The sequence below is a fragment of the Pseudanabaena sp. lw0831 genome, from assembly GCF_016584665.1.
Classification (GTDB): Bacteria; Cyanobacteriota; Cyanobacteriia; order Pseudanabaenales; family Pseudanabaenaceae; genus Pseudanabaena.
Window position 1 is genome coordinate 57,672 of record NZ_BBJB01000069.1, and the last position, 48,868, is coordinate 106,539.

39 protein-coding genes are annotated in these 48,868 nt (G+C 42.4%); 13 read left to right on the plus strand and 26 right to left on the minus strand.

The genetic code is table 11. The features are described from left to right. Nucleotides 1-59: 59 nt before the first annotated feature. Entirely contained in the window at nt 60-1,076 is a 1,017-nt protein-coding gene (locus tag APA_RS14510; RefSeq protein ID WP_201322982.1) for an adenylate/guanylate cyclase domain-containing protein, read from the plus strand. A gap of 129 nt (nt 1,077-1,205) precedes the next feature. On the opposite strand, the gene APA_RS14515 is transcribed toward APA_RS14510, so the two are convergent. Continuing rightward, nucleotides 1,206-2,126: a peptidoglycan DD-metalloendopeptidase family protein gene (locus tag APA_RS14515; protein WP_201322983.1), complete on the minus strand. Its 921-nt coding sequence runs from the start codon at nt 2,124-2,126 to the stop codon at nt 1,206-1,208. A 550-nt stretch (nt 2,127-2,676) separates the two neighbouring features. Between APA_RS14515 and APA_RS14520 the strand changes: the two genes are divergently transcribed. The 3 genes from APA_RS14520 to APA_RS14530 all read left to right on the plus strand — a co-directional run bounded on the left by APA_RS14520 (nt 2,677) and on the right by APA_RS14530 (nt 7,294). Beyond that, nucleotides 2,677-4,725, plus strand: a complete 2,049-nt coding sequence (locus APA_RS14520) for a diguanylate cyclase domain-containing protein (RefSeq protein ID WP_201322984.1) — start codon at nt 2,677-2,679, stop codon at nt 4,723-4,725. 110 nt (nt 4,726-4,835) lie between these two features. Next, nucleotides 4,836-6,344, plus strand: a complete 1,509-nt coding sequence (locus APA_RS14525; RefSeq protein ID WP_201322985.1) for a bifunctional orotidine-5'-phosphate decarboxylase/orotate phosphoribosyltransferase — start codon at nt 4,836-4,838, stop codon at nt 6,342-6,344. Between the two features lie 74 nt (nt 6,345-6,418). Further along, on the plus strand, nt 6,419-7,294 hold the full coding sequence (locus APA_RS14530) for a hypothetical protein (protein ID WP_201322986.1): 876 nt from the start codon (nt 6,419-6,421) through the stop codon (nt 7,292-7,294). Between the two features lie 159 nt (nt 7,295-7,453). Here APA_RS14530 and APA_RS14535 read toward each other — a convergent pair whose 3' ends face one another. Continuing rightward, nucleotides 7,454-8,056 carry a hypothetical protein gene (locus APA_RS14535; RefSeq protein ID WP_201322987.1) on the minus strand — a complete coding sequence of 201 codons (603 nt, stop codon included), beginning with the start codon at nt 8,054-8,056 and terminating at the stop codon, nt 7,454-7,456. Nucleotides 8,057-8,507: 451 nt separating this feature from the next. On the opposite strand from APA_RS14535, the gene APA_RS14540 reads away from it, so the two are divergent. Both APA_RS14540 and APA_RS14545 read left to right on the plus strand, forming a co-directional pair. Then, nucleotides 8,508-8,894, plus strand: a complete 387-nt coding sequence (locus APA_RS14540; RefSeq protein WP_201322988.1) for a helix-turn-helix transcriptional regulator — start codon at nt 8,508-8,510, stop codon at nt 8,892-8,894. A 230-nt stretch (nt 8,895-9,124) separates the two neighbouring features. Continuing rightward, nucleotides 9,125-9,937 carry a MerR family transcriptional regulator gene (locus APA_RS14545; protein ID WP_201322989.1) on the plus strand — a complete coding sequence of 271 codons (813 nt, stop codon included), beginning with the start codon at nt 9,125-9,127 and terminating at the stop codon, nt 9,935-9,937. A 58-nt stretch (nt 9,938-9,995) separates the two neighbouring features. Here APA_RS14545 and bchI read toward each other — a convergent pair whose 3' ends face one another. From bchI to APA_RS25240, 9 genes are all read right to left on the minus strand, one after another. Further along, nucleotides 9,996-11,069, minus strand: a complete 1,074-nt coding sequence (gene bchI, locus APA_RS14550; RefSeq protein WP_236579590.1) for a magnesium chelatase ATPase subunit I — start codon at nt 11,067-11,069, stop codon at nt 9,996-9,998. A 189-nt stretch (nt 11,070-11,258) separates the two neighbouring features. Further along, nucleotides 11,259-12,278, minus strand: coding sequence for a glycosyltransferase family 2 protein (locus APA_RS14555; RefSeq protein WP_201322990.1), 1,020 nt, complete (start codon nt 12,276-12,278; stop codon nt 11,259-11,261). A 72-nt stretch (nt 12,279-12,350) separates the two neighbouring features. Beyond that, complete coding sequence (locus APA_RS14560; protein WP_201322991.1) at nt 12,351-14,177, minus strand: hypothetical protein; 1,827 nt, start codon at nt 14,175-14,177, stop codon at nt 12,351-12,353. A gap of 89 nt (nt 14,178-14,266) precedes the next feature. Further along, nucleotides 14,267-15,526 (minus strand): lipopolysaccharide biosynthesis protein, encoded by a 1,260-nt coding sequence (locus tag APA_RS14565; RefSeq protein ID WP_201322992.1) that lies wholly within the window; start codon nt 15,524-15,526, stop codon nt 14,267-14,269. Next, the gene (locus APA_RS14570; RefSeq protein ID WP_201322993.1) at nt 15,505-16,521 is read right to left on the minus strand and encodes a glycosyltransferase family 4 protein; all 1,017 of its coding nucleotides are present in this window, start codon (nt 16,519-16,521) and stop codon (nt 15,505-15,507) included. Before APA_RS14570 ends, APA_RS14565 begins: the two co-directional genes overlap by 22 nt. 125 nt (nt 16,522-16,646) lie before the next feature. Further along, on the minus strand, nt 16,647-17,981 hold the full coding sequence (locus APA_RS14575; protein ID WP_201322994.1) for an O-antigen ligase: 1,335 nt from the start codon (nt 17,979-17,981) through the stop codon (nt 16,647-16,649). Between the two features lie 5 nt (nt 17,982-17,986). Beyond that, nucleotides 17,987-19,474 (minus strand): hypothetical protein, encoded by a 1,488-nt coding sequence (locus tag APA_RS14580; protein ID WP_201322995.1) that lies wholly within the window; start codon nt 19,472-19,474, stop codon nt 17,987-17,989. Next, a complete protein-coding gene (locus tag APA_RS14585) occupies nt 19,471-20,565 on the minus strand; it encodes a polysaccharide biosynthesis/export family protein (protein WP_236579591.1) in 1,095 nt (364 codons plus the stop codon). Before APA_RS14585 ends, APA_RS14580 begins: the two co-directional genes overlap by 4 nt. After that, entirely contained in the window at nt 20,552-22,708 is a 2,157-nt protein-coding gene (locus tag APA_RS25240; protein WP_236579592.1) for a sugar transferase, read from the minus strand. Before APA_RS25240 ends, APA_RS14585 begins: the two co-directional genes overlap by 14 nt. A gap of 234 nt (nt 22,709-22,942) precedes the next feature. On the opposite strand from APA_RS25240, the gene APA_RS14605 reads away from it, so the two are divergent. Further along, nucleotides 22,943-24,154, plus strand: coding sequence for a glutathione S-transferase family protein (locus APA_RS14605; protein WP_201322996.1), 1,212 nt, complete (start codon nt 22,943-22,945; stop codon nt 24,152-24,154). A 272-nt stretch (nt 24,155-24,426) separates the two neighbouring features. Here APA_RS14605 and APA_RS14610 read toward each other — a convergent pair whose 3' ends face one another. Next, nucleotides 24,427-26,073, minus strand: coding sequence for a GspE/PulE family protein (locus APA_RS14610; protein WP_201322997.1), 1,647 nt, complete (start codon nt 26,071-26,073; stop codon nt 24,427-24,429). 189 nt (nt 26,074-26,262) lie between these two features. Between APA_RS14610 and APA_RS14615 the strand changes: the two genes are divergently transcribed. Then, nucleotides 26,263-26,997, plus strand: coding sequence for a pentapeptide repeat-containing protein (locus APA_RS14615; protein WP_201322998.1), 735 nt, complete (start codon nt 26,263-26,265; stop codon nt 26,995-26,997). Nucleotides 26,998-27,093: 96 nt separating this feature from the next. Here the strand turns inward: APA_RS14615 and APA_RS14620 are convergent, their stop codons facing one another. The 10 genes from APA_RS14620 to tgt form a co-directional block, all read right to left on the minus strand. Next, the gene (locus tag APA_RS14620; RefSeq protein WP_201322999.1) at nt 27,094-27,966 is read right to left on the minus strand and encodes a metallophosphoesterase; all 873 of its coding nucleotides are present in this window, start codon (nt 27,964-27,966) and stop codon (nt 27,094-27,096) included. A 60-nt stretch (nt 27,967-28,026) separates the two neighbouring features. Then, the gene (locus tag APA_RS14625; protein ID WP_201323000.1) at nt 28,027-28,551 is read right to left on the minus strand and encodes a DUF1993 domain-containing protein; all 525 of its coding nucleotides are present in this window, start codon (nt 28,549-28,551) and stop codon (nt 28,027-28,029) included. Nucleotides 28,552-28,694: 143 nt separating this feature from the next. Next, on the minus strand, nt 28,695-30,278 hold the full coding sequence (locus APA_RS14630) for a DEAD/DEAH box helicase (protein WP_201323001.1): 1,584 nt from the start codon (nt 30,276-30,278) through the stop codon (nt 28,695-28,697). Nucleotides 30,279-30,595: 317 nt separating this feature from the next. Beyond that, a complete protein-coding gene (locus APA_RS14635; RefSeq protein WP_201323002.1) occupies nt 30,596-31,876 on the minus strand; it encodes a DNA cytosine methyltransferase in 1,281 nt (426 codons plus the stop codon). Nucleotides 31,877-31,972: 96 nt separating this feature from the next. After that, nucleotides 31,973-32,905: an ABC transporter permease gene (locus APA_RS14640; protein WP_201323003.1), complete on the minus strand. Its 933-nt coding sequence runs from the start codon at nt 32,903-32,905 to the stop codon at nt 31,973-31,975. Between the two features lie 105 nt (nt 32,906-33,010). Beyond that, a complete protein-coding gene (locus APA_RS14645) occupies nt 33,011-34,099 on the minus strand; it encodes an ABC transporter permease (RefSeq protein ID WP_201323004.1) in 1,089 nt (362 codons plus the stop codon). Between the two features lie 103 nt (nt 34,100-34,202). Next, nucleotides 34,203-35,399 carry a BMP family ABC transporter substrate-binding protein gene (locus tag APA_RS14650; RefSeq protein WP_201323005.1) on the minus strand — a complete coding sequence of 399 codons (1,197 nt, stop codon included), beginning with the start codon at nt 35,397-35,399 and terminating at the stop codon, nt 34,203-34,205. A gap of 194 nt (nt 35,400-35,593) precedes the next feature. Next, on the minus strand, nt 35,594-37,342 hold the full coding sequence (locus APA_RS14655; RefSeq protein ID WP_201323006.1) for an iron uptake porin: 1,749 nt from the start codon (nt 37,340-37,342) through the stop codon (nt 35,594-35,596). A gap of 154 nt (nt 37,343-37,496) precedes the next feature. Then, on the minus strand, nt 37,497-37,865 hold the full coding sequence (locus tag APA_RS14660; RefSeq protein ID WP_201323007.1) for a LapA family protein: 369 nt from the start codon (nt 37,863-37,865) through the stop codon (nt 37,497-37,499). Then, complete coding sequence (gene tgt / locus APA_RS14665) at nt 37,862-38,998, minus strand: tRNA guanosine(34) transglycosylase Tgt (protein WP_201323020.1); 1,137 nt, start codon at nt 38,996-38,998, stop codon at nt 37,862-37,864. Before tgt ends, APA_RS14660 begins: the two co-directional genes overlap by 4 nt. 294 nt (nt 38,999-39,292) lie before the next feature. Here tgt and APA_RS14670 point away from each other — a divergent pair, with 294 nt between their 5' ends. From APA_RS14670 to APA_RS14680, 3 genes are read left to right on the plus strand one after another with little or no spacing between them, the layout of a single operon-like run. Further along, nucleotides 39,293-40,309, plus strand: coding sequence for a glycosyltransferase family 2 protein (locus tag APA_RS14670; protein ID WP_236579593.1), 1,017 nt, complete (start codon nt 39,293-39,295; stop codon nt 40,307-40,309). 7 nt (nt 40,310-40,316) lie between these two features. Then, nucleotides 40,317-41,303, plus strand: a complete 987-nt coding sequence (locus APA_RS14675; RefSeq protein ID WP_201323008.1) for a glycosyltransferase — start codon at nt 40,317-40,319, stop codon at nt 41,301-41,303. Between the two features lie 36 nt (nt 41,304-41,339). Continuing rightward, nucleotides 41,340-41,906 (plus strand): DapH/DapD/GlmU-related protein, encoded by a 567-nt coding sequence (locus APA_RS14680; RefSeq protein ID WP_201323009.1) that lies wholly within the window; start codon nt 41,340-41,342, stop codon nt 41,904-41,906. A 193-nt stretch (nt 41,907-42,099) separates the two neighbouring features. Here the strand turns inward: APA_RS14680 and APA_RS14685 are convergent, their stop codons facing one another. Then, nucleotides 42,100-43,161: a ring-opening amidohydrolase gene (locus APA_RS14685; protein ID WP_201323010.1), complete on the minus strand. Its 1,062-nt coding sequence runs from the start codon at nt 43,159-43,161 to the stop codon at nt 42,100-42,102. Between the two features lie 176 nt (nt 43,162-43,337). Further along, a complete protein-coding gene (gene cysS, locus APA_RS14690; RefSeq protein ID WP_201323011.1) occupies nt 43,338-44,780 on the minus strand; it encodes a cysteine--tRNA ligase in 1,443 nt (480 codons plus the stop codon). A gap of 375 nt (nt 44,781-45,155) precedes the next feature. Between cysS and APA_RS14695 the strand changes: the two genes are divergently transcribed. Then, a complete protein-coding gene (locus APA_RS14695; RefSeq protein WP_201323012.1) occupies nt 45,156-45,485 on the plus strand; it encodes a hypothetical protein in 330 nt (109 codons plus the stop codon). Nucleotides 45,486-45,506: 21 nt separating this feature from the next. Here the strand turns inward: APA_RS14695 and APA_RS14700 are convergent, their stop codons facing one another. After that, nucleotides 45,507-46,667 carry a YafY family protein gene (locus APA_RS14700; protein ID WP_201323013.1) on the minus strand — a complete coding sequence of 387 codons (1,161 nt, stop codon included), beginning with the start codon at nt 46,665-46,667 and terminating at the stop codon, nt 45,507-45,509. Nucleotides 46,668-46,844: 177 nt separating this feature from the next. On the opposite strand from APA_RS14700, the gene APA_RS14705 reads away from it, so the two are divergent. Continuing rightward, entirely contained in the window at nt 46,845-48,254 is a 1,410-nt protein-coding gene (locus tag APA_RS14705; protein ID WP_236579594.1) for a type III-B CRISPR-associated protein Cas10/Cmr2, read from the plus strand. Between the two features lie 63 nt (nt 48,255-48,317). Here APA_RS14705 and APA_RS14710 read toward each other — a convergent pair. Continuing rightward, nucleotides 48,318-48,868: IS630 family transposase (locus APA_RS14710; protein WP_201320743.1), on the minus strand; the 551-nt coding region annotated here is incomplete at its 5' end.

Below are 48,868 nucleotides of genomic sequence, written 5' to 3' on the forward strand. Positions count from 1 at the left end.
AGAGACGCGAACAATTCTTAGATCCACTCGTAAATTTATATTTGAGGGTTAATAACCTTGTGAGTCAGCCTGCCACAATTTGGGATGAAAAACCACATATCGTACTTCACAGATCTGACGATACGATGCAGATTCCTCTTGTGAATGCTTATTCTTGGACATTAGGGCGTGGCTCAGAAAATGATATTCCCCTGTCCGACAAATGTGCATCGCGAAACCACGCCATGTTTCAAATTGTTGGAGAAAGCAGTTATTTTCTGATCGATCTTGGTAGTCGCAATGGTTCATTTGTGAATGGCAAGCGAGTTACCATTCCTGTGAGCTTAAAAAATGGCGATCGCATCATTCTTGGCGAAACAAAGTTAGAATTTTACTGCCCAGAAACAATCACATCCCCCGATACCAACGCACGTAAAAACGAAGAGAATACCGATGCAGCCGCGACTGCCATGCTTCATAAGCGGCAATTAATTACGGTGTTAGTAGTTGATATTCGGGACTTTACGAAACTAACGCAACAAATGGATGAGCAGATTCTTTCAGAAGCGATCGGGACATGGTTCCGTCGCGCTGGAGAGATCATCGATCGCCATGGCAGTTGGGTAGATAAATATATTGGCGATGCAGTCATGACCGTCTGGATTCATGATGCTGGGATCGGTTCAGAGACTGTGGCAACCCAAGATATGCTCAAGGTCTATCGCGCTCTGCATGAGCTTTATGAAATGAGCAATGAACTTAATCAACAGTTTGAATTACCATTTCAATTGCGCGTCGGTGCAGGCGTAAATACGGGATATGCGATGGTTGGACAAATGGGAACTAGTGAGCATCCAGACTACACAGCTCTTGGGGATACGGTTAATGCCGCCTTTCGATTGGAGTCATCAACTAAGCAATTGGGACTAGATGTGGCGATCGGTTCTGCGACTTACAGTCATACGCCCTATGCTGCGGTTTTGTTGCCGCTCAAACAATATTCTGTGGAGCTTAAAGGCTACACGACTCCCACAGTTACCTATGCTGGCACTTTTACTGAATTAGGTACATACATTCAGAAGCTAGACGCAGAATAACAATTACAAGAACTTACAAAAAAGAGGTAGAGGCAATTCATTAATTGCCTCTACCTCTTTTTCGTAAGTTCTTGTAGACAAAGAAAGAGATGATGTGATGCGCATAGCGCAGCACATCATCTCTATTCTTTAATCTTTAAAACTATTAGAAGCTAAATCGAGAGTTACTTGGCGAAGCTGTAAATAATCCATAGGATCGACAGCAGTTCTGCCATCGGGTTGGATCTCAAAATGCAGATGTGGCCCAGTACTCCGTCCTGTTGAACCGACTTCCGCGATCGCCTGTCCCTTATTAATAACCTGTCCCTTGGATACATACACCTTGTTGGTGTGGGCATAAAGCGTCAATTCGCCATTCTCATGACGCAACTCGACAACATTGCCATAGCCATCATCCGTCCATCCCGAATAAGTGACTACCCCATCTGCCGCAGCAAAAATTGGTGTGCCTGTGGGAGCCGCAAAATCAACTCCTTTATGCAATTTTCGCTCACCCGTAATGGGATGTACTCGCCATCCGAATCCAGAACTGATAGCTGCTCCTGTTACAGGCAAAGTAAAGTTAGAAATACTGTTAAGGTCGATCGCAGAAATGCTTTGAGGAAGTTGCATTGTCCAGCGTCCTGGCTGTCTAGATTTGAGGCGGAGATCTTGTGGATTAAGCTTAACTTCTGGCGAAAACTCCACCACCATTCTGGTGGTATTCGCATCGACTTGACCGACTCGTACAGCTTGCACTCCACGTCCTACGCGCCGTCTTACCGTTGGCCCCTGATAGACAATCCCTGGTAAGTCAATCACGATGCGCGTAGGATTGCTAATTACTGTTCCTCTTGGCTCAATGTCATTTTTGACAGAAAACTCAATCCTGCTATCGGTCAAATCATAGACAAAGGTTTCGAGACGATTTGCCTGTGCTGTGGGTGTGGCGATCGCTAAACTACTAGTCAAGCCACACAGAGTCAGTGATAGCAGACGCAGGTTCAGGGATTTGGATTTATTGGCTAATTTGTGATTGGTCAATAAATTAAATTGGTGGGAGCGAGACATAAAGTTTTGCATGGGAACGTTGCGCTGTAGGACGGTTGAGAGCAAGCTACAAGCCGTACAAAAATGCACAAAAAGTCTTGTGATAAGACTTGTAGAAGGCTAGGGATAGTGCTCTGAAGATTTGCGTAACGGGAACGAGTGAGATTCTACATCAATTTTGATGAAATATGACAACTCGCGATTATTAGTCAGATAAAAAGTTGTTTTTGCAGACAAGTACTTGTCTGCAAAAACAACTTTTTATAGCAGATGTCGATCAAGAGAGCCAGTTTTTGATGGCGCGGCGTAGCCGCGCCATCAAAAATATTGCCGAACCCTAAATAATGAATTTCTAAGCGGTATATTTGTTGCAATCTCAAAAAAAATCTACTTGCATCTAAGCTGTTAAATTATGAGCTTTGCCTGAAAACTCAGGAATGCGATCGCCAAGCTGCTAGTAAATCACTCAAGTATCCTGCCAGATATCGCACAATTAAATAGGTGTAACCTCTTGGGTAACTATAGAGGAATATTATTTATTGACTAATCATGCTTTAGCTAGTTGATCTTCATGCAGAAACCTAAACTCCCTAAAAATGAAAGCGATCGCCTAGAAGCTCTCAATCGCTACCATATTCTTGATACCTTACCAGAACAAGAATATGACGACTTGACGCGACTAGCTGCGGAGATTTGTGGCACACCGATCTCCTTAATATCATTAGTTGATCGTGATCGACAATGGTTTAAGTCAAAAGTGGGTTTGGATGTGTCGGAAACGCCACGCGATATCTCCTTTTGTGGTCATGCAGTCGCCGATAGTGCCTTCTTAAATGTTCCTGATACAACCCAAGATGCTCGTTTTGCTGACAATCCTCTGGTGGCAAAAGATCCGAGTATTCGCTTTTATGCGGGTATGCCCTTAAAGACATCAGATAATTTTACTCTAGGGACTTTGTGTGTCATCGATCACCAGCCTAGAAATCTGACCGAAAAACAAATTCGACAATTAGAATCTCTCAGTCGGCTAGCGATTAGCCAGTTTGAATTGCGCCGCAGTAATGCAACTCGCAAAGCAGCAGAAGATGCGTTAGATGAACAATATAAACGGGAAGTCTTGCTTGCAGAAATCACCCAAAGAATTAGGCAATCTCTTAATTTAGAAGCTATTTTCCAAATTTCCGCTCAAGAACTTCGTCAATCTATGAATGCCGATCGCATCGGTATATTTAAGTTCGATCCAGCTTCTAACTGCTGCGACGGAGAATTCATATCTGAATCTGTAATAGCAGGATTTGATTCGGTAATCGCATTGAAGATCCACGCTCATTGCTTTGGCAATCAATATGCTTCGTATTATAAAGAAGGTGGCATACAGGTTATAAATAACATTAACGAAGCGGGACTCACAGACTGTCATCAAGATATTTTACAGCGATTTCAAGTTGTTTCTAATTTAGTAGTCCCCATCATACAGATAGAGAATTTGTGGGGTTTGCTCTGCATTCATCAATGTTCAGCACCACGTCATTGGCAAGACTCCGAGATTAATTTTGCAAGGCGAATTGCTACCCAGTTAGAGATAGCCATTAAACAAGCCAGTTTATTTGAACTGTTAGAACAAGAGCTATTAGAACGAGAAAAGGAAGCCGACGCTAGAAAAATTCTACTGGCAGAACTTCAAGAAAGTGAATCCCGATATCGTTCAGTTATTACCAGTATGTCTGAAGGCATCGTATTGCAACAGGCAGACGGGCAAATTACTGCTTGTAATGAAAGCGCGGAAAAGATCTTGGGATTATCCGCAGATCAGATGCGAGGGTTTAAGTCCGTTGATTTTGAAAGATCGACAATTCGAGAGGATGGCTCGATTTTTTTGAGTGAAGATCATCCCGCTATGGTTACGCTCAGAACTGGACAACCACAAACCAACGTAATTATGGGAATCTGTAAGGAAGACCGTCCGACAAGATGGATATCGATTAATTCCCAACCTTTATGTCATCCCGAGCAGACATCTCCTTATGCTGTAGTAGCTTCTTTTGCCGATATCACAGAACAAAAATTAGCTCAAGAACTGCTAAAAATGGAAGCGGAGTTAGATCGTGTTAGATCTTTAACTGATGGATTAACTCAAGTTGCTAATCGGCGCTGTTTTGATGATCGCTTACAAGCAGAATGGCAACGTTCAGTAAGAGAAAAACAAAGTCTTTCTCTAATCTTCTTAGATATTGATTATTTCAAACTCTACAATGATTGCTATGGACATCAAGCAGGAGATGCTTGCTTAATTCAAGTCGCACAAACTGCCGCTAGTCAACTCAAACGTCCTGCGGATCTTTTTGCCCGCTATGGAGGCGAAGAGTTTGTGGTGATTCTACCCAATACGAATATGGAAGGCGCGATCGCCGTTGTCGAATTAATCCAACATGCTATTCATGATTTAAAAATTCCTCACGAGGCCTCTAAAGTCAGTCCTAATGTGACAATTAGCTTAGGTATTGCCAGCATCATTCCCACACAAGAACAATCTCTTGAAGATCTCATCGCGATCGCCGACAAAAATCTCTATCAGGCAAAACAACAAGGACGCGATCGTTTTTATTGTTACGCAAGTTAAAAAGTAGACGATGTTTTTGTGAACGATCTACTTTTTGTTTTTTTAATATAGACGTAAGCGGTATATTTGTTGCAATCTCAAAAACCTGCTTGCATCTAAGCTGTTAAATTATGAGCTTTGCCTCAAAACTCAGGACTGCGATCGCGACGAATCAGAGCATTTTGTGTTTGGGACTTGATCCAAATCCTGAAGTGATGCCTGCTAAGTACAAAGCCAAATATGACTCGGAGATGAATACTGGAGCATATCCCGATCGCACTGTGGCGTACCTATGGGAATGGATGAATTTCATTATTCAGTCCACTGCCGATCTAGTCTGTGCTTATAAACCAACTTTGGGCTTTTATACGGCGTTAGGTGCGGGCGGTTTAGAGCTATTAGCAAAAACCTTAGCGGCGATTCCACCAGAAATTCCGATCATTCTCGATGCTAAGCACGCAGATCTCAATAGCAGCAGTGTCATGGCAAAGTCAGCCTTTGAGCAGTGGGGGGTGGATGCGATTACCTTGAGTCCCTATATTGGACAAGATTTGGCGGCGAGGTTTTTGATGTATCCCGACAAGGCGATTTTTGTGAGTTGCTATTCATCAAATACAACTGCCCAAGCTTTTCAAGAATATCCCAATCCTGAGAAGCCTTTATATCTCAATGTGGTGCAAAATTGCCAAGCTTGGGCAGGAATGGAGAGTTTAGCGCTAGAGATTGGTGCGGCAAATTCTGATGCTCTAGCAAAGGTGCGATCGCTAGCTCCTGAGCGCTTAATCTTAGCAAGAAGTATTTGGGCAAATAGTCAAGGTAATGGTCAAGCTAATAATCAGAGTATAAAAAACTTAGCAGAAATCCTCAATGCTGGACTAGATGCCAATGGTGGCGGTTTAATCTTGCCCGTCAATCAGGATGTACTCGCGATCGGTGAACCAGCACAATTAGTGCGATCGCTACGGGATGAAGTCAATCAGGCGATCGCGGCTACCCCTCACGATCGCCCCGCCTGCGATTTGTGGATGCCAAATGTGTGTTTACTCGATCAAGCAGGGCATCCCCATGCCAATCTCATCTTGCAATTATTTGATATTGGGTGCATTACATTTGAAGAAACCGTACAAGCCTCTGGTCAAATTTTTCCCTACTACATCGATTTACGGCGGATTATCTCCAATCCTCAAGTATTTGATGCAGTAATTGGGACTTATGCAGAGATCTTGCAAAATCTTAAATTCGATCGCATCGCTGGGATTCCCTATGGATCTTTGCCCACGGCTTCAGGTTTAGCATTGCGTTTAAATTTCCCCTTGATTTTCCCGCGCAAGGAGGTGAAAGCCTATGGAGCCAGACGCTTGATCGAGGGCAACTATGAAGCGGGAGAAACCATTGTTGTCGTCGATGACATTTTGATTTCTGGCAAGAGTGCGATCGAGGGAGCGCAAAAAATCGAAAGCTGTGGCTTAAAGGTGCGTGATATCGTCGTATTTATCGATCATGAGTCGGGAGTATGCGATCGCCTCCAAGAAAGTGGATATTCACCCCACTCGGTGTTAAAAATCTCGGAAATAAATGAGACACTATATCAATCTGGGCGTATAACTGAGAAACAATTTCTTGCTTTATCGCATTCTTAAATATCACGAGCATAAACTTGTCACTGACAAATTTATACTCACACAACCATCGTTACAGGCTATTAGAGTTACGCATGTTCAAAAGAATTAGTCTATTACTTGTTTCTGCGGCAGTTGCTACGATTGTGCCGATCGCCAATCCTACAATGGCTGCCCAATCATCTAAGCCAGCCCCCGCCGAACTGGAAAACGTCGTATTTGCATTGGACAAAGCGGCTAGTAAGCAAGATCTCGAAACGGTAATGAAGTATTACGCGCCGACTTTCAATCATGCTGATGGGCTAGATCGCGATCGCTATAAGCAGGTATTGAAGGAACTTTGGCAGCGTTACAAAAACATTACCTACCGCACTGAAATTTCAAAATGGGAAAAACAAGGCGACTTGATTACTGCGGAAACAGTAACGATGATTCAGGGGATACGCGGAGCTGAGAATGATAACTTCAAATTGGATGCAAGATTGATTTCCACTCAGACCTACAAAAGCGTCAATGGTCAACTACAAGTTGTATCGCAAAAAGTTTTATCAGAGCAGTCTTCGTTGAGTACAGGTGATGCGCCGCCGCCTGTTAAGCTCAAAATCCCCGATCTAATTGGTGTGGGTCGTCAGTATGTCCTTGATGCGATCGTTACGGAACCACTTGGCACAAGTTTATTACTAGGTGCTGCGATCGAAGAACCAGTAGAAGCTAAGAACTATTTGAATGAAAATATGATCGATCTGCGCCCTTTACGTGCAGGCGGGCTGTTTAAAATTGGTCAAGCGCCTTTTTCTTCAGGCGATCGCTGGATATCCGTAGTGTTGGTACGCGAGTCGGGCATTACGATCACTAGCCAACGCTTGCGAGTCACCAAAGATTTTACAGGCAATCAATATACGCCTCTACCTGAGCCAGATACGACTCCAAGTCGTGTCCGCCCACGCCCTAACAGCGATCAAACTCTCTAATAAAAAAGCACCCGAAGGGTGCTTTTTTATTGCCAACCGCAAATATAGCAATGTAAGTTTTGCTTAGGACATAAAACCCAAAAGATGAGTGGCGGCGCAAAGAGCCGCCACTCATCTTTTGGGTTTTGATTTATCCTAGCTATATTTGCGGTTGGTTGGCTAATTACCAAAACGAGAAGGTGGTGGCTCGACTTTAAAGATAGTCTTCCATGCTTCCACCGTACCTGCTCCGATGGGAAGGTCTGTAGTCTGGTCATTGCTCCAAACAGCCCGAATGATCGTATTGCCTGCGGGTAAACTTGCTAAAGCAGCGGATAGCTCAGGATCAACCTCGCCACCTGCATAGGTATAAATTTTGCCTTGAGCGCTAAATAAGAGGGCTTTTGGAGATCTTGATCGCGATCTCTTTTCATAAATAGGTTCGGGATCGCTATAGCGTTCATCAATATAGCGATCGTGTCTCCAGACGCGACGACTTTTCCAAGAACGGCGATAACCTACCACATCTGACCAATATTCAGTATATGTTGCTTTAATTCCTTGCCTTGACCAACTAGAAACAAAGGCAAAATCATCGGCGAAGTGCTTATCGTAAACTAGTTTACCGTCGAACGGATTTTCAACAACACTTGACCAAGGCACATCAGCATCTTGGCTAACTGATGCAGGTGTTACGGCAAATGCGCCAGGGGTTAAGGCAAATAGCAAACCGATGCTCATTCCCCAAGCACTAATTCTCCAATCTAAGTATTTGTGGCGCATAGTACAGCAAATAAGTGGATAACGGTGGCAAAAACAGAATATGAACTTTTATGCTTGTCCCATATTCTTCTAAAAAATCTGTCCCGCCCACTGAGCAAGCAGTACAGATTTTAGCTCTGTTTATTTATGTTTAGATACTTATTGTTTAGATACTTATATAGATGTTCTTGATAAACCCTTTGTTCCTTTACTCGATCTAAGGGACTTGCTATTAATTAAAATGCCTGTTGCTTCGACTTCACTCAGCTAACGTCGGCTGAGCGAAGTCGAAACCATATAAACTTGGTGGACATTTTTTCTCAGCAAGTACCTAACACTTTTACTAACCTTAAAAGTCTTAATTTGTAGGATTTTTTAAAACTAATTTTTTAACCTAGCCATATCACTATATGGCAATATGCTATATTCTAGTGTATACAATTAAGAATTACTTTCTTTCATTTTTTTTAATATGACCTTAAATTCTGCTGCCCTGACGCAAGTTGCCGATTACTTTAAAGTGTTGTCGGAACTCAGCCGATTGCAAGTGTTGTGTTCCCTAAAGTCTGGCTCGAAAAATGTCACAGAAATTATGGAAGAAACGGGGTTAGGACAAGCAAATGTTTCTAAACATCTGAAAATATTAGCTCAGGCAGGAATTGTTTCGAGAACTCCTCAAGGGGTGAGTGTCTATTATGCGATCGTGGAACCATTCATTTTTGATTTATGTGAGTTGGTAGGCGATCGCCTTTCTAGTCGATTGGAAGAACAGTCGCAACAGCTAAAACAACTGGAAGGATTGCGACGATCTGAACCTATCAAGGCTAGTCAAAAGAAATCTTACGCGAAAAGATCTTAAAAAGATATGAACCAACTTAAAGCATGGGGATTTTTATGTGCAATGCAAGTTTTGCTTGGGACATAAAACCCAAATAAATAAAGGAGGCTCGTCGCGCCTCCTTTATTTATTTGGGTTTTGATTATTGCTATAGGAAATAAGACTAGCTTAGGAGATCGCTTTAAGAAGTCTTGACTCTCCCCTTAGAGGATACTGTGTAATCACAATCAGAGGTTCATGAGGTCAACGAAATGCTCAAAATCGGAGATTTTTCTAAACTCAGTCAGGTGTCCATCAAGGCTCTGCGCCTCTACGACGAAATGGGATTACTCAAACCAATCTCAGTAGATCGCTCTACGGGATATCGGTTTTACACTGCTAGCCAATTACCTCGACTCAATCGCATTCTCGCTTTTAAAGATTTGGGATTCTCTTTAGAGCAAATTGCTCAATTACTAAATGAAGAGGTATCTCCAGAACAGATACGCGGAATGCTACGACTGAAGCAAGCTGATTTGCAACAGCAGATTGAGGTGGAGCAAGGGAGATTGATGAGAGTAGCAGCCCGACTCAAACAAATCGAACAGGAGAACGTTATGTCTGATTATGAAGTTGTAATTAAAAAAATTGAACCGATCGCAGTTGCTTCAATTCGCGAGATTTTGCCTAATTATTTTGCGATCGCAAAGCTCTTTCAAGAACTATATCAATATCTGGCTCAGCAAGGGCTTACCAAGTTCGATTATGATGCTGGCATCTGGCATGACTATGGCTACAAGGAGAGCGATGTTGATGGTGAGGCGGTTGTTTCTGTGCCTTCTTCAGTGAAAGGAAATGCTCGCATTAAGGTCTACGAGCTTCAGGGCTATGATGCGATCGCCTGTGTTGTTCATCATGGCAGCTATAGCAGCCTTAATAAGGGTTATCAACACCTGCTAACTTGGATTGAGAATAATGGCTATCGCTGTATCGGTGCAAACCGTGAGTTTTACATTGAAGGTGGAGCGGAACTTGATAATGAGTCTTACATTACCGAGATTCAGTTCCCAGTCGAAAAAGTTTAAGGGCAAAATGTTTTGCTAATTGGTAGGGCGGGCAATGCCCACCCTACTTCTACAGATTCTATTCTTCTTCAATACCAAAAATTTGATTGAAGGTTTTAAGAACTTTGTAACCAGTATCAATCGACTCAAGAGGATCTTTGCGAAGACGGTGACGCAGACATAGACCGATTACTCGTTTAATGTCATCCACTTCCACTTCCTTGCGTCCTTCAAAAGCCGCGATCGCTCTCGCAGCACGATTGCTGACAATATCGCCACGCAACCCATCAACATTAAGCTCAGAGCAAACTCTGGAGATGTTCAAGCGCAGATCTTGAGGGATATCCACTTCACTGAGGAGAGTTTGCGCTCTCACGATTTTGGCTTGGAGTTCTTCTTGGCGATCTGAGTATTCTTTAAGAAAGCTATGAGGATTTCCATCAAAATTAGTGCGTTCTTCTACTACGCGCACTCGCAATTCAGGTTCGCGTACAGTACGAATTTCGGCGTACATGCCAAAGCGATCGAGCAATTGTGGACGCAATTCACCTTCTTCAGGGTTGCCAGAGCCGACTAATACAAAACGGGCGGGGTGACGAATGGAAATCCCTTCTCGTTCAACAGTATTCCATCCCGAAGCAGCGGAGTCTAACAGCACATCAACTAAGTGATCGTCTAGAAGGTTGACTTCATCAATGTAGAGAATGCCGCGATTTGCTTTCGCTAGTAATCCTAATTCAAAGGCTTTCACCCCTTCCGATAAAGCTTTCTCAATATCGATTGTGCCGCAAACACGATCTTCGGTTGCGCCAAGAGGTAAGTCCACCATGATCACTTGTTTGGTGGTGACTGGTAGAGTTTCGCCATTTGCCACACGGCAGCGCACTTCTTCGCTTTGCAAGTCGCCGTCGGTGGGATGGCTGCTAAAGGGATCGTCAGCAACTACTTCGATTTCAGGTAAGAGGTCGGCAAGGGCGCGAACGGTGGTGGATTTGCCCGTACCGCGATCGCCCATGACCATCACTCCACCGATTTTAGGATCGATGACGTTGAGCAACAGGGCGAGCTTCATTTCTTCCTGTCCGATCACGGCGGTGAAAGGAAATACAGGTCGTCTTGTCGTTACAGTGGGTTTAATGGGAGTTGCAATCAAGGTTTTTAAATTTTGTATCGATAAAATTGTCACTCTAGCCAATATACAGCTTTATCATCGCTGATTTTCTGAAAATTTACAGAAAGCCTATAGACTGTCATGGGATTTGTCCTGTCATATCGCAACATAAAACCCAAAAGAGAATTGCGGAGCTTTGCGCCGCAACCCTCTTTTGGGTTTTAGCTTTAACTACTTATTACTTTTGGCGATCGCCTTTCGCTGACTATCACCTGTTCGCTTTAGCGCAAAATTTTCGATACTGTTATACACACCGCGCGGCAGCATCCAGATGAGATAAGCCGCAAAAATCGTTAGTAGCGATCGCATTGGTTCATAAATTAAGATTTTCCAATTGCTTGCTAAGGCACGATTTACAAGTCGTACAGCAGCTTTGCCGTCTTTGTTGCGAATAGCACGACGGGAGAGGTAGCGGAACTGATAGGCGCGGGCGAGGGATTCCCACTTTGCCAATAAATCGGGCGCATAGGTGCGGGTTTTTGCCATTACCTTTTCCCATGACTCTAACTGCTTAGTCATGTTTGCGGATAAACTATCAGGATTAACACGGTAGAGCGTGAGCGGTTCGGGAATCCCTTCAATTCGCCAATTGGTTTGAATCGCAATTCTAATCCAGCATTCAATATCTTCTGACTGACGGAATTGGTCGTCAAAATAAAAGTCTTCTATTTCACCATAGAGATTGTCTTGGAACTTAATATCCTCCAGCGCTTCACGACGAATCACGGGTGCTGAGCCATTGCCGATTGGGTTACGACAGAGCAAATGGGGAGCATCAATATCGGTCAGTTTTGGCATCTGGTATGTGCCAAGAGAATTGCTATTCTCATCAATAAACGCGGAACGGCTGAAACTAATGCCAACTTTGGGATTTGATTCTAGATGTTGAACATGTTTTTCCAGCTTTTCGGGTAACCAGAGATCATCGCTATCCAGCAGCGCAATATATTCTCCTTGCGCATGGCGAATGCCCGTATTTCTTGCCCCCGCTAAGCCGCGATTTTTTTGATGGACAATCTGGATGCGTGGATCAGCAAACTGCTCACAAATAGCAATACTGCCATCTGGAGATTGATCGTCAACGATGATTAGTTCAAAGTCTCGAAATGTTTGGGCTAAGACTGATGAGATCGTTTCTTTGATAAATCGTTCCACGTTATAAACTGGAACGATCACTGATACTTTAACCATGACTTTCTGTAATTTCCCTGTTATTGACCGATATTTTAAGATTAGAATAGGCGGTGCAAAACGCGGCTTATTCTAATAACGCACATTCCAATAGTTGAGTAGCGTCATAAAACGAAAAAAATCATTTGGTGACTTAGCCCATTGATCAAGAGGCGTTTGCCAAGGATCGCTGCCCCATAATTCCGTAAGTAACTGACGATCTTCAAGAGGAGCTTCTTCCCATGTTTGTCTTAATGTCTTGCTATTTTGAATATACCAACCTAGATTCGGCCAAGAGCCATCTGTGGCGAGTCCTTGATTCCCAACTGTCGAGATTTTACCTAACCGCCTACGAAACCAGTCTCTTGAGAAGACAAAGAATTTTTCGATTGTGGAAGCTCCAGGTCGCCAACCATAGTTTGCATCAAGAATATCTTGCCCACAAATTTTAGCGACAACTTTGCCCCATAGTAAGCGGTTTATTTTCCATTTGGCGGGAATATGACTATATAAATCTGCGATCGCGCGATCGGCGAAAAAATCATCATACGCAAAAGCCCGATACATAGTTTGCCCAGAACTAGCAGGGACATAACAGAGTGGGAAGATGCGTCTATTTTCAACTTTGAGGCGATCGCTGTCTGAGCTTAGACGAGTTGGTAAGCCCTCAAAATAGGTTGAGAAGCGCTGCTCCATCTGCGCTTTAAAAGCAGGGGGGAAGGGTGGTGACTGATATTCAGGATAGGGAAGAAAGCTGTCAACACGTTGTTTTTTATAACGAAAGAAAGGCAGCGTTTTTCCAAATAACTTTACAAATTCTTTGTCAAGTATCTCTCCTTTAAAAAGCATATCAGCCGAGCAAGCTGATAGTACTGTAGAAACCCCAAGTTGTTGTAATAACTCATGAGTACCTAGGAAGTGATTATCTTCCAATGACCACATCGCTCCTGAGATACTGACTCCTTTTTTCATCCAGCGCGGATAGTAGTCTTTATCCCTAGCAAAGCCAATATATTTGACCCCTGCTGACTCGCAGAGCTTTTGTGATAATCCCGATTCTCGATTTGGCACATCGTATAAATTAACTCCGAACATCATTGATGGATCGGCGGCTGCAAATAGTAATAGTCGAGAATCCATACCTCCACTGATAAAAGTCGCAGTTTTACCAAGTCGTGGCAATGTGCGAATACGAATCGCATTGCTGAGAGCATCAGCAAGCTGATTGACTGTATCCAGCAAGTTGTCAAAGTATCCATCTTGGTGCGGCTGCCAATATTCACTCTCGGAATAGGTGGTATGAGCTAAATCCCAACATAGGTGCTTGGCGGCTCCTGCATATTTAATTTCGTTGTAATAAGTGTGCGGTGGCGTAGCTTGCCATTCTTTGAGAAATTCAGCCATGGAGACATGATCGGGTGTTGTTTTTACCGCCGAATCAGATGCGATCGCATCAGCAAAAGTGGAGATCACGCAGCCTTCTACTATTGCGGGTGAATATAAAAACAGGGGATGACCGCCAAAATGATCGCTTAAGCAATGCAATCGCTGCGATCGCGGGTCCCAGACTAAAACTATTGCCGAGCCGTTGTGCCGCTCAATGGCGGAGATATTACCTTGAAGATAGCGATCGAGAATGAGTCGATTACTCAGCCCGCCCGTAATGTGATTCATCTTTTCCGCTCGTTGCCAGTCTTGCTCATCCCATGCCACACGACCAGACGTGAATATACGCACGCCTGTCGCAGGGTGATAAGCAGGTGCAAACAAAAGTGGAGGATCTTGACTCACCCAAGCGATAGAAAGGTGGCGTTCAGAGAAAATATCAATTTGCTCATTGGGAAAGAACTTTAGCCTCTCTGCGGCTTTGGCAATTCGATCAGAATTTTGTTCACCAATGATTGCGTATAGCCCTGCCATGTTCCAAAGCTCCTTTTAGAGAGTAATTAATAAAAAACCAAAATAGAGTTGTGGCGCAAAGCGCCGCAACTCTATTTTGGTTTTTACAGCTATAAAGTGCGAACATATCGATTTACCCAAAAAGTATAAATTGGTAAGGCGAGCCAATGCGCCAAAAGCACAGCTACAGCGATACCAATGATATTCCAATTTACTCCTATCAGTAATGAGATCGCAAAGAAGCCTGTAAAGAATATATTCCATTTAAGATCCCAATTTGGTTTGTCCATAGCCCATAAGGCTCTCGACGCAGCATTTGCAAAAGGGCGAGGAATGGCGGAAAGACAAATCAAGATCAAGATGGGTATAGCTGGCAGCCATTTTGAGCTGAAAACAATCGGCACATAAATAGGAGCAAGACTAGACTGCAAAAGTACGAGAGGAACCACAATCCATGCGATCGTTTTAAAACTGCTAAAGTAACGTTCTTTAAATTTAGCTGGTTCAGCACGGGCGGCACATAAATGTGGGAATAGGGCGGAGTCTAACGCCTCGATCGCGCTCATACTAATCCCCAAACCTGCATTAAAAGCAAAGTAATAAATGCCGAGTGCCTCAACACCAAGGAATTTCCCAGCAATCAGATAGTCAAGGTTATTCCTCAGTGTATTCATCATTTTAATCCCCAAAACACTGCGCCCAAAACGGATGATTTCTTGCCAGTTTTTAAGTGAGAACTCCTTTTTGGGTCGCCATGATTGGTTAAAGTAATGGATTGCGACCCATATCGGTCCAACGATAATTTTGGGTAAGATGATCGCCCAAATGCCTAGACCACAAAGTGCCAGAATAATCGTTAATACATTATCAAGGGAAACTTGCACTCCATTGGCTAAGGCTAAGACATGCAAGCGATTTTCTCGCTGAGATAGGGAAGCTTGAACTAATCCCCATGGAATCAATAGATAAACAACTGCCATTCCACAAATAGGTAAAATCAGATTATTATCATGATAGAACCAAGCAATAGGAAAAGAAATAAGGCATTGAATTAAAAACAGAGAGCTACACACAATCCAGTTTAGACAATATGCTGTTTGAGATAATTCCTCTATGTCTTTTTCATCTGCTTGAATCAGCTTATCCCAGATCCCATTTTGGGTAAACACCTCCACAAACGCATTTGTGGTGAGGATCAAAGCGGCTAATCCATATTCGTATTTAGAAAGTTGTCGCGCTAAGATGACAGTAGCCGCTAGCCGCGAGATGCGAATGAACAGTTCTGACAAACCTAGCCAGCCGAGATTTTGGAGAAATCGACTAGCTAGTTTTTGCTTAAGAGTATCGATTAATTGGCTAATAGCTGACATAGTAAACCCTCCCATGAAATCAAGTAATCTTCCCAAGCATTTCTTACCAATTCTCTTCCCTTTATCCCCCATGCACTCAGTTCTTCAGGAGACATTTTATCAATGTTGATGATCGCTTCTGCAAAGGCTGCTGGATCATTTGGCGGGACAAGCAGTCCACAATCACGCACCTGTTCGGTTAGTCCATCTACCTGAGAGACAATTACTGCTTTTGCCGCCGCCTTTGATTCTAAACAAACATTGCCCCATGGTTCCCAGTTGGAAGGAATAATCACGACATCGCACTGAGCTAAAAATGATGGCACATCGGAGAGAGAACCGACAAAACGAATACGCGGATCATCGCCAGCCAGCGATCGCAATAAATCCTCATGTTCACCATAGCCACCGATCAGTAATTCAATATTGGGGTTTTGGACTTGTTGCATCGCTCTTAGCAATGTGTCAAAGCCTTTTTGCTGATCAAATCTACCGTAAGCTCCAAGCACAAGGGTTTTGCAACGCGGCTTTTCGGGTAAAGCAAGAAACTGATCGAGAATCCGACATTGTCGAATCATCGCCAGATTTTGCGATCGCACAAGATGATGCGATCGTATCCATTTTTTTTGTCCTTCCGAAATGGTAACTACCAGATGAGCAAGCCCATAGGTAAGCCGCAACATGAGTCGAAATCGCCAAGGCGATCGCACTTTCCAATGTTCAAAGCTTTCAGAATAATGATGCTCATGGATTAGTAATTTAGTCCTAAAGCGAAGACGCAGTAATCGCCATAGCGATCGCCATGAGCAAGGATCATGCCAAATCACAATATCTGGTTTGAGTTCTGACAGTTTGGCTAAGACTTCACGTTCTGAGAGAAATAGAAATTCAAATTTTTCCCTGAGTCGAGAATTAGTGAGACTACTACTAGAGCTTTTAATTCCACCAATATTGCGATCGCTAAGCAGATGGATGATTTTGGGTTTGGGAGTCGTAAGCTCGATTGGCAATGTCATGGTGTCAATTCTTCCGTATTTATATTAAGTACTTGTGCAAAATAAATTACCCAAACCCGTAAAGTTGCCCCCCTGCGGGGCGCAACTTTACGGGTTTGGGGGTGTAATTAATTATGTGCATCTGCTTAGATATTAGTGGTTTTATTTTGGGTGATCGCTTCAATGCGCTCCTCATGAGGGCGCTCTAGAAATCCCATGCCGATCCCGATTAATCCTGGCCAGTATAAATAGGCAAGAATTTCGAGATTTTCGCCAAAGGTATATAGAAAAATTACCAGCAACATCGTTAAGCCTAACTTCGCGGTATCACTACGCTGTGACTTGATCAGCAAATCAATAAAGCTATAGATCATCGGAATTGCTAAAGCCCCAAAGCCCACTATCCCTTTGACAAACAGCAATCCATACCAAGTATGATGCGAACCAATCGGCATATATTCCACCATATGTGGCCCGCTCTCGACGATGCCATGTCCCCATAATGGGGCTTCGGTTTGCCAACGTTCGATCGCAATTCTGCCGAGAGCCGCGCGTACTCGTGAAGAATCTTTACGCGCAGCGGTAAATTGTTCCGAAAAATTTTCCAATCCTTCTGACAACATTGGCATAGTTACACCCCCCGTACTAGCGATCGCTCCCGTTATCATTAGCGAAAGTGGTCGAGAAATTCGTGATAGGAGTTCCACCAAAATCCAAACTACAGGCAAACAGAGCAATGCTAACCGAGATTTGGATATCTGACACATCATGATGCAGCCTGCGATACCGAGATACTTCCATTTTTTGCAAGGTTCACGCAAGATCATAAAGAAATAAATGTTAGCGACAAAGCCTAATGCTGGAGCCCATGGTGTAAATAATCTCCAACGTGGGGTATTGTCTGCTGGGTCAATTTCATAGAGACGGAATTCAAAAAATTCTGGACCAGGTCCACCGATCACTTGCAATGGAGAGATAAATAGTTTTTCTGGCAGTTTGACATAGTAAGCGGCAATAAAAATGGGAGAGAGCACAAACACCATCGTACAAACCAGGGCCGCCGCCCGATAGAGTAGCTTTGGTCGAATTGGCAAGCACCCCGCCATCGGGAACAAAGCCAAGAGCGCCCATCCCTTTGCCCAGCCAATAGAGGATTTAATAATCTGTCCCATATCTAAGTAGTAATCTAGATGTCCCATTATTAGAGACAACTGCATCAGCATCATGCCACCAATCCACATCCAAACACCAACAGGAACACGAATGCGCTCCCATAAAGGTGTACTGGGATTCTGTCGCCACCAACGCAAACATAAACATCCCAATAAGAGCCAAGGCAAAATTGCGCCTAGTACATATAAACCGCCAATAAAATAAATCGCAAAAGTTCCTACGATCGCATACCACACCAATTTCTCTTCGAGGTTTTCTGGAGTGATTCTTAAATGTTGTGGGGTCTGGAAAATTTTTGCTATGTTCATAGTGACTATCCCATTTTGCTGCGATCGCCATTGGGGATAGCGCGTAAATTAGGTAATTCCTTCACCTCAGAATGGTCAATTTCCCCATACTCAAATTCATTGTTGCGCTTCTGGATCATCGACTTACGCTTCCATAGCAAAAATACACCTGTGGATACAAATAGCGAACCGACAAAAGCTCCAGCTAAAACTAGTTTTGGTTGCGGGGACGCAGGCTCATCAGCCAAGCTGGGCGGTGAAAGCAGTTGTGCCAAGGGATAGGCGGTAAAAATATCAGATTTGCTTAAATCAATTTTGGCAAGGGAAGAAGCGAAAACAGCTTCGGCAACTTGAGCATCCCGTTGTAAGCGATCGAGTTCCAATTGCTTTTGGGTCAAGTCCCGCAAGCGATTGTCAAAATTTTCAATCTGGCGGCTGATTTCATCCGCTTGTCCAGACACACCTCTCTGTTCCGCCTGTACTGCTACTAAATCACGATAAAGGCTTTCTTTGCCTGTGCTACCCGCCACATTTAAATTTAGTCGGGCAAGCTCTTGCAAATTTGAGCGACGCTTTAATAAAAAACTAGCGCGATTGTTGATGGCTGCACTAGCATTGCTTTTACGTGCTAATTCTTTAACCACATTAGGATGATTTTCGCCCCATTTAGAATTTAAAACCGTCAAAGTTGCGGTTGAGTCGCTGTAGTCTCTAAGACTCTGTTGATAAATTGGATCGGATTGTAAAGTAAAAGCATCACTAGCCTCATTTACACTCAATCCTAGACTGTCAGATAATTGTTGAAGGCGATCGCTTAATAAGATATCTTGAGCAAGCATTTCCGCCCGTTGTTTCCGCAATTGCTCTAGGCTGACAGCCACTTCTTTCACCTGCTCGGTGGTACTGAGTCCCGATCGGCTTTTATAAGCTGCTAACTTCTGTTGTGTCTCTGCTAATTTGATTTTTGCTGAATCCAGCGTTACCTGTGTACCATCATCTCGCTTCGAGATTTCATCTTGACGCAACTTATTCACTTTTTCCATGAGCTTCTTATGAAGCGCAAATCCCCTTTCTTGGGCAGCTTCCGCAGTAGGCGCTTCGATTTCCACTTGCAATATGGAAGTATTATCAATTAACTTACTTTTGGGCTTTCCTAATTCTGACATCTTGATATTTAGAGATTTAGCCGTTTCTTCTAATACAGGTTCATCATTGAGAATATATTGATAATTGGCTCGGGGATCTAGGGAAGATCCACCAGAATTAGAAGTACTAGATGAAGAAGCTTGACCGATGCTAGGCAGGTTCACATTTGCCCCTACATTTCCTCCTGGTAAAATGATTGCCATTTTACTGACATATTTAGGCTTGGCGGTTTTTAAATACAACAGCGCTCCTGCCCAAATCCCCGCATTGAGAACTAATCCTAATACCAAATAAACCCACCAGCCCGAACGTAGCGATCGCGGCGGAGATTCTAGATCGATGCTTTCTGTAGTAGGTTCCTTACTCATCGATTACTCCCACCGAAGATATCACGAATAATTTTAATCGGATTAAGAATATCACCAATAAAATCTAAAATACCTCGGACTTCTGTTACTGTCGAATCATAACAGGAAACGCTGTCTTGAGGCATGAGAAAGGGATTTGTGACATCATCTTTGGAATTGCGGATTAAATCTTCAACGGCGCGATCGATCGCTACAGTTTCCCCAGTCTCACGGTTAGCGCGAACCAATACTGCCCGCCGAGCAGCATTGGTTGATGTTGTGCCACCAACGCAGTTTGCAGCAACCACAGCTTGAGAAAATCTTGCGCCATAGGGGAACCCTGTGGAATCCTTGTTAATCCCAGCCGTGGAATTACTATTAGCAGGAATTGATAAGTTCGATAAAAAAACCAAAATACCGGGTGGTGTAATCTGAGAGGGACGCACAATCCTTGAATCGATTCCCTGCCTCTTAGGAACTACGACCACATCACCTGCGACTAGCGGTATATCTGTCACCTCTTCCCCAGTAAAAATACCTGTAAAATCAACCGTGATCTTTTTGTTTTGGCGAATTACAGTGATTTGGGTGATATCAGCAGTTGGCATTACCCCCCCTGCTGCGCGTAAAGCTGAAGTCAAAAATCGTTCAGGAGCATAGTCTCCTGATGATTGAGAAAGCTGCTGAGCACGAATTTCAGGACTGCGATTATTGATCTGCACGCGCCCAGGCTGAAAGGTTTCACCAGACACATTGACTTCTATTGGAGCCAAGACTAATGGCGTAACTGAGACTTGGACAAACTGAGCTTGAAAATATTTTTTTTCGATTAACTGATTCTTGATTTGAGCTTCAAGTAACGGAATTTCTAACCCGACTACGGGTAAGGCTGGAAGATAAGGGATCGAGATCGTTCCATCTATATTTACTTCATAGACACCATTAAATAATTCGCCTTCAGGAATGAGTAGCCTTAGGCGATCGCCTGGGGAAAGAGGCAATGCTGATATAGGTTGACCAGTAAGAATGTTAATCGCAATTGCTGCGATCGTTATTGATCCCAAGACTTTAATTTTGTTGGTTTTGACCTTGCGATCGCTAGACTGCGCCATTGTTTCGTTCAAATAACACTGCAATAGTTCTCCAGATTAGCCAGAGATCATACCTGAGGCTCCAATTCCGCTTATAAGTCAGATCAAAGATCATTACCTCCTCAAAGCTCCTAACAGTAGAGCGCCCACTTACTTGCCAGACACCACTTAGCCCTGGTTTGACATCGAGCCGACTCCATTCGGTCATTTTTTCGTCAGTATATTCATTTTCTAGCTCGTATAGTCCAACTTCGCCAAAGGTCGGCGGTCTTGTTCCGATCAGACTCATATCTCCTGTCAGTATATTCCAGAATTGGGGAAACTCATCAAAGCTGGTTTTACGCAAGAATTTCCCGACCTTAGTGATTCTTGGATCATTATTATTTTTAAAAAACTTACCATTATCACCATTTGTCGATTGCCCATCCATAGAATCAGCAATTTCATTAGTGACTTTTTGCTTCAGTATCGCCGCATTTTTGACCATTGAGCGAAACTTCCAAATACCAAAGGGTTTGCTCATCAGCCCTGCTCGTTTTTGCTTAAACAAAATCGAACCCTGACTCTCAAGTTTAATCGCGATCGCAATTGGTACAAACAAAAGTGCCGTTATGCTTAAGCCTATTAGAGATCCTACAATATCCATGAGTCGCTTCGGGAAACTGCGAACAGATGGATGCACAGGTACAATGGGATCTATCTCGATCGCAGGATAGAAAAAGTACATCACATAGGCGATCGCGCAGATGACAGGAATATTAATAAGCGCTTGATAGATACGATGAAAATTTGTAGCAATCCGATGGGACTTGCTTTGAGGCGATCGCGAGTTTTTTTGATTTGGGAAACGATTAGTGCGCGTTGCTGGTTCAATATGAAAAATCTCATCGAGGTTAGTCATCTTTAAAACCGCTAGCACTTGTACATTGACGCTCCAAAGCACGAGTTCAGTTGGTTCGGGTTTGTCTGATTTGCTATCCATCTCTCGTATAACTTTTAAACAAGATACCAATGCACCGATACCTGAACTATCGATGTAATTAGTTTTCGACATATCGATGATGATTTTGCGAAAGCTATCTTCCTCTTCGCATAACTGTCGAAAATCATCCTTTAATTTTCGTGCTTCAGTGTTGAAGATATTTTTGGGTGTACTGATTAAAACAGTGTCATGAAAACTGGCAATCTGTACATCCTGTAACCCAAACTTCACTGATTCATGATCGCTTCCCATCGGGATAAATACCGCTTCAGGATACAGATGCGCGATTTCCTCGGCACGAACAATCAATAAGTCTAAGGCTTTTAATGTCCTTAGTAGGCGAGCGGAGAGACTTAAATCTCGGATGCGGGTCTTGGACTCTACAAAAATTATTTTGCTTTTACATAAATACTTCGCCGCCACCAAAAATGGTACTGATACACCAGCTCCTGTTGAAAGCACTAGCGCAGGACGTTCTTTGCGTAATAACCGAATCGCTAATAATAAATTTCTGACTAGATTAGGTATATTGCGATTGGTAGGACTATGCGCCCAATAGGCTTTTTCTTTAGTTAGTTCCGTTGCCGTCGTACCAGTTTTAAAGGTTATCCAAGTTCGCTGTGAATATGTTTGCCAATATTGGCTTAGCCCCTGTAGCCCTTTGAAATGACCGCCCGACGAGCAAACCAACATCAGTTTGGCATAGTCTTGACTGGGATAGCGATCGTTCAAATAGTCACATAATTGCTTATCTTCAGCAAAATTTAGAGCTTTGCGGGAAATGGTAATTAATTTTAGGAATTTCGCTAAATCCGCAGGGGATCTGGCAATTAATACCCCTTGATTTTCTAGGTCATCAGCCATTTCTAGCTGATGATTGTCCACATGCTCATGGAACTTTGACGTGCGTGGAACTAAGATATAGGGCTTATCGAAATCTTCAAGTAGTAGAGCTGTCCCCTCGCCGCAATGAGCGATTACTGCGCTCGATTGCTCAATAGCTTTCCGAAACTGTGACTCAGGCATTACTTTGCTCACCTTAACATCATCAGGAAAGCGTGTTGACGATCCATATTGGATTGTAACCTCCTCATTAATTATTCCCTCTTTTATTAATAAGTCAACCCAATCCATCAATGCATTAAATGGATATTGCTCAGTACCAACCGTAACAAGTATCATAACTAATTATCTTCCCCTCTTATTTTCGCTATATTTACCTTCATTATGTCTATATAAAATAATTATTACACTGAATAAAGCAATTCTAATTCATTTTTGAGATTACATGGTTTGTAAGAATATGAAAACCGCTATATCGCTTGCTCGGGATTAAGTCGGGGTAAACTCTCACAAACTATCTGTTATATGATGGAATTATTAAAATCATCAGATCTCATCACCACATTTTTTCCTATGACTATCGCATCCCTAAGCTGGACAGAGTTAGAATCCCTCACAGATTTCCAAATAGATACTGTCAATGGTTCCACTAATGCACAAGCCAATTTACGGCTATTTGGACATACCGAAGCTGATGTGCGCGTGACACTGTATCGCGACCATCATGCATGGTGTCCCTACTGTCAAAAAATTTGGTTGTGGCTGGAGGAAAAACAGATTCCCTATCGCATTGAAAAAGTAACTATGTTTTGCTATGGAGAAAAGGAAAGTTGGTACAAACGAATTGTGCCATCGGGAATGTTGCCTGCGATCGCCCTAGATGGACGCATAATCACTGAAAGTGATGACATCTTAATTGCTCTAGAGAAAGTCTTTGGCTCTCTTAGACATAGCATGACCGACGCTCAGGTAATGCCGATCAGGAGATTGGAAAGAATCTTGTTTAGAGCTTGGTGTGAATGGCTCTGTCGTCCCGTCAGTTCAACAGCCCAAGAGCAGCGCCATCGCCAACAATTTATCGAAGTTATGCAAAAAGTAGAAGAGGTGTTGGGCAATTCGCCTAGTCCTTATTTTCTCGAAGATTTTGGTACTTCGGATGTGATTTTTACGCCATATGTAGAGCGGATGAATGCTAGTCTCTACTATTACAAAGGCTATTCCATGCGCAAATCCAATCCGAGGATGTCTGCTTGGTTTGATGCGATGGAAAGCCGTCCAACCTATCGTGGCACACAGAGCGATTTCCATACCCATGTCCATGATTTGCCGCCGCAGATGGGAGGTTGTTATGAAAATGGAGAACCGCAGATGCTTATTAATAAAGAACGAGTGGATTATGGCTCGTGGTTTGGACTTCCAGATGTGACTTATCCAGAGCCAGCTGACTCTCGTCAGGAAGCACTACAACGGGTGATCAAGCATCGTGCCAATATTATTAAAGTCAATCCTGCGGATAATCAATTGTTTGATCAAGCTCTGCGTTGTGCTTTAACGAATATGATCACTGATGAAGAATGTACGCCACCACCTGATTCTGATATTGCTCTAAGATATTTGCGCGATCGCATTAGCGTACCTCGCGATATGTCGATCTATGCCGCTAAGCGTCTGAGAGAAGCTCTAGAGAAAACTGCGGCTTTAGTAGGCGATCGGCAAAGTTCACCCATTCCCGTCAGAAATCGCCGCGATCAAGATCCAGCTAATTTTAGTTCTCTTTCATCATAAACTTACAGCACTTGACTCTTAAACAAAACCCAAATATTTTATTAAAAGTGTTATAGCAATGTAAGTTTTGCTTAGGACATAAAACCCAAAAGATGAGTGGCGGCGCGAAGCGCCGCCACTCATCTTTTGGGTTTTGATTTGTCCTATCTATCTCTTGCGTTGCTATACAAGGTAACACTTTTTAGGGCTTACGCAAAAGAACAAAATGTAGTGGCAATTCATGAATTGCCACTACGATGAAATGCAGATTTTAAGCCATTTTTGCCTAAATCCTAATTTGGGATATCACCAAATACTTTGCGTGGTAGCACACGTAGAGCCTCTTCTAAAGTAGTTATTCCTGTCGAAATCTTCTTACTCACACTATGATAAAAAGATTCGTAACCCTGCTCTAACAAGTAATCAATTAGTTGTGATTGAGTTCCTTCAGCCATAACTTTTCGTACTTGAGGAGTTACATTCAACAATTCAAATATTGCCTCACGTCCTAAATAACCTGAACCAAAACAATGTTCACAGCCCTTACCCTGTCGCCAATCTTGATATTTGACATCCTGCACTGCCACATTAAGAAACCTCAGTTCTGCTTTTGTAGGGACATATGCTTCAGAACAGAAAGAACAGATTTTCCTTACTAGTCTTTGAGCGACCACTCCTAACAAAGATTCAGCTACCAAACTGGGATGCAGTCCTAAATCTTTTAATCTTGCTACTGTGCTAATTGCATCATTAGTATGCATAGTTGATAGAACTAAATGCCCTGTCATTGCTGCTCGAATCGTAATTTCAGCAGTTTCCAAATCACGGATCTCACCGACCATAATGATGTCGGGATCTTGACGTAAAATTGATTTTAGTCCCGACGCAAAAGTAAGCCCCCCAGATTCCTGTACCTGCCCTTGGGTGATATTCGATAAATTATATTCAACTGGATCTTCCATCGTAATTACATTTACTTTATCCGTTGCTAATACTTGCAGAGTGGCATATAGAGTACTGGTTTTACCAGAACCCGTTGGACCAGTGACAATGATCAAACCTTGAGGTTCAGACATCCAACTGCGGTAAATATCTAGCAATTGCTCTGTGAAACCAATATCTTCGAGATTAGTTGTTAGCACTTTGTTACGTGGTAACAGCCGAATTACGGCTTTTTCCCCGCCAACGCAAGGAAAAGTACTCACCCGCATATCTAAGTCAAGATCAAGATTGTCAGCAGTAACGTAATGCTGACTAACTCGACCATCCTGAGGACGACGACTTTCACCAATGTTCATGTTACTCATCACTTTGAGAGCGACGATAGTTTTTCGACTCACTTCAGACGGTAAGATGCGGGTAGTTCTCAATATGCCATCAATACGATAGCGAACTCGCAAACCTGATTCTGTCGGCTCTAGGTGAATATCACTGGCTCGATGTTGGAGAGCGACGGAAATTAAGGCATTGATCCGATGGGTTTGATCAAGGGCTTGAGATAGATATATTTCGGAGATTTCATCTAAGTGCGCTTCTTCATTTGTGCCTGTAAGTGGATTTATAATTGGCGAGGCGATGTTACTTGGGTCAGGGATATTTTGTCTGAGAAACCATAACAGGTAACTTTCGGAAGAGATGGCTATATTTTTGATGCCCGTTAATGTCACGATACTTAATTTTTTGATTTCGTCACTCGTCAGTGAATGCGGCGAACCTAGATAAAAATAACCATGCCATAGCAATAAAGGAATCACAGGCGGCAAGGATTTGCGATCGTCGAAATGATGGAAAAAACGATAATTTAGCTCTTCATCCAGCAGATCAATTCTCAATCCCCCACGTTTATCAACTAATAGTTGAATTGCCTCATCACAATCTATCTCTTGATTACGGAGACGCTTCCATATCGAATTTGGAGAATTTACGGGTATTTCACTCATAACGCTGTTTGGCTACTAAATACTCTTGATCGCGATCGCGTTAGGTATAAGTCTCAATATAGTAGCTATGTTAACCTCAGCTCACCTGCTAAGTAGGTAATTAAGGTTAATGAATTTAGGTTATTCAGGTTATATTGATATGAATGAAACGCTTCAAGAATCCTTGGGATGTTTGCTACAAGAGTGCATATGGCTGATATACAACAATTACAACTACTATTGGAAGGGGTAAATGGCTGGAATCAGTGGCGAAATACGCATCCAGATGCACCGATCGCCTTACAAAATGCCATGCTTAACGTTGCCAATCTGCGCCATGCCAACTTAAGTAAGGCAAATCTGGAAGGCGCAGACTTATATCACGCGAATTTGATTGAGGCTAACGTGCAATATGCCAATTTAACTAAAGCTAGTTTGAATGGGGCGATCGCTACAGGTTTGCTTAGTTATGCAGATCTCAGCGATGCGAATCTTTACAGCGCGATTTTTACGGTTGCGGATCTTAGCTATGTCAATTTACAAAGAGCTAATGCGATCGGCGCAAATTTTAATAGTGCTAATCTCCAAGGGGCAAATTTACAAAACATCAATGCTAGCCATGCCATATTTTGGCAAACAAATCTGAAGGATACTGATTTGCGTAACGCGATTTTGTGGGGTGCAAAATTATACTGTGCTAATTTAGAGCGATCGCAATTGCAAAATACAGACTTCAGCGGGGCGGATTTAAGCGGGGCAAATCTTCGTGATGCCGATCTAAGTGGGGCAGATTTACGCGATGCGAATTTGAGTCGAGCTAATCTGGAAGGAGCAAATTTGCATGGAATCTGTTGGAGCAAAAATGTAAGTGGTCGTGACACCAATTGGAATAATGTGATCGGATTAATGGCTGCTCAAAATGTACCTACAGCCCTTTTACCATAATCTTTTGATCGCTTAACAATTATTTGTCATTGCATCGGGCCGCATCCTAAAATGAATCGCTGATAACTTCTCTAGACTTAACAACAAATCCAACCATTACGGAATCACCCTGATGTCGATGAGCCAAGGGCGAAAACCTTCCTTCATGGCATAATCACCTCCCTGTTTAATGACACCTTGATCGCCATTTACAGCTGCCGCGTTGACAAAGAGAATCCCCAGTTCCTCATCCCAGAAGACCCCGCTAGAATCATGCTCGTGTCCGAAAATATGTAGTCGAGGTCGCTCAGATGGTAGCATCCCCCGCAAACGATCGCGTAAAGCCACGCTACCAATTGCAATCGGGTTTTCCCGCAGAACTCCACCATATTGCACACTGGAGTCGAGAATTCCCAGCGGTGGGCTATGCGTGATCAGCACATCCAGTCCAGAAGGGATATCCGCGTATAGTTCCATCAAACGCAGTGGGTCGCGGGCAAAACCCTCGTAACACAGAGGGTTGTCTTGCGTCATCGCCTGTCGGCGTGGTGTCAGACCGATGTATGGTGAACCGAAGAACTTCAACCCTGCAATCTCTTCAGCAGAATGCTGGAGCAGGCGCATGGGCACATAGCGCTCATCAATGCCGTTGCCATTAAATAAGTCCCTTGCATTGGTCATCAATTCACTGCTCCATATTTCTCTTGGTTGCGAAAGGGGAGCGGCTTGGAGCCATGTCTCTACATCCAGCGGCTTGTCATGATTTCCTGCGATCGACACAACGCCATAAGTGAAACGATCCGCCAGCGAACGGAGCCATACTGCCGCATCAGTAAGCTCAGAGAAGAGTCCATTCTTCGTATGGTCTCCTGCGTGGATCAACAAATCACCTTCAGGAAAAAGAGAGAGAGGCAGGTCAACATTGTGTGTATCCGAAACGATGACTAACCGCAACCATCCTGAAGTACGGGGTGTATCAGCAGATATCATCGCTATATCTCTCATTTCCATCATGCCTCGTTCTTGAGCGAGTATTCTATTTCTTCTTGATTATGCATTGCTTTGATGTTTCAGCGAAGGTACTAAATGCATCATAAAGTCTCGCTTACCTATTGGTGCTCCTGCCATACGCAGAATATTGTACGTCGTTGTTATATGGAAATAAAAGTTGGGCATCAGAAAATCATCTACATATGAAAGCCCAGATAATTCTGCGTATAGCCCTTGTCCAAGATCGAGCCGATTGAGTTCTGATAGCTTAGAATCGCCAACATTGATAGTTGTCAGCAACTCCTTGGTAGATGAAATATGACCACGCGCCTCAACTAGAGATGATACTTCGGGGTTCAAGTTGCTTGCCGACTGTCCTAAGCACCACAATGCGAAGTTGCGAGGCTGATTGCACACAAATGCTATTTGTGTACTGAATGGAAGCATATCGGGTGTGATGCGAAGCTGCAATAGAGCCTCTACATCGTCTGCGAAGTGACTCTCTGCTAACTCTAAAATATGACTCAACGTATCGAGCCTAGAACTGAAGATATTTTGTAGTGCTGTAATCTTCTGATTTTCCATGCGATTTTTAGAAACACAAGTTGTAAGGTACAAAGGAGAAACGTTTGAGCTGAACCGCACTTGATGCGCTCAGCGATTAACCGTTTGTTTTATACGCCGAGTTTCGTGATTTTATCATATTTCGCCAGCAAACATATACATTTCTATCGGTAGTTGGGGGGACGTTTATATTTACGAGAGATATCAATCTGTTGACGTTTAGGAGGGAACCACGATCGCCAAACCCAGACGAGGATACTTTCGAGTAGCTCGGCTAGCTCGATCGCAGCTTTGCTTACTTTCTGTATAGGCGATAACTGGCGAGGAGGACGGTGAGAGCGCCTCGTTGAGGATGTTCTTGGAGATGCTTTTGAGGCGATTGGGCGGGTTTGGGTAGATCGGCGATCGCGGTTTGGAATAGTTTGATTGGAGTTTGACGGCGATCTGGAAACATTTCTGGATTGGGTAGGATGGCTGTAGGCTTGTTGAGCCAGATGGGTTTCAAGTTCGGCATGGGTGGGCAGGCTGTAGAAATCAGCATCTGTCTCGTAAATTTCGACGCGACGCTTGGGTAAATTTGGTAAATCGATTTGAGGTTTGGGAATATCAGCGATGGACTGTTCGATTAATGCTTCGATCGCTGGTTCAGGCTCAGGAATTTCTTCTTCTAATCCCTGCAATGTCCAATTTCGCTCTGCTTTCGCTCCACCCAAGCGTAAGCAATTACCCGCATGATCGAGAATCAATGCTTTGCGACCACCTTTTGGGCGTAGTCCACGACCGAGCATTTGCAGGTGTAAGGCGACAGATTTGGTGGGACGACATAGTTGGATCACTTCGATTTCGGGAAAATCAAAGCCTTCGGTGAACAAATTGACATTGCAGAGTACTAGAGTTTGACCATCACGAAAACGTTCAAGAATAGCTTGACGCTCTTTGGTCGCAGTTTCGCCATCGATATGTTCGGCTGCAATGCCTACGGTTCGGTAACGCTCTGCGATCGCTTTGGAATGGTCTAGGTTAATTGCAAATACGACACATCGTTTTTGATGGGCATGTCGCAAATATGCATCCACGGCACAACCAGCCACATAGCGGCGATCGATGCGCTCAGCTAGGTCAGCGGAATTAAAATCTCCACCCGCAATGCGAATTCCCTCTTCTGTGGGTAAAAAGCTTTCAGGTGCAAGCACATCATAATCCGCGAGAAATCCTCGCCAAATCAATTCTGATACAGAAGGACCCACCACCAATGCTTCATAAAGGCGATCAAACCCCCGTCCATCCAGCCGAGAAGGTGTGGCTGTCACGCCCAAAATCAATGCTTCGGGAAAATGGCGCAAAATTGTCAGATAACTGGGGGCAAGGGAAAGGTGCGCTTCATCAATAATCACGAGGGCGATCGCGCCCAAATCTATCTCTTGTTTTTCGAGGCGTTTTACCAAAGTTTGGACTGAAGCACATTGCACGGGATGCTCTAGGTGCATTGGCTGATCGGCTTTGATAATACCAACTGGCGATCGCAGTGTTTGTTCTAGCGTTTTTCGTGCTTGCCAGAGTAATTCTTCGCGGTGAACCAATAAGAGGACGCGCTGATTGCGATCGTCAAAATGCTTAGCGAGTTCGCTAAAGGTGCGTGTCTTTCCTGAACCTGTTGGCATAGCTAGCAAAACAGCTCGCTTGCCTAACCGCCAAGTTGCATAAATTTCGGAGATCACACGCTGTTGATAGTCTCGTAGCTCGGACATCGCACGCCTCAAAAAAATCCCTAGTATTATGCCAGAAGTTGCTCAAATCGCATCAATGACTTTTGTTCAGTTAGGGAGACAGGAGAAAATCTCCAATATCATAAATTGGAAGTATGTGCTAGGCGATCGCTTTTCCGAACACAACTAAATTCGTTTATCAATCAATACCTCAGTTAGGGAGAATGTCTTAGTTGGAGATGTATTAACCGCCCCAGTCATTAAATTTTCTTGTTTGGTAAGTTTTGCAGGAAAATAAACATAATCAGATGAGGTAATTGTATAAGAATTATTTTGAATTGCTGATTTTTTGTTGTTTTCTAAAGAGGATTTTTTGACCTTGGCTCAATAGTGTTAGGACTAACCTTATAGTGTAAAGACGCTGTAGTCATGTTAAATTGTAATAGCTTTTCTTCACCTAAAGTATATACATCTTCATTTAAAGTGGGTGAAAGGTTCATTATTTGCATTATTTGGGAAGCTACAGCTTTTGCTAAAAGCGGTGGTACTGAATTGCCAACTTGTCTAAACCCATGCCAAATTGTCTTATGAAAGCGAAACCAATCTGGGTAGCTATGTAATCTAGCAGCCTCTCGGACTGTTATACATCTTGGTGTACTCGGATGTATTGGACGAGGAGCAGTAAATGCACCACGATTGCTTGGTGTTCCTGCTCTCAGAGTATTACTAATGCCATCTAAAGCTAGCTTATAAAATCTACTAATGCTTTCTACTTCTCCCTGATCTGTAGCACTAAAACGTTGTATTGAAGTCTCCTTATGTTTTGACATAAGACTAGAAGTTAGTAATTTTTTGTCATATTCTCTTTTATAGCCAAAGTTTGATTCACCAAAATTATTGATTAGCTTTACATATTCGCTGAATTGCCCAAATTCCACTTGCAACTTATCCTGTTTCATTAACTCAAGATATTTAGAAATATCGGGTAAACCTGCGATCGCTTCTCTCACAGTTGGGCTATTTTTTAAATTGGCAAGTTCTTTAGGAATCTTTTTAGCATTTGCAGGTTTGCTAATTGGTGATGGATAAGCTGGTAAAGGTAAATTATTGCGACACCCAATCAGGAAAAAGCGTTCGCGATGTTGGGGTACACCAAAATGAGAAGCATTCAGAATTCCATTACCTTTCAAGATATTGTATCCATTTTCCTCAAAGCTCTTGATCACCTCCTCAACAAACTTACGGTGATTGCCAATAGTTAAGCCTTTAACGTTTTCCATTACAAAATATTTGGCGTTGAGTTCAGTTACTAAGCGCATAAAGTGTGATACCAAATGATTGCGTGGATCATCTAAGGCTCGTTTTCCCATTAGTGAGAAACCTTGGCAGGGTGGCCCCCCAAATACCACATCAACCTCGCGATCACCTATTTGCGCTATATCACGAATCTTTTCACCTGTTACATCAGTGACACTAGCACAAATAACTTTGCACATAGGGAAATTATATTCATGTGTAGCACAATGAATTGGATCTATTTCTACAGAAGCAAGCACATCAAATCCAGCTTGCTCAAACCCTAATGTCATCCCGCCCGCACCTGCAAATAAATCTACGGCAATCGGTCGTTGATTTCCCATAATCTACAAAGCATCTATATATCACTGAAGATACTCTATCCTATAGTGCTTTGTATTAAAAAAGCCTTGCGAAGCAAGGCTTTTTTAATATTGTTTTTACTCGTTAGTACCTAATGCCCCAGGGGAGCCGCTTAATGTCCTTCGCGGCGAGCAAGTAGCGATCGTGATGATTAAAGTCATGATGTAGGGCGCAGCATTGAAAAGGTAATAGTAAGAATCAAATCCAACTGCCTGTAAAGCTGGACCGATCGCTTGTGCGCCACCGAACAGCAAAGCTGCCCATAGACAATGAATTGGCTGCCATCGTGCAAAGATTACTAGGGCAACAGCCATTAAACCTTGACCGCTAGAGATATTCTCTGCCCATAAGCCAGGGTAATACAGCGATAAACTTGCACCACCGATACCAGCAAGAAAACTACCTGCGACGATCGCAAAGGTTCTCACTCCGACAACTGAAATTCCCATTGCTCTTGCGGCGCTAGGGCTGTCACCGACAGCCCGAACATATAATCCCCAACGGGTGGAACTAAAGAACCACTGCATTAACGGCGCGATCGCAATGCCGATCAGCAACAATGGGCTAACTTTTAGAGCGGCTTGAACTTGTGGATAACTGCTCCAATTTCCCCATTCAAGTACTGGTAAAGGAATTGCTTTGGGTTGAATAAAGGCTTTGCCAAAGAAGAAAGCAATCCCACTACCAAAAATAATCATCGCAATTCCGACAGCGACATCACTTACCTTAGGGCGTTGTGATAACCATGCATGAATTAACCCTAGCCCAACTCCTGATAAACCAGCAGCTAAAACACCTAACCAAGGTGATTTAGTTAGGTAAGAAACTGCATAGGCAGTCATTGCCCCAGTGAGCAAGGTTCCTTCTAGACCAAGATTAATCTTGCCAGCTTTTTCGGTAAGACATTCACCTAAGCTTACAAATAGAAATGGAGCACTCCCTCGGAGTGTACCTGCGACAATCGCCAGAGGCACACTCATCCAACCTAATGTTGTAGTTGTATCTGTCATGGTAATTGGTAATTCTTAGGAAAATTTATGATTAAGAGAAGCAATATTTTGTTAAAAGTGCTGCGAAGCAGCACTTTTAACAAAATATTGCTTCTCTGCAATTGACTAAACCGCAGTCGCAGATGCGTCAATCTTAACTTCAGGCTCTCTATCTTTAAAGAAGTCCAAACGACCATAAAGAGATTCACTAAAGAGAATAGCTAAGAATACGATGCCTTGGAATAGTAAAACCGTGGCGTCAGGTAATCCAAACGATCTCTGAAGTGCGCTACCACTTGCCAGAATACCGCCCATGAGCACAGCAACAAGTACAGCAACTAATGGATTTTGTCTAGCGATAAAAGCAACCAAAATACCGCTATAGCCATACCCAGAGTTTAATGAGGCATTAGCGCTACCATGAATAGCGGCAATTTCTACCATTCCTGCTAAACCTGCACAGGAACCACCCAAGAAGGTGACAATTAGTGTGAGCTTGCCAACAGGTAAACCAGCAATTTTAGCAGCGCGAATATTCCCTCCCACGGTGCGAACTGCAAACCCAAAAGTGGTGCGATGAATCAGGAAATAGGCGATCGCACAGGCAACTAACCCATAAATCAGACCGTAATGCACTCTTGTATTGGGAATACTTTGCAGCATATTAATAGCTGAAATTGGAAAGCTAGAGGGTTTATTCAAGGTGGAAGGATCGCGCATTGGACCTTCGACTAAGGTATTAAGCAGGGCGAGCGCAATGTAATTCATGAGCAAACTACTAATAGTCTCATTAACACCGCGATAGTACTTAATAGCACCTACAAACATGATCCATAGACCACCTGCGATAATTCCTCCCATCGCCATCCCAATCTGGACGATCAAAGAGGGTAAAGAAGCGATCGATAGACCAACAGCGATCGCGCCCAATCCACCAACTATTAAAGCTCCTTCATTGCCAATAATCGTCAATCCCAGCATTGCAGGTAGAGCAGTGCATAGAGATGTCAGCATTAATGGCGCCGCTCGAATTAAAGTTCCTTGCCAAGAGAAACTACTGCCGAATGCAGATGAATAAATCGCCCCATAAATTGCGATCGGATTTTTTCCTTGGACAGCACAAAAAATCCCAAAAATCACTAGTGAAGCAAGTAAAGCTCCTATGGGAAGCAGAATATTCTCAGATGTCGAACGCCAGCGATCGCGTAAGCTCATAGTCAAACACCAAATTTGTGAAAATTATTTGGAGCGCTTTGCGCTATAAATATCGAGTTAATCTGGTATTTGCATCTGGATATAATGCAAATACCAAATTCATCTAGCTTTTAACATTACCGATTACACCTTCAACAAACCAATCCATCTTTTCTAGATCGGGATCTGTTTGTTTGAATTCCTTGCCCTTAGCAATCACAACTTTGCCAGTGTTATCCTTCATTTCCCCAGCATAAATAATCATGCTGCCATCCATAAACTTAGCCATCACCTTTTCCGCTTCCTTCTTAGCCGCAGCGCTAACAGCACTTCCAAAAGGCGAGACTTTACAGAATCCTTCCTTGAGACCACCGCGCAAAATGTGAGGAATGCCCCCATCGCTAAGAGTCTTACCTGCTTTGAGCAGCTCTACATACTTGGTGTAGACATTCTTCCAATCCCATTCTGCACCAGTTAGATATCCATTCGGAGCAAGTGATGATTGGTTAGTATGATAGCCAGTGCAGAATACTTTCCGTTTTTCTGCGGTCTCCATCACAACTTTTGGACTGTCTACATGACAGGTTAATACATCTACGCCCTGATCGACCATGCTGTTTGCGGCTTCAGCTTCTTTGACAGGAACCGACCAATCGCCTGTGAAGATGACTTGAACTGTAGCTTTAGGATTAACGCTACGAGCACCAAGGGTATAGCTGTTGATATTGCGAACCACCTGCGGAATTGGCTTGGCAGCAACAAATCCTAACTTACCAGATTTGGTTGATAGCCCTGCGACGACACCTGCAACATATTCAGCTTCATCTATGTACCCGTAGTAACTACCGATATTATTAGGGGTTTTGCCTTCTGTGTACAAGCCGCCGCAATGGAAGAACTGTATTTTGGGATTAGCTGGCGCTAATTTGAGAATATGAGGATCGAAGTAGCCAAAAGATGTTGGGAAAAGTGCTGTAACACCATTTTGGTTAATCATGCCGAGCATTGTTTCTTGGACTACGGCAGTTTCTGCAACACTAGCTTCACTGAATGTTTTAACCCCAGTCAGCTTAGCGATCGCGGTTTCACCCTCAAAATGAGCTTGACTATAACCAAAATCATCTTTTGGTCCAACATAGATAAACCCAATATTCAGAAGAGTAGCAGCAGGAGAGCCTGGCGCACTTGGAGAACCTGTAGTAGCAGTATTTGTGGGAGCCTGCTCTGTGCAGCCTACCCAAAGTTGAGAGGTTGCTCCAAAAGCTGCTGTAGCGATCGCGCCTCGGATAAACTTACGACGTGGAATATAAATTGGACTCATGCCTTCACACCTTAAAAAGATTGAATGTACCGCGAGTAAAAAAACTAATACAAGAAATCTACACTGAATTAGAAGCTAGCAAATATTATCTTCAACAAATGTATTACTAACTACTTGCGTCACTTAGATATCTCTTCCAAATACAAAAGGGTGTGACTTGCACACCCTTTTGTATTTGGAAGCTTACACTTTAATTAGAAGCTAAATACTGCTTGCAAGTTACCAATAAATACAGTTGGATTGCTAGAGAAGTTATTAGGATTAAAGATGAAATAAGCAGAAGGCACCAAAGAAATATGCTTAGTGACTGGGTAGATATATGAGAATTCAAGATCGTACTGTGTACCATCATTGCCTCTACCAGAAACTAGGACATTGCTGCTATCTCCAAACTTGTATGGTACAGCAAAGGAAATCATCGCTTGAGCACCTTCTTTGAACAAGTCAGGGAACGCCGCTCCAATTTGGAAAGTATATTGGTTGACATTCACTGAACCGCCAGCAGATCTGTTAAGGTTAGTGGTTCCATACCCATAACGACCAAACAGACCAAATCCTTTAGTTACCAACCAATCAAAGTTGGCTGCAAAGATATCAGACTGTCCATTGTTAAAGCCTGGAATCGTAGTAGCTTGGAGCGATGGAGATCCGCCAACACTACCATCCGCATTTCTAGTAATATTGCCATGACTATAGATGAGTCGGAGCTTAAAAGAGTCACTTGGTTTGAAGCCAAGTTCGGCTGTTATATTATTCGTACCACCAGTTAGCCCTTGGGTTGGGGAGGCTGCTGAATTACTCCTGAAAAATTCATTACTTTCAGCCAAGTAGCCAACTTTGAAGTCAAATAGATCTCCCAAAGGAGTCATGAATACTGCCCCAGCTCCGCGCTTAGCATCGCTCAACAATGAGTTGTTGATAGAAGCAAAAGTGGTGTTCCAAGGGTAAATAAATCTGTTCCCATCAAAGTACTTGTAGAAGTTGACGCGAGGGCCAACAATTAAAGTTGCTTTGTCAAATACGGGGAACTGGTAAGACAACTCGCGCAAAACGAAAACGTTTGCGTCGGCTCCAGCCGTTTGATCGGTAAACGTTGTAGCTGTTGTATTGAAGAAGTTTGCTGAACCATAGGCATTGGAATAAGCTGAATTGCCGTTACCAACTGCGAGTTGAGTTGTTAGACGATCCTTACCTGTGAATGATGTATTTAGGGTCAGCCATACCAACCCACTCATGGTTGTGTTTGGTGCGTTTCCTGTAGATGGAATGCTTCTTCCGGGGTTTAGAGGATCTGGGACTAGCGTATCTCTGAGGACGTTACTACCAGAACCACCCGTAACGTTGAAGAAAGCTAAACCACCAAGCTTGGTGGTAGTAGAGAACTGTTGAGCCTCTAGCTTCTCAACCTTAGCGTCTAACGCATCAACACGACCACGCAAAGTCGCAAGTTCAGCAGCAAACTCTTCTTGGAGCTTTTGCAGAGTAGCCAAGTCTTCTTTGCTGACTTTATCAGCTAGTCCTGCAGAAATGATTTCGTTGATCTTGTCTAAACAAGCATTCAAACCAGCGGCAAATTCATAGCGGCTAGTTGCTTGTTTACCGCGAAAGGTACGGTCAGGATAACCTGCAATACAGCCGTATCGCTCGACTAAAGATTGTAAAGCAGTGAAAGCCCAATCTGTGGGTTTAACATCACTCAATTGAGATACAGAAGTGACGTTTTGAGCTACTTCCTTGGGGCGATTTAACTCTGTGTTAATGGCACGAATCGTTTCTGATTCGTTCATCTTTACTTCTGTTACAGGCAGTGATGACTGCATTACTGGAACAGATGAAGATTGAGACTGAACTTGAACTTGATTTTGCGTCTCAGCATTTGCGCCTGTAGCCGTAGCTAGCAAGCTCAAGCCTAATAAAACTGAGAGATTACTGACTTTTTTCATTCCTTCACACCATAAAAGAAAATATGTTCAACATCTATAACTAGATAATTTAGTTAGGTATTAACTTTCTAATTAACTTTAGTTACATTTGTTAAGATGCATATATTGGAAGCTAACAAAATCAGCAAACCACAAATGTATTCGTAAATACAATCTATCCCCAGTCTTCATCCCAATCATCATCAAAGTCATCTTTATCTTTCTTGGTTGTCCTAGACGTCCTAGAGATATCCTTTGTTGCAGTTGCAGGTTTAGTTACTGTTTGACGTTTGGAAGGATTGTTTTTATCAGGGAAAACAGAAAATTTCGGCACTGTTGGCAATTCAAAACTTATTGAAGGTTGCCAAATATTAATACAGGTAGCTCCGCAGCCAGCACAGAAAATTAAAACCAGTCCTAGTGGTAATTTAATTGACTCAAAGGCAAAAAAACGCAAATTAACTAAAAAAGTATTTTGGGTTGCAAAAATGGCGATCGCCATTGATCCAATCCATAGAAAAATATAGAGACATAGGCGGATCATGAATGTCGCTCCTCTGTAAAAGATGAAGACTCAGTGAGATAATGCCCAAATCTTTCGACAAATTGATTGTCAATGATCGCTTGGCGCATTTGCTGCGTAAAGCGGATCAATTCAGTAATATTGTGAATTGATAATAACGTATAGCCCAAAATTTCTTGCGATCGCACTAGATGACTAACATAAGCCCGCGAGAAATTCTGACAAGCATAGCAATCACAATCGCTATCAATAGGCGTAAAATCGCGCTTAAATTTTTGGTTTTTAAGATTCCAGCGTTCGCCTTTGACAAGAGCGACGCTATGCCGCGCAAATCGGGTGGGAATAACACAATCAAATAGGTCAATGCCTGCGGCGACGGCTTGAGCCATTTCTTTATATGTGCCAACGCCCATAAGATAGCGAGGTTTATCGGCTGGCAAAAGTGGGGTTGTGGCTCTAACAATTTTTTCGATTAATTCTGGTGGTTCGCCGACACTCACGCCACCGATCGCATAACCTGGTAAATCAAACTCAATTAGTTCTCTTGCTGACTGTTGACGTAAATCCAAATAAACTCCGCCTTGGACAATCCCAAATAAAGCTTGATCATTCTTGCGATCGTGAGCTTTGATGCATCGCTCTAGCCATCTAGTAGTACGCTGTCCTGCTAGTTTAATCGCCTCATAGGTTGCAGGGTAGGGAGCGCATTCATCAAAAGCCATGATCACATCCGCACCCAGTTGATTTTGGATTTGAATAGATTTCTCTGGCGTAAGATTAATCATGTTGCCATCACGGGGCGATCGGAACTGCACTCCCTCTTCACTAATGGAACGAATCTCACTTAAACTAAATACCTGAAATCCACCTGAATCTGTCAGGATTGGACCATCCCAATTCATAAATTTATGTAAGCCCCCTGCTTCTGCAACAATATCTTCACCTGGTTGGAGATGGAGGTGATAGGTATTGGCTAAGACCATTTCAGCTTTGCAGTCTTTAAGTTGTGCGGGTGTGACGGTTTTTACATTCGCCAATGTGCCCACGGGCATAAAACGCGGCGTATGTACAACTCCATGCGGTGTATGGAACTGACCAACTCTGGCATCAGTGCGATCGCACTGACATTCTAATTTAAAAGTAAAGTTATTCAGAGCTTGCGATCCTAATTCTAATATTTTATATCTAATAATTTAAGTGCCTCGGCATAATTAAAAAAACAGATTCAAAATCTATACCGCCCACTACGCGGGCGGTATAGATTTTTGGGTTTTATATTTAATTGTGCCGAGATACTTACAGGTTTAAACAATTTTTAATTGTATCGCATTCATGCTAATGGATTAACGATTCTAGTTTTTGCCCAATGACTTACATTCATTATAAATGCGGCAAATAAAACGCTATATTAACAATACAAAAAGATTTTACAATTTTGACCAAACAATATGGTACTTGTAAATACCGCTCTGACATTACAAGATTTACCTCCCCCACCAGAAGGCAAGACTGGCTGGCCTTGGACAGAACAGACAGAAGTATTTCTAGATAAAATGCCTGATGGTTCTGACTGGCCAAGAATTAGTATTGTTACTCCAAACTATAATTATGGTAACTTTATCGAGGAGACGATTCGTTCAGTTCTACTACAGGGCTATCCAAATCTTGAGTATATAGTTATTGATGGGGGTAGTACAGATAATTCTATTGAGATAATTAGGAAGTACGAAAAATGGTTGTTCTATTGGGTTAGTGAAAAAGATTCTGGGCAAAGCAATGCGATTAATAAAGGGATAAGCAAATCTACTGGGATAATCTTTAATTGGATAAATTCTGATGATATATTGAACCTAGCATCTTTATATAATGTGGCATGTATTTGGAGAGAAAGAAACCCAGATATTCTAGTTGGTTCTGGCAGAATAATTACTAATAAAAAATGTATCGAATGGATACCGCATCAATCAATTTCAGCATTAGATCTAGCGCTATGTTTTCAGGGTGAAGTCGGGATGTCTCAGCCTTCAACTTTTTTAAATCTCAATTTTGTCAAACGAGTTGGTGGACTGAGTGAAAACTTTCACTATATAATAGATTATAGCTTATATATCAATCTTCTTGTAAGTGAAAGTATAAGTAGATTGACAACTGTCAATATGTGTCTGTCAACTGTTAAACTTCATGAAGGAGCAAAGACGGTTTCATCTTGGAGCAAATTTGAAATGGAAGCCATTCAAATGCTTTCCAGCGCTATGGCGAAATTTCCAGCAAATGAGAGAAAAGATATTAAACAGCATATATATCAATTATCTGTTCAAGTTGCAGTTAGAAATGCAGTCATGAATTTAGGATTTGCTGGACTTATTTCTCTCCTAATTTTGCTCTTAAGAAACCCTCTCTTCATGTTCTCGCGATTTTATCTCGGAGCATTAAAGAATAAATTTGTGGAGGCTACTGGAAGGTGACATTAGTATGAATGAACTGGTTTCTATTATTATTCCTTGCTACAATGCAGAAAAATGGATTGGCGAATGTATTGATTCTGCGCTTTCACAAACCTATAGCCCCATAGAAGTAATTGTTATTGATGATGGCTCTACTGATGCCAGTCTGTCTATAATTGAAAAATATGGAAATAAAATTAGGTGGGCAAGTTATCCAAATGGGGGGCCAAGTGCAGCTCGTAATCGAGGTTTTCAAATTAGTAAAGGAAACTATATTCAGTTTATAGATGCTGATGATTACATTTCTCCTGTAAAAGTCAAGGATCAAATAGAGTTTTTAAAAGTTTCAGGTAAAGATATTGTTTATGGTGATTGGTGTTATCAGTATCACAATGTTGATAATACGATCCAGCACTCAGATTATAAGACACATCAGCCCGATGAGGATATGGTTTATTATATTCTTAGTGCTAATAAGATTCTTCATGGTTCTTGTCTATACAGACGTGAAGTTATTGAAAAAATATTAGGATTTGACGAATCGCTAAGAATTGCTGAAGATTATGATTTTTTACTTAGGTTAGCATTCTCTGGAGCTAAATTTGGCTATTTAGAGGGTTGCAACTATTTTTATCGTATATATAGCCCAATTACTGCTTCTCATGGACAAGGAATAAAGCACCCAAATTCAGTCAAATTTGTTTTAGACAAAACAAGCTTTTACCTAGCACAAAAAAACTTTTTGACTGGTAAATATCGTCATTTACTTGCTTGCAAATACTTTCTAGTCGCTAAAAGCTATCTAATGATAGGATCGTTTAAACAATCTAATACTTGTTATGAGATATCTAACAACTTTTCGGAAACACTTAGATTTAGATCAGAGGGAAGTTCAAAATTTGAAAAGGCATACAATTTATTTGGTTGGAAAGTCACTTCATTGTTGATGTATGCTTTACAATTCATTCCGAATAGAATGAACAATTTAGCCACAAAGTTAAAATGGTTTGGCTAAATATTATCTACCTATCATTAGTTTGATCAGTAAGACATGAAAAATATTTTGCTAACATATACTTCTAATCTTAAAAGCCATACAGGAAACTTTCTTCTGTACTTTAACAATTATATTTTATCTTACATACCACTATACGCACTAAGAAAGTGTTTCTACGTTAATTTATTAGGTCTAGAAATTGGGGTAGGAAGCAATATTTTTATGGGAGCATGGTTTGATTCTAGGAAAAATTTTAAAATAGGGAAAAACAGCATTATCAATCAAAAATGCCGTTTGGATAATCGTGGGGGATTGACGATAGGTGATAATGTATCTATATCTGCTGAAGTATGTATTCTAACTGCTGATCATGATTTACAATCTCCTCTATTTACTGGAAGATGTAGAGCAGTAACTATTGAAGATTATGTATTTGTTGGAACAAGATCGATTGTATTGCCTGGGGTAACCCTAGGTAAGGGTTGTGCGGTTGCTGCAGGTGCAGTTGTTACTAAAGATGTAGAACCCTTTACAATTGTTGGTGGTGTTCCTGCTAGACATATTGCTAATAGAAATGAAAGCTTGAACTATGAATGCCACTATCCAAGGTCTTTCTTTTAGTTCTGTTATAACCAGTCATGTTAGAACAAAATCAAAAAAACAAAAGAAAGTTGCGGTGCGAAGTACCGCAACTTTCTTTTGTTTTTTACGTCTTACCAATCCTCAAAAGTGTATCCACACTTTTGAGGATTTATATAAGCCCCAGTATGTTTTGTGAATTTTCAACATCGCATTGCCATATTGAAAATTGATATCATTCAATACGGGCGATCGCAGCAACAGGCCCACCACCCGAAGGTCCCTGATGTTCGCTACCACCTGATACATAGACCATTGGATCTTGAATAATTGAGGCAACTACTGCACCAACCACAGCCCTAGCCATTCTAGTATGGTTAATATCTGAATCATCCATCATCGTATGTCTTCTTCCCAAAAGCTCTCCAGATGGATCGGCTTCTGCTTTGGCAAATATATTTACAATCCGATCGCTTGTTTGACCTGTTGAGGAGATCGCTTTAGTTATGGCTTGAGCATCTAGGGCATGTTGCATCACACTATGACCAATTACAAAATTACTGGTTGATGTCGGAGCATTCCCCAATACTAAAATCTCGCAATTGCGTAGTTCTACCCCTGCGGAAGTGGAAGCTACTGTGGAATACAAAGCATAGTTTTGGCAGATATCATCTGATGCGAGATCTTCCAATCGAACTTCACCTAATGCTACCGCAACTCCAAGTGCTGAGGCTCCCCGTGAGTAACCCATTGACTGATAGCTACTTACGGATTTGTTCATAGATTGAGGATCGTGTAGCAGGCGATCGCGACTAGTAATAAGTGGACATTTAATCTGAACAAAATGTACATCAGCTTTGGCTATTCCTGCGGATACGATCGCCTGATTAACAGCCAAGGCAACTTCCTTGACCATCGTTAATGAGCCGATTTCCGCAGAAGTAAAATCACGGGTATGAATCACGCCCAATGTCAAAGCCATACGAGTTGGGATATGTGGTTGAGAAGGCTGACTAGTAAAAATCGTCAAATGAGGGCTTAAGACTCCCTCAGTGCCCCCAGACATAACATAGACAATTGACTCAGATTGTTCTTTCCCAACAAAATTTGCGAGATAATTCTTTAAGGTTTGTACCGCAAAGCCGCGTGTGAAGTCATTGACGCAGCCATTTCCTTCTGTCTTACCCAAAATTGCCACAATCTGTTGCGGATTAATTTCGCCAGATGCGATCGCTGATTCTAGCGCTGTGAGATCATCTGGACTATTTTGAGGAAGCTTATATACGTCAACTTTCATGGAATTTTGGCTGAATAGATTAGGTGAAGTCAAAAGCTAAGGTGAATTGCTTTTCGTCTAGTATAATAGTCTCACCTTTGCCACCTACCTTGTAAACTGCGATCGCCACAGCCATACAGTTTTATCCATTGGTTTATACAGCGAGCAAAAAAGCCTTATTTTGCAAGGTTTTTTGCTTATGTCCTGATCCATCGTGTTGTTCCATCTTTCTGATCGACTAGGGTAATCCCCAAAGTATTCAGTTCATCCCGAATGCGATCGCCTTCTTGGTAATTCTTCGCTTTCTTCGCCTCAATCCTTTGTTGAATTAGCGATTCTATTTCTGTATCACTAATGCTCTCTTCCTTGACTTGGCGATCGCTAACATCCGCAATAAAGCCCAAAATGCTGTTCATATAGCTTAGTGCTTGCCAATCTTGATATAAAGCTTCGGAACTAGCGACAGTTTTACCCGCATGGGATAGAGAGTTTCTCTCAGCGCGTAATTTTTTGGCTAATTCAAACACATGGGACATGGCAACGGAAGTATTAAAATCATCATCCATAGCTTCCTCAAAACTGGCGATCTCATCTATAACAACACTGCGAGATGGGATTTCGACATTTCCCCAGCCTAACTTTGTACCAAAGTCTGAGGCAAACAACATTCCATCGCGAATTGTCTCCCAACCTTTGGTTGCTGCATTAATTGCTTCTTCCGTAAAGTCTATCGGTTGACGATATTGCGCTTGCAAAATGAATAAACGGATTGCCATCGGGTCGAAATAGCCAAATAGATCGCGAATAGTTGTGAAGTTATTCAGCGATTTGGACATTTTCTCGCCGTCAATATTCACAAAACCGTTGTGCATCCAGTATTTTGCTAGTGGCTTCGCATAGGCGGCTTCTGATTGTGCGATTTCGTTCTCATGGTGTGGAAATGGCAAATCCGAGCCGCCAGCATGAATATCAATCGTCTCTCCAAGCTCCGATCGCACCATTGCCGAGCATTCTATATGCCACCCTGGTCTGCCATTTCCCCAAGGTGATTCCCAAAAGGGTTCGTTGGGCTTTACAGACTTCCATAGGGCGAAGTCAAAGGGATATCGCTTATAGGGTTCATGCTCATCAACGCGTCCACTTGCTCCTGCCTGCATGTCTTCTAGCTTGCGCCCTGAGAGCTTGCCATAGCTGGGGAATTTCTGCACCGCATAATAGACATCACCACCTGAAGGATAGGCATATTCGAGATCAATTAACTGTTGGATCAGGGTAATTATTTCGGGAATCGATTCGGTAGCGCGGGGATAGACATCGGCTTTAGCAATATTTAACTTTGCCATGTCCTCGTCATAGGTGGCGATGTATTGCTCTGCGATCGCCTGCATGGTGGTGTTGCGTTCCTGCGCCCGTTTCAAAATCTTGTCGTCAATATCGGTAATATTCTGAACAAATTTGACCTGATATTTTGTCGCCAAATAGCGCCGAATCATATCCCAAACTACATAGGCTCTGGCATGACCCAAGTGGCAATAGTCATAGACAGTCACACCACAAACATACATTTTCACATTCCCCGCTTCGAGGGGAATAAAGTCTTCTTTGTGTCTGGTAAGTGTGTTGTAAATGCGAAGGGTCATGGGTTTGAGTGTAGTTGAGTATCTAAGAAGCCGCGAGGTAATTATACAGCAAAGCCATAGCGTAAGGGCAATTCATGAATTGCCCTTACGCTATGGCTTGGTCACGAAAAGAGATGCAATATTTTCATTAAAAAGGTAGCAAAGCCACCTTTTTAATGAAAATATTGGGGTAGATGTACTTGTCAAAAAATGCGATCGCGTAGAAACTTTAGCTATAAGATTTTGCAATTGGATTAATATAAATCGAAATCCCAAAGATGAGATGTGATGCAATATGCCACATCTCATCTTTGAGATTGCCTATCCTAACGAGCCTGATGACAGCCTTAAATTGTAACTAACATCACACTAACTGCTAAGAACTTTGTCAACAAAATGAAAATTTCTGCACTAAAAATTCTTGCCCTATTTATCAATCTCCTAGGTATTCCTGCTCTTATTTTTACAGGAATGTATGCTTTGGAAGCTCCGATTGTTTTACTTTACGCATCAGGAGGAAAAGTAGCTTTCTGGGCGATCGCTGTCTTGGGATTTTGTTTTGTGTTACTACCTATTTTACTTATAGGGGCTGAAATATCTGGCTGGCAAAATTTTAAACAACGGAAATATATTGATTCTATTGGTGCATATAAATGGGTACTTGCAGATTTGTTATTCATGCTATTTTTTGCAGTCGCCATGAGTGCAGGTTGGGTAAATAAATAACTGATAAGCTCCACAGTACAATTATTCTGAAACTTCATATAAAGCTGCTAACTTCAGTGCTGCAGAGCGAAAGCGATCGCGCAAATTCTGTGGCTCTAGTACCTGAGCATTATGAACAAACTGATTTACCCAACGACAAAACTCATTTAGCGATCGCTCTGGTAGCGTAACGATGTAATCGATATACTCAGGCTTTCCACGCCGATCAATCGATTGGGAAATATGTCTTTTCTCTCCCTCTTCGATAAAAGCAATTACGGGTGCAAAAAAACGTACCTTGATTTGAATATATTCTAGAGTTCCTGCAAGCTCTCTAACTTGGTCAGATGGTTCACCTAGAAACAAACCCCAACCTTTTTTGAACAGATTCATTGCCACAGTTAAACTTGATTTTTGGAGATCAGTTCCTCTGGGTTGATTAACGACTTGGATCTGGTCAGTGAATCTGTCAATCCTTTCGATTTCTAAATGACCATTATCGACATATTCATAGAGCAAATACCAAGCGATATCGTGATAAATCAATTGCAATGGGAAGACTTGTAAATATCCGATTTTATGGCTATAGGGGTCGGTATATCGATAGATAGTGATTGCTTGCCCGATCGCGATCGCGGCTTCAACTTGATCTAAACAATTATAAAGATTGTGGCGATTTTTTTTGATATCCAGCATTTCGTCAAGATCTGTGTAGATGATTGCTCGATCTATTTGCGATCGCACGGGATAGAGATAGTCTGTAGATTCTAATATTTGTTTGCCGCGCAGTTTCTTTTCGAGGTCTTGGTAAATACGGATCGCTTGGGGCGATCGCTGATATTTTGCCATTGAGGCTAGGGCATTGAGCGCTACTTGTAGGTCTTTAAAGGACATCACCCCTGTTCCTAAGAAGTAGCCCCAACGATAAATACGTCGCTCCAAAATGCCATATTTACGGAGTGTAACTAGGTCTTTGCGGAGGGTGGGGATGGAATATTTAGTTAATGGAATATTGTATTGTTGTGCTATTTCATAAACTTTTTCTTTGACGGCTTCTAGGGATTCGTGGGCGGATTGGGAGTTATTGCCGATGCGATCTGGGCTGCCAATTCCAGGGTGATGAATAAAGGTAGCAATTAGAAGGAGCAGGCGATCGAAGGCTTGGCGATCGCTGTAGGAATGCAAGTCGCTAGTCTTAGGCATGGTGTTATGTCAAGTAAATGACGATATTTATTAAAGATTATAAATATACATATAACTACGTCTATGAGTAGTATTTGATTTGTGTAAATAAATAAGAAAAATATTTGGATTAATTTGTTTTTCTAGTGAAATACTGATAAATTGCTTTTATTAATGTGTGTGGGAGGTAAGGCGATCGTGACGACAGCATTACAAATCAGTGAGAAGCCGCAAACCCAAGAAACTAAAGATGCGAAATACACGGTGATTACTTTTGCGCCTGTGCAAAGTTTTATCGAGAAGTCTCGTAAGTTGCGAGATCTCTATGGCGCATCGCAAATTCTCTCGTACTTAAGTTGGAAGATCGTTTGTGCGGCTAATAGTAAAAACTGTGAAGTGATTTCACCTGCGATCGCGATCGATGATGTCTCTGAGATGGCTAATGTCGATATTGTGCAGGGTATGCCCAATCGAATTTTAATATTGGGAGATTTCTCGCATAACGATGCTCATAAAGCGTTAATAGAAGGCTGGAAAGAAATTGTGACGGCTTGTCGTGGTTGGTTGAGAGATAATTTGCAAATTGATGATGAGGGTTGGTTTAACTCTTGGACAAGATGGCAAATTCACGCTTGGGAGGTGTTTTGGGGGAGTGGGGACAGTATTCCTTTAGCAATGCGCGATTTGGAAACTCGGAAGTTGCGGCGGGCTTGGACTGTGCCGAATTGGAACGGTGAAAGTTCTAGTTTGTCAGGGCATGACGCGATCGCTCATCCAAATATGGATAATTTGGGAACGAATGATGCAGAAATCAAAAGATTTTACAAGAGGCTTGCCGAAGTTCTCGATCCTTCTGGTAACGAGAATGATCGCGCTTACATCAATGAAAATGAGCGATTGAGTATTCCTGAATTAATCAAAAGATTGGTTACTTATGAGGCGATCGCTAAAAAAATCCATCGCGATCTGTATGCGCCAACCTTTCGGGAAGTGCTTCGCAAAGATGACAAATCTGGTGCGACCTATTGGACTGGTTGGTTTATGGGTGATGGCGATAAGGTTGGCGATCATCTCAAGAGGCTTACAGATAAGGCTAGCGTTACTCAGTTTAGCCAGTCTTTGAGGACTTGGGGTAAGCAATTCCAGATAGATTTTGATGAAAAAGGGCGTGTAGTTTATGCAGGAGGAGATGATTTTCTTGGTGTGATGTATGGGGACAAACAGACTCCTAAATTAGATAGTCGTGAAGTAATTGAATGGTTACTGGATTTGCGTGATAGTTGGGAACAAGGAAACCTTGGGATTACGCTCAGTGTTGGTTTTGTATGGGCGGGGCATAGTGTGCCGCAGCGTGATGTGTTGCAGCATTGCCGCGAGGCTGAGAAATTGGTTAAGAATTTGGGGCGCGATCGCGTGACGATTCGGATTCAGTTTAACAATGGACAGTTTGTGCAGTGGACTACGCCTTGGAAGTATTTGGAATGGTTGAAGGCTTATCGCGATCGCAATGAAAATACTGGCAAAGATGCGAATTGGAGCCATGTAAGTAGATATGCAGAATTATTTACACATATTCATAGTAATGGGAAGATTCTAAGGATTACTTAATTGTGATCTAATTACTGTGAGATTAATTGCTCCACTTTCCCCTGAAACGACAAAGCTAAGTAGTTAAGCAAAATTAATTACATATTTTGAACCAAACTCTCGAAGAACTTTTTCAACATATGAGACTAAACTTTCCCAAGATTCATATGCATTTAGTTCAATCCACTCATATTTCATAAACCGCCATAAAATTTCAATCAAGTTTAACTGGGGACTATAAGGAGGCAACAGAAAAATCTCGACTTGCTGACTTTTCCACTCCTCCAGTTTTTCATTAATCATTTGACTGGTGTGAATAGAGGCTTTATCCATAACAATCACAGTAGGCTTGGTAGATTGGCGAGCAAAGTCATCAATACAAGCGAGAATGACTGCACTGGTGATACTACGTTCAAAAACATAAGCAGATAAGTCATTGTTTCGATTCATCAACCCCACGACATTTAACCGCTTACTACGTTGACTGGGTAGGCTTAAACCCAGTCCTTTCTCTTGCCAAGCATAGGGAATCGGTGGAGTCAAAGAAAAGCCACTTTCATCAAGATATCGCAAATCGATTTTGCCCTGCATTTCCTGTTCAAGCAATTCGGTGAGTTGTTGCTGTTTCTCTCTAT

Coding starts and splice junctions, on each gene's coding strand:
- APA_RS14675 (WP_201323008.1), top strand. CDS start 40,317: ATGAATGAACTGGTTTCTATTATTATTCCTTGCTACAATGCAGAAAAA.
- APA_RS14655 (WP_201323006.1), bottom strand. CDS start 37,342: ATGAAAAAAGTCAGTAATCTCTCAGTTTTATTAGGCTTGAGCTTGCTA.
- APA_RS14525 (WP_201322985.1), top strand. CDS start 4,836: ATGAGCTTTGCCTCAAAACTCAGGACTGCGATCGCGACGAATCAGAGC.
- APA_RS14570 (WP_201322993.1), bottom strand. CDS start 16,521: ATGACATTGCCAATCGAGCTTACGACTCCCAAACCCAAAATCATCCAT.
- APA_RS14640 (WP_201323003.1), bottom strand. CDS start 32,905: ATGACAGATACAACTACAACATTAGGTTGGATGAGTGTGCCTCTGGCG.
- APA_RS14695 (WP_201323012.1), top strand. CDS start 45,156: ATGAAAATTTCTGCACTAAAAATTCTTGCCCTATTTATCAATCTCCTA.
- APA_RS14545 (WP_201322989.1), top strand. CDS start 9,125: ATGCTCAAAATCGGAGATTTTTCTAAACTCAGTCAGGTGTCCATCAAG.
- APA_RS14610 (WP_201322997.1), bottom strand. CDS start 26,073: ATGAGTGAAATACCCGTAAATTCTCCAAATTCGATATGGAAGCGTCTC.
- APA_RS14685 (WP_201323010.1), bottom strand. CDS start 43,161: ATGAAAGTTGACGTATATAAGCTTCCTCAAAATAGTCCAGATGATCTC.
- APA_RS14605 (WP_201322996.1), top strand. CDS start 22,943: ATGACTATCGCATCCCTAAGCTGGACAGAGTTAGAATCCCTCACAGAT.
- APA_RS14625 (WP_201323000.1), bottom strand. CDS start 28,551: ATGGAAAATCAGAAGATTACAGCACTACAAAATATCTTCAGTTCTAGG.
- APA_RS14645 (WP_201323004.1), bottom strand. CDS start 34,099: ATGAGCTTACGCGATCGCTGGCGTTCGACATCTGAGAATATTCTGCTT.
- APA_RS14515 (WP_201322983.1), bottom strand. CDS start 2,126: ATGTCTCGCTCCCACCAATTTAATTTATTGACCAATCACAAATTAGCC.
- APA_RS14650 (WP_201323005.1), bottom strand. CDS start 35,399: ATGAGTCCAATTTATATTCCACGTCGTAAGTTTATCCGAGGCGCGATC.
- cysS (WP_201323011.1), bottom strand. CDS start 44,780: ATGACCCTTCGCATTTACAACACACTTACCAGACACAAAGAAGACTTT.
- APA_RS14540 (WP_201322988.1), top strand. CDS start 8,508: ATGACCTTAAATTCTGCTGCCCTGACGCAAGTTGCCGATTACTTTAAA.
- APA_RS14585 (WP_236579591.1), bottom strand. CDS start 20,565: ATGGCGCAGTCTAGCGATCGCAAGGTCAAAACCAACAAAATTAAAGTC.
- APA_RS14575 (WP_201322994.1), bottom strand. CDS start 17,981: ATGAACATAGCAAAAATTTTCCAGACCCCACAACATTTAAGAATCACT.
- APA_RS14620 (WP_201322999.1), bottom strand. CDS start 27,966: ATGATATCTGCTGATACACCCCGTACTTCAGGATGGTTGCGGTTAGTC.
- APA_RS14670 (WP_236579593.1), top strand. CDS start 39,293: ATGGTACTTGTAAATACCGCTCTGACATTACAAGATTTACCTCCCCCA.
- APA_RS14560 (WP_201322991.1), bottom strand. CDS start 14,177: ATGGCAGGGCTATACGCAATCATTGGTGAACAAAATTCTGATCGAATT.
- APA_RS14535 (WP_201322987.1), bottom strand. CDS start 8,056: ATGCGCCACAAATACTTAGATTGGAGAATTAGTGCTTGGGGAATGAGC.
- APA_RS14680 (WP_201323009.1), top strand. CDS start 41,340: ATGAAAAATATTTTGCTAACATATACTTCTAATCTTAAAAGCCATACA.
- APA_RS14630 (WP_201323001.1), bottom strand. CDS start 30,278: ATGTCCGAGCTACGAGACTATCAACAGCGTGTGATCTCCGAAATTTAT.
- APA_RS14700 (WP_201323013.1), bottom strand. CDS start 46,667: ATGCCTAAGACTAGCGACTTGCATTCCTACAGCGATCGCCAAGCCTTC.
- APA_RS14565 (WP_201322992.1), bottom strand. CDS start 15,526: ATGTCAGCTATTAGCCAATTAATCGATACTCTTAAGCAAAAACTAGCT.
- APA_RS14520 (WP_201322984.1), top strand. CDS start 2,677: ATGCAGAAACCTAAACTCCCTAAAAATGAAAGCGATCGCCTAGAAGCT.
- APA_RS14530 (WP_201322986.1), top strand. CDS start 6,419: ATGTTCAAAAGAATTAGTCTATTACTTGTTTCTGCGGCAGTTGCTACG.
- APA_RS14555 (WP_201322990.1), bottom strand. CDS start 12,278: ATGGTTAAAGTATCAGTGATCGTTCCAGTTTATAACGTGGAACGATTT.
- APA_RS25240 (WP_236579592.1), bottom strand. CDS start 22,708: ATGATACTTGTTACGGTTGGTACTGAGCAATATCCATTTAATGCATTG.
- APA_RS14580 (WP_201322995.1), bottom strand. CDS start 19,474: ATGAGTAAGGAACCTACTACAGAAAGCATCGATCTAGAATCTCCGCCG.
- APA_RS14660 (WP_201323007.1), bottom strand. CDS start 37,865: ATGATCCGCCTATGTCTCTATATTTTTCTATGGATTGGATCAATGGCG.
- APA_RS14615 (WP_201322998.1), top strand. CDS start 26,263: ATGGCTGATATACAACAATTACAACTACTATTGGAAGGGGTAAATGGC.
- APA_RS14635 (WP_201323002.1), bottom strand. CDS start 31,876: ATGGGAAATCAACGACCGATTGCCGTAGATTTATTTGCAGGTGCGGGC.